Origin of the sequence: Streptomyces sp. NPDC048417 (assembly GCF_040651615.1) — a bacterium.
GTDB lineage: Bacteria > Actinomycetota > Actinomycetes > Streptomycetales > Streptomycetaceae > Streptomyces.
Genome location: NZ_JBEZKI010000033.1, coordinates 1 through 56,716 on the forward strand (window position 1 = coordinate 1; position 56,716 = coordinate 56,716).

49 protein-coding genes and 6 pseudogenes (1 of these 55 cut by a window edge) are annotated in these 56,716 nt (G+C 70.2%); 25 read left to right on the plus strand and 30 right to left on the minus strand.

The features are described 5' to 3' along the window. Window positions 1-231: 231 nt before the first annotated feature. The 3 genes from AB0D59_RS39950 to map all read right to left on the minus strand — a co-directional run bounded on the left by AB0D59_RS39950 (window position 232) and on the right by map (window position 3,034). On the minus strand, window positions 232-1,053 hold the full coding sequence (locus tag AB0D59_RS39950; protein WP_362576059.1) for an alpha/beta hydrolase: 822 nt from the start codon (window positions 1,051-1,053) through the stop codon (window positions 232-234). A 525-nt stretch (window positions 1,054-1,578) separates the two neighbouring features. After that, on the minus strand, window positions 1,579-2,118 hold the full coding sequence (locus AB0D59_RS39955; protein WP_362576061.1) for a TetR-like C-terminal domain-containing protein: 540 nt from the start codon (window positions 2,116-2,118) through the stop codon (window positions 1,579-1,581). A 148-nt stretch (window positions 2,119-2,266) separates the two neighbouring features. Further along, window positions 2,267-3,034 (minus strand): type I methionyl aminopeptidase, encoded by a 768-nt coding sequence (map, locus tag AB0D59_RS39960; protein ID WP_362576063.1) that lies wholly within the window; start codon window positions 3,032-3,034, stop codon window positions 2,267-2,269. 65 nt (window positions 3,035-3,099) lie between these two features. Between map and AB0D59_RS39965 the strand changes: the two genes are divergently transcribed. After that, complete coding sequence (locus AB0D59_RS39965; RefSeq protein ID WP_362576065.1) at window positions 3,100-3,405, plus strand: helix-turn-helix transcriptional regulator; 306 nt, start codon at window positions 3,100-3,102, stop codon at window positions 3,403-3,405. A 418-nt stretch (window positions 3,406-3,823) separates the two neighbouring features. On the opposite strand, the gene AB0D59_RS39970 is transcribed toward AB0D59_RS39965, so the two are convergent. Next, complete coding sequence (locus AB0D59_RS39970; protein WP_362576067.1) at window positions 3,824-4,390, minus strand: TetR/AcrR family transcriptional regulator; 567 nt, start codon at window positions 4,388-4,390, stop codon at window positions 3,824-3,826. Window positions 4,391-4,540: 150 nt separating this feature from the next. On the opposite strand from AB0D59_RS39970, the gene AB0D59_RS39975 reads away from it, so the two are divergent. Beyond that, a complete protein-coding gene (locus AB0D59_RS39975; RefSeq protein ID WP_362576069.1) occupies window positions 4,541-6,010 on the plus strand; it encodes an MFS transporter in 1,470 nt (489 codons plus the stop codon). Window positions 6,011-6,163: 153 nt separating this feature from the next. On the opposite strand, the gene AB0D59_RS39980 is transcribed toward AB0D59_RS39975, so the two are convergent. Beyond that, window positions 6,164-6,352 (minus strand): hypothetical protein, encoded by a 189-nt coding sequence (locus AB0D59_RS39980; RefSeq protein WP_362576070.1) that lies wholly within the window; start codon window positions 6,350-6,352, stop codon window positions 6,164-6,166. 297 nt (window positions 6,353-6,649) lie between these two features. On the opposite strand from AB0D59_RS39980, the gene ctaD reads away from it, so the two are divergent. Next, window positions 6,650-8,323 carry a cytochrome c oxidase subunit I gene (gene ctaD / locus AB0D59_RS39985; RefSeq protein WP_362576072.1) on the plus strand — a complete coding sequence of 558 codons (1,674 nt, stop codon included), beginning with the start codon at window positions 6,650-6,652 and terminating at the stop codon, window positions 8,321-8,323. Then, complete coding sequence (locus AB0D59_RS39990; RefSeq protein ID WP_362576074.1) at window positions 8,320-8,724, plus strand: cytochrome c oxidase subunit 4; 405 nt, start codon at window positions 8,320-8,322, stop codon at window positions 8,722-8,724. Before ctaD ends, AB0D59_RS39990 begins: the two co-directional genes overlap by 4 nt. Here the strand turns inward: AB0D59_RS39990 and AB0D59_RS39995 are convergent. Next, window positions 8,642-10,072, minus strand: a complete 1,431-nt coding sequence (locus AB0D59_RS39995; protein ID WP_362576259.1) for a ubiquinol-cytochrome c reductase cytochrome b subunit — start codon at window positions 10,070-10,072, stop codon at window positions 8,642-8,644. The two genes, AB0D59_RS39990 and AB0D59_RS39995, sit on opposite strands and share 83 nt — an antisense overlap. Window positions 10,073-10,348: 276 nt before the next feature. Beyond that, window positions 10,349-10,498, minus strand: a pseudogene (locus tag AB0D59_RS40000) (CBS domain-containing protein); the annotation flags it as partial. A gap of 277 nt (window positions 10,499-10,775) precedes the next feature. Here AB0D59_RS40000 and AB0D59_RS40005 point away from each other — a divergent pair. After that, window positions 10,776-11,039, plus strand: a complete 264-nt coding sequence (locus tag AB0D59_RS40005) for a hypothetical protein (protein WP_362576076.1) — start codon at window positions 10,776-10,778, stop codon at window positions 11,037-11,039. 14 nt (window positions 11,040-11,053) lie between these two features. On the opposite strand, the gene AB0D59_RS40010 is transcribed toward AB0D59_RS40005, so the two are convergent. Beyond that, the gene (locus tag AB0D59_RS40010) at window positions 11,054-11,797 is read right to left on the minus strand and encodes a DinB family protein (protein ID WP_362576261.1); all 744 of its coding nucleotides are present in this window, start codon (window positions 11,795-11,797) and stop codon (window positions 11,054-11,056) included. Window positions 11,798-11,828: 31 nt separating this feature from the next. Then, window positions 11,829-12,122, minus strand: a pseudogene (locus AB0D59_RS40015) (lamin tail domain-containing protein); the annotation flags it as partial. Between the two features lie 873 nt (window positions 12,123-12,995). On the opposite strand from AB0D59_RS40015, the gene AB0D59_RS40020 reads away from it, so the two are divergent. The 11 genes from AB0D59_RS40020 (at window position 12,996) to AB0D59_RS40070 (ending at window position 24,428) form a co-directional block, all read left to right on the plus strand. Beyond that, complete coding sequence (locus AB0D59_RS40020) at window positions 12,996-13,895, plus strand: LysR family transcriptional regulator (RefSeq protein ID WP_351911480.1); 900 nt, start codon at window positions 12,996-12,998, stop codon at window positions 13,893-13,895. Window positions 13,896-14,085: 190 nt separating this feature from the next. After that, entirely contained in the window at window positions 14,086-14,550 is a 465-nt protein-coding gene (locus AB0D59_RS40025; protein WP_360491652.1) for a cobalamin-dependent protein, read from the plus strand. Further along, the gene (locus tag AB0D59_RS40030) at window positions 14,547-15,893 is read left to right on the plus strand and encodes a methylaspartate mutase (RefSeq protein ID WP_362576078.1); all 1,347 of its coding nucleotides are present in this window, start codon (window positions 14,547-14,549) and stop codon (window positions 15,891-15,893) included. Before AB0D59_RS40025 ends, AB0D59_RS40030 begins: the two co-directional genes overlap by 4 nt. 127 nt (window positions 15,894-16,020) lie before the next feature. Further along, entirely contained in the window at window positions 16,021-16,959 is a 939-nt protein-coding gene (locus AB0D59_RS40035; RefSeq protein ID WP_362576080.1) for a transporter substrate-binding domain-containing protein, read from the plus strand. 36 nt (window positions 16,960-16,995) lie between these two features. After that, window positions 16,996-17,988, plus strand: a complete 993-nt coding sequence (locus AB0D59_RS40040) for a DMT family transporter (protein WP_362576082.1) — start codon at window positions 16,996-16,998, stop codon at window positions 17,986-17,988. Beyond that, window positions 17,985-19,028, plus strand: a complete 1,044-nt coding sequence (locus AB0D59_RS40045) for an aspartate-semialdehyde dehydrogenase (RefSeq protein ID WP_362576084.1) — start codon at window positions 17,985-17,987, stop codon at window positions 19,026-19,028. Before AB0D59_RS40040 ends, AB0D59_RS40045 begins: the two co-directional genes overlap by 4 nt. Further along, window positions 19,025-20,164, plus strand: coding sequence for an aspartate kinase (locus tag AB0D59_RS40050; protein ID WP_362576086.1), 1,140 nt, complete (start codon window positions 19,025-19,027; stop codon window positions 20,162-20,164). The genes AB0D59_RS40045 and AB0D59_RS40050 overlap by 4 nt, the downstream gene beginning before the upstream one ends. A gap of 5 nt (window positions 20,165-20,169) precedes the next feature. Continuing rightward, window positions 20,170-21,210, plus strand: coding sequence for a TauD/TfdA family dioxygenase (locus AB0D59_RS40055; protein ID WP_362576088.1), 1,041 nt, complete (start codon window positions 20,170-20,172; stop codon window positions 21,208-21,210). 300 nt (window positions 21,211-21,510) lie between these two features. Next, window positions 21,511-22,911: a 3-isopropylmalate dehydratase large subunit gene (gene leuC / locus AB0D59_RS40060; RefSeq protein ID WP_362576090.1), complete on the plus strand. Its 1,401-nt coding sequence runs from the start codon at window positions 21,511-21,513 to the stop codon at window positions 22,909-22,911. A 15-nt stretch (window positions 22,912-22,926) separates the two neighbouring features. Further along, entirely contained in the window at window positions 22,927-23,535 is a 609-nt protein-coding gene (gene leuD, locus AB0D59_RS40065; protein ID WP_362576092.1) for a 3-isopropylmalate dehydratase small subunit, read from the plus strand. Then, window positions 23,532-24,428, plus strand: coding sequence for a LysR substrate-binding domain-containing protein (locus AB0D59_RS40070; RefSeq protein ID WP_362576094.1), 897 nt, complete (start codon window positions 23,532-23,534; stop codon window positions 24,426-24,428). Before leuD ends, AB0D59_RS40070 begins: the two co-directional genes overlap by 4 nt. A gap of 46 nt (window positions 24,429-24,474) precedes the next feature. Here the strand turns inward: AB0D59_RS40070 and AB0D59_RS40075 are convergent, their stop codons facing one another. Next, window positions 24,475-24,885, minus strand: a complete 411-nt coding sequence (locus AB0D59_RS40075) for a cupin domain-containing protein (protein WP_362576096.1) — start codon at window positions 24,883-24,885, stop codon at window positions 24,475-24,477. 57 nt (window positions 24,886-24,942) lie between these two features. After that, window positions 24,943-26,811, minus strand: coding sequence for an FAD/NAD(P)-binding protein (locus AB0D59_RS40080; RefSeq protein WP_362576097.1), 1,869 nt, complete (start codon window positions 26,809-26,811; stop codon window positions 24,943-24,945). Window positions 26,812-26,952: 141 nt separating this feature from the next. Between AB0D59_RS40080 and AB0D59_RS40085 the strand changes: the two genes are divergently transcribed. Continuing rightward, window positions 26,953-27,609 (plus strand): isochorismatase family cysteine hydrolase, encoded by a 657-nt coding sequence (locus AB0D59_RS40085; protein WP_362576099.1) that lies wholly within the window; start codon window positions 26,953-26,955, stop codon window positions 27,607-27,609. After that, window positions 27,606-28,787, plus strand: a complete 1,182-nt coding sequence (locus AB0D59_RS40090; RefSeq protein WP_362576101.1) for a pyridoxal phosphate-dependent aminotransferase — start codon at window positions 27,606-27,608, stop codon at window positions 28,785-28,787. Before AB0D59_RS40085 ends, AB0D59_RS40090 begins: the two co-directional genes overlap by 4 nt. A gap of 22 nt (window positions 28,788-28,809) precedes the next feature. Here the strand turns inward: AB0D59_RS40090 and AB0D59_RS40095 are convergent, their stop codons facing one another. Then, entirely contained in the window at window positions 28,810-30,285 is a 1,476-nt protein-coding gene (locus tag AB0D59_RS40095; protein WP_362576103.1) for an MFS transporter, read from the minus strand. A gap of 64 nt (window positions 30,286-30,349) precedes the next feature. Here AB0D59_RS40095 and AB0D59_RS40100 point away from each other — a divergent pair, with 64 nt between their 5' ends. Both AB0D59_RS40100 and AB0D59_RS40105 read left to right on the plus strand, forming a co-directional pair. Then, window positions 30,350-31,189: a winged helix-turn-helix domain-containing protein gene (locus AB0D59_RS40100; RefSeq protein WP_362576105.1), complete on the plus strand. Its 840-nt coding sequence runs from the start codon at window positions 30,350-30,352 to the stop codon at window positions 31,187-31,189. 113 nt (window positions 31,190-31,302) lie between these two features. Continuing rightward, window positions 31,303-32,310 (plus strand): TauD/TfdA family dioxygenase, encoded by a 1,008-nt coding sequence (locus AB0D59_RS40105; RefSeq protein ID WP_362576107.1) that lies wholly within the window; start codon window positions 31,303-31,305, stop codon window positions 32,308-32,310. Between the two features lie 31 nt (window positions 32,311-32,341). Here the strand turns inward: AB0D59_RS40105 and AB0D59_RS40110 are convergent, their stop codons facing one another. The 7 genes from AB0D59_RS40110 to AB0D59_RS40140 form a co-directional block, all read right to left on the minus strand. Beyond that, on the minus strand, window positions 32,342-33,067 hold the full coding sequence (locus tag AB0D59_RS40110; protein WP_362576263.1) for a response regulator transcription factor: 726 nt from the start codon (window positions 33,065-33,067) through the stop codon (window positions 32,342-32,344). Between the two features lie 92 nt (window positions 33,068-33,159). After that, the gene (locus AB0D59_RS40115) at window positions 33,160-34,314 is read right to left on the minus strand and encodes a pyruvate carboxyltransferase (protein WP_362576109.1); all 1,155 of its coding nucleotides are present in this window, start codon (window positions 34,312-34,314) and stop codon (window positions 33,160-33,162) included. Between the two features lie 405 nt (window positions 34,315-34,719). Further along, the gene (locus AB0D59_RS40120) at window positions 34,720-35,703 is read right to left on the minus strand and encodes an enolase C-terminal domain-like protein (RefSeq protein ID WP_362576111.1); all 984 of its coding nucleotides are present in this window, start codon (window positions 35,701-35,703) and stop codon (window positions 34,720-34,722) included. A 480-nt stretch (window positions 35,704-36,183) separates the two neighbouring features. Then, the gene (locus AB0D59_RS40125) at window positions 36,184-37,170 is read right to left on the minus strand and encodes a LuxR C-terminal-related transcriptional regulator (protein ID WP_362576113.1); all 987 of its coding nucleotides are present in this window, start codon (window positions 37,168-37,170) and stop codon (window positions 36,184-36,186) included. Window positions 37,171-37,328: 158 nt separating this feature from the next. After that, window positions 37,329-38,012: an HAD-IB family hydrolase gene (locus AB0D59_RS40130; protein WP_362576115.1), complete on the minus strand. Its 684-nt coding sequence runs from the start codon at window positions 38,010-38,012 to the stop codon at window positions 37,329-37,331. Next, window positions 38,009-39,124 carry an oxidoreductase gene (locus AB0D59_RS40135; protein WP_362576117.1) on the minus strand — a complete coding sequence of 372 codons (1,116 nt, stop codon included), beginning with the start codon at window positions 39,122-39,124 and terminating at the stop codon, window positions 38,009-38,011. Before AB0D59_RS40135 ends, AB0D59_RS40130 begins: the two co-directional genes overlap by 4 nt. Next, window positions 39,118-40,101, minus strand: a complete 984-nt coding sequence (locus tag AB0D59_RS40140; RefSeq protein WP_362576119.1) for a ScbA/BarX family gamma-butyrolactone biosynthesis protein — start codon at window positions 40,099-40,101, stop codon at window positions 39,118-39,120. Before AB0D59_RS40140 ends, AB0D59_RS40135 begins: the two co-directional genes overlap by 7 nt. Window positions 40,102-40,228: 127 nt before the next feature. Between AB0D59_RS40140 and AB0D59_RS40145 the strand changes: the two genes are divergently transcribed. After that, window positions 40,229-40,909 (plus strand): ScbR family autoregulator-binding transcription factor, encoded by a 681-nt coding sequence (locus AB0D59_RS40145; protein ID WP_362576121.1) that lies wholly within the window; start codon window positions 40,229-40,231, stop codon window positions 40,907-40,909. Here the strand turns inward: AB0D59_RS40145 and AB0D59_RS40150 are convergent. The 7 genes and pseudogenes from AB0D59_RS40150 to AB0D59_RS40180 all read right to left on the minus strand — a co-directional run bounded on the left by AB0D59_RS40150 (window position 40,870) and on the right by AB0D59_RS40180 (window position 48,461). Continuing rightward, window positions 40,870-41,157 (minus strand): hypothetical protein, encoded by a 288-nt coding sequence (locus AB0D59_RS40150; RefSeq protein ID WP_362576122.1) that lies wholly within the window; start codon window positions 41,155-41,157, stop codon window positions 40,870-40,872. The genes AB0D59_RS40145 and AB0D59_RS40150 overlap by 40 nt on opposite strands. Window positions 41,158-41,288: 131 nt before the next feature. Continuing rightward, the gene (locus AB0D59_RS40155; RefSeq protein WP_362576124.1) at window positions 41,289-41,435 is read right to left on the minus strand and encodes a hypothetical protein; all 147 of its coding nucleotides are present in this window, start codon (window positions 41,433-41,435) and stop codon (window positions 41,289-41,291) included. 878 nt (window positions 41,436-42,313) lie between these two features. Next, entirely contained in the window at window positions 42,314-44,149 is a 1,836-nt protein-coding gene (locus tag AB0D59_RS40160; protein ID WP_362576126.1) for an FAD-dependent oxidoreductase, read from the minus strand. 177 nt (window positions 44,150-44,326) lie between these two features. Continuing rightward, window positions 44,327-44,611, minus strand: coding sequence for a hypothetical protein (locus AB0D59_RS40165; RefSeq protein ID WP_362576128.1), 285 nt, complete (start codon window positions 44,609-44,611; stop codon window positions 44,327-44,329). A 101-nt stretch (window positions 44,612-44,712) separates the two neighbouring features. Then, a pseudogene (locus AB0D59_RS40170) lies at window positions 44,713-45,101 on the minus strand (transposase); the annotation flags it as partial. Window positions 45,102-45,368: 267 nt separating this feature from the next. Beyond that, entirely contained in the window at window positions 45,369-47,114 is a 1,746-nt protein-coding gene (locus AB0D59_RS40175; RefSeq protein ID WP_362576130.1) for an esterase, read from the minus strand. Window positions 47,115-47,564: 450 nt separating this feature from the next. Continuing rightward, complete coding sequence (locus tag AB0D59_RS40180; protein ID WP_362576132.1) at window positions 47,565-48,461, minus strand: amidohydrolase family protein; 897 nt, start codon at window positions 48,459-48,461, stop codon at window positions 47,565-47,567. A 143-nt stretch (window positions 48,462-48,604) separates the two neighbouring features. Between AB0D59_RS40180 and AB0D59_RS40185 the strand changes: the two genes are divergently transcribed. Beyond that, window positions 48,605-48,940 (plus strand): hypothetical protein, encoded by a 336-nt coding sequence (locus tag AB0D59_RS40185; RefSeq protein ID WP_362576134.1) that lies wholly within the window; start codon window positions 48,605-48,607, stop codon window positions 48,938-48,940. Window positions 48,941-49,013: 73 nt separating this feature from the next. Here AB0D59_RS40185 and AB0D59_RS40190 read toward each other — a convergent pair whose 3' ends face one another. Continuing rightward, on the minus strand, window positions 49,014-49,172 hold the full coding sequence (locus AB0D59_RS40190; RefSeq protein WP_362576136.1) for a hypothetical protein: 159 nt from the start codon (window positions 49,170-49,172) through the stop codon (window positions 49,014-49,016). A gap of 805 nt (window positions 49,173-49,977) precedes the next feature. Between AB0D59_RS40190 and AB0D59_RS40195 the strand changes: the two genes are divergently transcribed. After that, window positions 49,978-50,514 carry a phosphate-starvation-inducible PsiE family protein gene (locus AB0D59_RS40195; RefSeq protein ID WP_362576137.1) on the plus strand — a complete coding sequence of 179 codons (537 nt, stop codon included), beginning with the start codon at window positions 49,978-49,980 and terminating at the stop codon, window positions 50,512-50,514. Here AB0D59_RS40195 and AB0D59_RS40200 read toward each other — a convergent pair. The 3 genes and pseudogenes from AB0D59_RS40200 to AB0D59_RS40210 all read right to left on the minus strand — a co-directional run bounded on the left by AB0D59_RS40200 (window position 50,488) and on the right by AB0D59_RS40210 (window position 55,481). Beyond that, window positions 50,488-52,662 (minus strand): FUSC family protein, encoded by a 2,175-nt coding sequence (locus tag AB0D59_RS40200; RefSeq protein WP_362576139.1) that lies wholly within the window; start codon window positions 52,660-52,662, stop codon window positions 50,488-50,490. The genes AB0D59_RS40195 and AB0D59_RS40200 overlap by 27 nt on opposite strands. A 315-nt stretch (window positions 52,663-52,977) precedes the next feature. Continuing rightward, window positions 52,978-54,152, minus strand: a pseudogene (locus tag AB0D59_RS40205) (glutathione-independent formaldehyde dehydrogenase). Between the two features lie 309 nt (window positions 54,153-54,461). Continuing rightward, a pseudogene (locus AB0D59_RS40210) lies at window positions 54,462-55,481 on the minus strand (hypothetical protein). Between the two features lie 134 nt (window positions 55,482-55,615). On the opposite strand from AB0D59_RS40210, the pseudogene AB0D59_RS40215 reads away from it, so the two are divergent. Next, window positions 55,616-55,753, plus strand: a pseudogene (locus AB0D59_RS40215) (transcriptional regulator); the annotation flags it as partial. 367 nt (window positions 55,754-56,120) lie between these two features. Further along, window positions 56,121-56,716 carry the beginning of an excinuclease ABC subunit UvrA gene (locus AB0D59_RS40220; RefSeq protein WP_362576141.1) on the plus strand. It continues 1,807 nt past the right edge of the window, so only the first 596 of its 2,403 coding nucleotides appear in the window; the start codon lies at window positions 56,121-56,123; its stop codon lies beyond the right edge, outside the window.

Sequence of the window (56,716 nt, forward strand, 5' to 3'; positions counted from 1 at the left end):
ACCAGGCCCACGTGGCCAGGCACTTCGTCGGCGACCGGCTCCCACCCGTGACAGCCCCCGCACCCGAGGACCTCACCCCCGGAGACGGAGCCGTCTGGGTCCGCCGGGCAGTGAGTCCCGCAGCCCGCCCCCGCACGAGGGAAAACAGTGCAGAGGGAAAACACTGCACTGGACTCGCGTGTGCCTTCGGGCCGGAGCGCTCAGCCGAGGACCGCCGCGCGCACGCGCGGCTCAGGCCGCGGGAAAACCGGCTGTCAGGCAGGCCAACAGCTGGCCCGGCGCGTCTTCCTGGAGAAGGTGGCCGGCGCCCTCGATCCAGTGCAGCTCCGCGTGCGGAACGCGTTCGTGCAACCACTCGGCGTACTGCGGAGGAAGAATGCGGTCCTCGCGACCCCAGACGAGCCGCACCGGAAGCGACATACCGCCCAGCAAGTGCTCGTACGCGACCGTGTCCGCCTGCCTGATCTGGCTGTACTGACGGTAGAACGCCGCTTGCCCCGAGTCCCCTCGCCACGGTGCGAGGAACGCATCGAGAACTCCCGGCCGGAAGCCGACGTGCGTGGCGTGCCGCAGGTGGCTGGCGACCAGCGCTTCGTGCGCGTAACCCGGAAGCTTCTGGAAGACCTCCTCGTGCTCCAGGAAGAGCTGGAAGAGCCCTCGCTCCCACTCGCCACCGCTCACCGCATCGAAGAGGGTCAGATCCTGGTAGCCCCTCTCCTCCAGCAGCAATGTCCGAAGCGCCACTGCCCCACCGATGTCGTGGGCGGCCACGCTGGGGCCGGATAGCTCCCAGTGGTCGAGGAGCCGGGCGAAGTTCCTCGCGTGAGCCGCCAGGCTGAGGTCCTGGCCCTCGCGTTGGTCCGACTGGCCGAAGCCGAGATGGTCGAAAAAGAAGACCTTGCGGGTGCGGGCGAGGGCCGGAGCGATGTCCCGCCAAAGGAAGGAAGAATACGGCGTGCCGTGCACCAGTACGATCGGGTCTCCGCGCCCCAGGGTCCCCCAGCGCACCACCCCTTCAGGCGTCTCAAATTCCTCGCCAAGCGTCCAGTCCATCACTGGCCTCCTCTCTTGCCTCATGAACAACACCTTTCACTGAGAGCACGCCTCGATGCCTCAGCAAGAAGCTCCCACATCTGAGGTCCCAGGCTCAGCGGCATCACCCTTGCCCCGAAGAGGGCGAGCCTTCTGCGAGTAAGGGTGAAAGCTCCGAGGAACGTGCGGGAGGCGAGGGCCAATGTCGGGATGGCTGTCATGACCATCCGGCCAGCTGGTGCGGGGCCTGCCCGGGTAAGGACTCCGCGGCGCTGTCGGGGCAGGCGAATACACGGGGAGGGCCGATCCCGGGTTCCGATGGCGACCCGGCAAACAACGCCGGGGCCTCGGGGGCTGGCTGGATCCGCCGAAGCCGAAGGGCCTACGGCCCAGGAAACCTGCCGATCTTGACACCCTTGCGCATCTTCGGATAGCCGGGGGTACCAACACGCCCAAGGCCCCTTGCAGCCGGCCCCTGCAACTGGACGCCCTCCGTGCGGCCGGCGTAGCCGGCTGCGCCCACCCGCTGCGGTGCACGCGGCTGGTTCAGCCTGCCAGCTGCTGCAGCCATTCGCGCAGCAGAGCCGTCTCGGTGTCTCGCAGAGGTACCCCGGCGCCCGCGACCGGGGGCCCGGTGGTGAGCGCGGTTTGAAGTGCGGCATCGAGGGCGAGTGCGCGCGAGGCCAGGTCCGACCCGGGTGAGGCGGGCGAGTCCGTGGTGATCGAGGCGATGACGGTGTCCCGCAGCCGTGCCGAAGTGGTCAGGTCCCGCTCCGAGGGCTCTTCGCCGATCAGCGCCAGCGTGGCACCGGTTGTCGCCGCGTGGATGACGCGGGTCGCCTGCTCCACCGGAACCCGAAGGCGCCCGGCGTCGGCCGCCCGGCCCAGCAGTCTCACCAGCAGGGCGTGCGCCTCGTCCGCGGCCGGGGGCCGCCGCCCGGGCTGCGCAGTGCCGTACATGAGCATGTAGAACGCGGGGTGCTGCACTCCGAAGTCGACGTGCAGGTCCCAGCCGCGGTAGAGGTCTGCCACCGGGTCGTCGGGGGTCAGCGCCAGTGCGGCGACTTCAAGCACCTGGAATCGCACGTCTGCCCGATGTCCACCTGCGCCGCCCCGGCGGGCTCGCCCTGTCGGACCAGCAAGGGCAAGGTGGCCATCCAGTACCACATCGCCCGCTTCCGGCCATCAAGATCAACAACTGGCGGCTTGGGGGGATACCTCGGCACTACCCCCCTTACGGTCGGGTGAGAATTTCGGCTCCGCCGTCGGTGATGGCGATGGTGTGCTCGCTGTGCGCGGTCCGGCAGCCTGTCGCGCTGCGCAGCGTCCAACCGTCGGCGTCGGTGACGAGTGTGGCAGTGTCGGCCATGACCCAGGGCTCCAGGGCGAGCAGCAGTCCGGGGCGCAGCGTGTATCCGCGGCCGGGCCGTCCGGTGTTCGCGACGTGTGGGTCCTGGTGCATGGTCGAGCCGATGCCGTGGCCTCCGAACTCGGTGTTGATCGGGTAGCCCGCCTCGCTGAGGACCGTGCCGATGGCGTGGGAGAGGTCGCCGATGCGCGCCCCGGGCTTGGCGGCGGCGATACCGGCGGCGAGTGCACGCTCGGTCGTCTCGATCATCGCGACGCTCTCCGCCGGCCTGGCCTTGCCCACCAGAAAGCTGATCGCGGCGTCCGCGGCCACCCCGCCCCTGGCTACGGCGAGGTCGAGAGTCAGCAGATCCCCGTCTGCCAGCGTGTAGTTGTGAGGCCGCCCATGGAGCACTCCGTCGTTGACGGCCGTGCAGATGTAGTGCCCGAACGGGCCGCGCCCGAAGGAAGGCGCGTAGTCGACGTAGCAGGACTGCGCTCCCGCCTCGGCGATCATCTCCTTGGCCCACTGGTCGATGTCCAGCAGGTTCGTCCCGACCGTGCTGCGCTTCTTCAGCGTGTGCAGGATGTTTCCGACCAGGGCGCCGGTGTCCCTCGCCCGCTCAAGCCGCGCGGAGTTCAGGATCTCAATCATGGGGGACCTCTCATGTATGTCCAATAACTATCCCGGTCTAACTGTACCGGTATTAGAATGGGGTCATGGTCAGGTTGCCGCTCACCCCCGCCGAGGTAGAACGCGGACAGCGCCTTGGCGCCCTGCTCCGCCGAGCCCGGGGCTGCCGCTCGATGCTGGACGTGGCGCTCGCTTCGCACATCTCGCCGGAGACTCTGCGGAAGATCGAATCCGGCCGCGTGGCTACCCCCGCCTTCCCGACCATCGCAGCGATCGCCGACACCCTCGGCCTGTCTCTCGACGCCGTCTGGGCCGAGATCAGCCAGGGGGAGCGAACCGTCGAGGATCAGTCGGTCCTGCCTGTCACACGGCATCCATCGCTGGTTTCATAACGCCGCACCCAGAGAGTCAGCGGTTCACTGACCGCGCTGTGCCGGTGCACCTGCGCACACGCTGATCACCTCGTCGACCAGCCCGAGCACACGCCTGGCGGGCCTCGGCGGCTACACCGACCTGGCCGCCTGTCGGGTGTGGTGTGTCGCTTCCTGCCCGAAGGGCGCGAGCGCCCGCACCCTCGCGGTGTGCCCGCACACGGGAAAGGTGTGGGAGACCCGGTAACCGACGCACGCGCGGCAGGCGGCGACATCGCCGTTCTTCCACTTCGGCATCGCGGTGCGGTTGGAGATCCGCTCCTCCCGCGCGTGAGCCGGCCAAGGGCCGGATGCCTGAGCCGGACGGGCGCGGGCCGGCGAGCACCTCGCGAAGCCCTGGCACCGCGTCCGAGGGCTGATCACTGGAACCGGGTTGAGGTCACAGCAATCGGTCGACCAGCCCGTCGATGTAGTCCGGGGTGAGCGGGACCATGCCGAACAAGACGCGGATGTACATCGGGGCCAGGATGTGGTCCAGCACGTCGAACGCGTCGAGTGCGTGCTCGCCTCGGTCGCGGGCGCGATCGAGCATGGACTGCAGTTGCCGGGTGCGTTCGGCGCGGAGGTCGGCACCAGCCTGCAGGCCCTGCTGACCGCTGCTCGACAGGGCGACGGCCAGGTGCAGCACCGCCGGACCGTCGGGTCCGGTGATCTCGCGGGCCACTTGGGCCGCGTAAGTGCGCAGGTCGCCGGCGAGGCTCCCGGTGTCGGGCATCGGCGACTGCGCATTGAGCCGGGTGAGCGCCACGTCGGTGAGCAGGGTTTCCAGGCCACCCCACCGGCGGTAGATGCTGCTGTCGGCTACACCTGCGCGGGCTGCGACCTCGCCGACGGTGAAGTTGCCGTAACCGCGCTCACTGATCAGGTCGGTGACGGCCTGGTGCACCTGAGCGCCGACGCGGGCGCTGCGCCCGCCAGGCCGCTGGGCTCGCTGTCGCTCGTTCACGCCCCTACCTTAACGCAGTCACTACTTGCGTTTGCGAGACGATCCTCCCTATAGTCACCTAACGCAGTCACTGACTGCTTTAGGGCGCTCAGGTGCATCGCCACCCGCGTCGACCGCGACCGGGCGCAACTAACGATTGAGGGGGATCCCATGGCTGCGTCGCATGCGGCCGTAGGCAGTCGATCAAACCGGGCCGTGCTGCTCACGGTGACCTGCCTAGGCCAATTCATGGTCCTGCTCGACAACACGATCGTTGGAGCGGCACTGCCCGACATGCAGCACCGGCTGCACACTCAGTTGACCGGACTGCAATGGATCGTCGACGCGTACGTACTGCTGGTCGCCATGCTGCTGCTGTCCGGCGGTGTCTTCGCCGACCGATTCGGCCGCAAGCGCGTGTACCTGACCGGCGTAGCGGTGTTCACCGCCGCGTCGCTGGTGTGCAGCCTCGCGCCCTCGATCGGCTGGCTGGTCGCCGGTCGGCTGCTGCAGGGCGTCGGGGCCGCGGCGCTGAGCCCTGCCTCGCTCGCCCTGCTCGCCGCCGCCTGCCCCGTGCCGCAAGAACGAATCAAGGCGATCGGGCTGTGGGCCGGACTCAGCGGAATCGGTCTGGCCGCAGGCCCCGTGGCCGGCGGCGTACTGACACAAGCCTTCGGCTGGCCCGCCATCTTCCTGGTCAATCTGCCCATCGGCGTGGTCCTGCTGCTGGTCGGCCTGCGCCACCTCGGCGAGTCCCGCAACCCGAGCGCCCCCGCGATCGACATCCCGGGCACGGTGCTGTCCGTTCTGGCAGTGGGGGTACTGACCTACGGGCTGATCGAGGGGGGTGCCCGCGGCTGGACCTCACCGGTCATCCTGGGCAGCTTCGCCGCCGCGGTGATCCTCCTCGTCGCCTTCGTCGTCGTCGAAGCCCGTCGTTCCGCTCCGATGCTGCCGCTGCGGCTGTTCGGGCAGCGCCTGTTCACCGTGTCCAACACCGCCATGGTCGTGGTGGGGTTCGCGCTCATGGGCTCGTCGTTCTTCTTCTCCCAGTTCTTCGTGTACGTCCAGGGCAGCTCAATCCTGCGCGCCGGCCTGCAGACCCTGCCGATATCCCTCGCCATGGTGATCGTCAGCCCGTACGCGGGCCGACTCGCCGCCCGGTACGGCTTCCGAATCCTGGTCACCACCGGCCTGGCCCTGGCCGGCCTCGGACTGCTGGCGCTCGGCATGGTGCACGCCGACACCGGCTACGGGAACGTGTGGTGGCGGCTTGGACTCGTCGGCATCGGCTTCGCACTGGCCATGTCCCCACTGACAGGCGCCGCCATCCAAGCAGTCAGCCCGCAGGAAAGTGGCCTCGCCTCAGGCATCAGCAGCACCACCCGGCAGATCGGTGCGGTGCTCGGCGTGGCGGTGCTCGGAGCCATCGTCCGCACCCGGCAATCCGGCGGCGCCTCCTTCGAGACCGGCCTCGACAGCGCCTTCCTCGCTGCCGGCGCCATCACTTTGGCCACCGCCGTGTTCACCGGCCTGTGGCTGGCGAGCTCCAAGCCCGCGGAAGGCTCCGCGGCGCCGCAACGTTCCACCGGTCCTGGTGCGGCCACCGCCTCGAACGAGGCATCCGTGAACAGCCGTTGACGATAACAGCCGCCTTGGCCGGGAGCAGCGGCTGCGCGTCTAGGGCTTCGACATCACCATTCCGCAGCCGGGCCGACCAGGGCCGTGTGCGACATCCCGCAACCACGCAAGGGCCCCGGCCTTGTCCCCTAACGCTCGCGCATGTTCTGCTCCTCACGCACCGGCCCGGTGCACGGCCGCGTCGGCTGTTCCTCCCGCCGGGGTACTGCGGGCTCCCGACCGGCGCACCCCGATGCCGAGGCGTACGGCGCCCACCAGCGCGGCCGTGACGAGCAGGCCGCACACGACGATCACCACCATCCTGCCACCGAGGCGGCGGCATTGCTCATGTGCCGTATGCATCGGCGTCGAGTCCCCTCCGCCCGGCGTCGAATGCCCGGCGGGCGAGGCGGGCCGGACGTGGCGTGGCGGACGCGGCGTGGCGGACGTGGCGTGGCGGGCGTGGCGTGGCGGACGCGGCATTCGCCGGGGCGCCGGTAGCGTCGCCTCGGACCGATCAAACCCCCGCCTATCCGTCATGTCGGTTTTATATCGTCGCGGTGAGCGCCGTCCATGTGCGGGAGCCGCCGGTTTCCCCGGCCGACGAGCAGGTCACCCGCGAGGGCGTTTGTCGCGCTCGGCACACGGCTGAGGAGGAACATGAGCGAACTGTCGGAACGTGTCGACGAAGAGCCCGCGCCTCCCGCCGCTCCGGCGCCGCTGGGTCGCAGACTGCTCGCCTGGACCGGAACCACCGACCACAAGGTGATCGGGCGGCTCTACATGGTGACCGCGTTCTGCTTCTTCCTGTTCGCCGGGCTGCTGGCGCTCGCCATGCGCGCCGAACTGGCCCGCCCCGGGCTGCAGTTCCTCAACAACCACAGCTACAACCAGTTCGTCACCATCCACGGCACGATCATGATGCTGCTGTTCGCGACCCCGATGTTCGCCGGGTTCGCCAACGCGATCATGCCGTTGCAGATCGGCGCCCCGGACCTGGCCTTCCCCCGGCTCAACGCGCTGTCGTACTGGATGTACCTGTTCGGCGGGCTGATCGTGGTCTCCGGGTTTCTGGTGCCCGGCGGGGCGGCGGCGTTCGGCTGGTTCGCCTACGCGCCGCTGAACAGCGCCTACTTCTCCCCCGGCGCGGGCGGTGACCTGTGGGTTATGGGGCTGGTGGTGTCGGGTGTGTCGACGACGCTGACCGCGGTGAACTTCATGGCCACGATCATGTGCCTGCGCGCACCGGGCATGACCATGTTCCGGATGCCGATGTTCACCTGGAACGTGCTGTTCACGTCCATTCTGGTACTGCCCGCGTTCCCGGTGCTCACGGCCGCGCTGCTGGCCCTGGAGTGCGACCGGAAGTTCGGCTCGCACGTCTTCGACGCGCACAACGGCGGTGCGCTGCTGTGGCAGCACCTGTTCTGGTTCTTCGGTCATCCCGAGGTGTACATCGTCGCGCTGCCGTTCTTCGGGATCGTCTCCGAGATCATCCCGGTGTTCTCGCGCAAGCCGCTGTTCGGGTACCTGCCGATGATCGGGGCCACCACCTCCATCACCATGCTGTCCGCGGTCGTCTGGGCGCACCACATGTTCGCGACCGGCGCGGTGCTGCTGCCATTCTTCTCGCTGATGTCGTTCCTGATCGCGGTCCCGACCGGGATCAAGTTCTTCGCGTGGATCGGGACGATGCACCGGGGCTCGCTCTCGTTCGAGACGCCGATGCTGTGGTCGCTGGGCTTCCTGGTGACGTTCCTGCTGGGCGGGCTCACCGGCGTGCTCATCGCGTCGCCGCCGATGGACTTCCACGTCACCGACTCGTACTTCATCGTGGCGCATCTGCACTACGTGCTGTTCGGGACGGTGGTGTTCGCGATGTTCGCCGGGTTCTACTTCTGGTGGCCCAAGTTCACCGGGAAGATGCTCGACGAGCGCCTCGGCAAGGTGCACTTCTGGCTGCTGTTCCCGGGGTTCCAGCTGACGTTTCTTGTGCAGCACTGGCTCGGTGCGGAGGGCATGCCCCGCCGGTACGCCGACTATCTGCGGGCCGACGGATTCACGCTCCTGAACACCGTCTCGTCGGTGGGCGCGTTCCTGCTCGGCGTCTCCACGCTGCCGTTCCTGTACAACGTCTGGCGTACCGCCCACCGAGGGAAGCGGGTCGAGGAGGACGACCCGTGGGGGTTCGGGCGCGGCCTGGAGTGGGCCACCTCCTGCCCGCCGCCCCGGCACAACTTCGTGGCGCTGCCCCGGGTGCGGTCGGAGTCGCCGGCGTTCGACCTGCACCATCCGGACATCGTGCGGCAGGCGGAGCGGGAGGGGCTGCGGTGAAGGTCGAGGCACTGCTCTTCGGTGGCGTGGCCGTCTTCTTCGGCGCCGCCGCCGCGCTCTACGCGGTGTGGTCGCACGCCGATCCGGCGGGTACGGCGGCGCTGATCGTGGCGTTCGGGATGGCCTCGGTGGTGTCGTTCTTCTGCACCACGAACTACGTGCGGCACGGCCCCCGTCCGCAGGACCGCAGGGAGGCGGAGGTGGCGGACTCCGCCGGGCCGGTGGAGTTCTTCCCGCCGCACAGCCCGTGGCCGGTCGTGACCGCCCTCGGGTTCGCCGTCACGGCGGTGGGGGTGGTGTTCGGGCTGTGGCTGTTCCTCATCGGGTTCGGCGTTCTGGCTCGGGGTGTGGCCGGGCTGGTGTTCCAGTATGTGAACCTCGGGGTTGATCAGGAGGACTGAGCGGCCGGCGTGGGGCGCCCGGCCGGAACGAGGTCAGCGGGCGGTGGTCGCTCTCGTAGCCGCCGGCCAGGGTCTGCTGTACCTGCCCGGTCTCCTCGCCCTCGGTCAGCCGCTCCTGCTCCGCGTGCAGCAGGGCGCGGCACAGCGCGCGGGTGAGGAAGAGGGCGACGACCGGGGCCACGATCAGAGCGACCCGGAAGATCCAGGTCAGGGCGTTCACCGAGATCCGGAAGGACTGGGCGATGACGTCGTTGCCGCCGGCCAGCACCAGCACCCCGTAGAAGGTCACGCCCGCCACGCCGAGACCGGTCCGCACGGGCCGTTCCCGGGGCCGGTCGCAGAAGTGCTGTTCCTGCCGCCACTCCCCCGTCAGCCGCTGCTCGACGAAAGGGTAGGCGTACAGGACGGCGAAGAGCAGCGCGGGCAGGACGACGGCCGGCAGCAGGACGTTCCACATCAGGGTGTGCCCGGCGAAGTTCGTCTCCCAGGCCGGGACGAGGCGCAGCGAGCCCTCCAGGAAGCCGACGTACCAGTCCGGCTGCGAGCCGGTGGAGACCTGGTCGGGCCGGTAGGGGCCGTACACCCAGACCGGGTTGATCTGGGCGACCCCGGCCAGCAGCGTCAGCACACCCGCGACGGCGCAGGACAGGCCGAGGGAGGAGGCGGTGAACTGGGGGTAGAGGGGCTTGCCGACGGCATTGGTGTTCTTGTGGCCCGGGCCGCGCCAATGAGTGTGCTTCAGGTAGAAGACCAGGATCAGGTGGACGGTGACCAGGGCGATCAGCGCGCCCGGCAGCAGCAGGATGTGCAGGCTGTAGAGCCTGGGGACGATGTCGTGGCCGGGGAACTCGGAGCCGAACGCGAACATGCCCACGTACGTGCCGACCACGGGGATCGAGAGCATGATGCCCTGGGCGATCCGCAGCCCGGTGCCGGAGAGCAGGTCGTCCGGGAGCGAGTAGCCGGCGAAGCCCTCGGCCAGGGCGAGTGCGAAGAGCGTGACACCGATGACCCAGTTCATCTCCCGGGGCCTGCGGAAGGCGCCGGTGAAGAAGATCCGCAGCAGGTGCACGCCGATCGCGGCGACGAAGACGAGAGCGGCCCAGTGGTGGGCCTGCCGCATGAGCAGTCCGCCGCGCACGTCGAAGCTGATGCGGAGGGTGGAGTCGAAGGCTCCCGAGACGAGCTGCCCGCGCAGGGGGAGATACGGCCCCTGGTACACGACCTCCTGCATCTCGGGTTTGAAGAAGAACGTCAGCCACACGCCCGTCAGCACCAGGACGATCAGGCTGTAGAGGGCGATCTCCCCCAGCAGGAACGACCAGTGGTCGGGGAAGGCCTTGCGCATCAGCTGACCGGCCCCGTCGTGGACGGGCAGCCGGGCGTCGACCGCGTCCGCGAGCCTCTCCCCCGCCGCACCTGGCTCAGGCTTCACCCGACGCCCTCCTCCCGACGGCCTGCCGCCGCGCTCTCGCCATCCCTTGCCCGACAGGCGCGAGGCGAGTACCCGGCCGACGCGAAACACTCGCGCGGCCGGGCGGCTGCACCCGATCGGCTGAGGGCGCCGTGGCCTCACGCGTGCCGACGGCGCCGTGGCCTCACGCGTGCCGAGGACGCCGTGGCCTCACGTGTAGGGCCGGGCCGCGCCGATGTCGCCGAGGGCGGATTTCTCGTCGCGCTCGATCGCGAGGTCGCCCAGGGAGAGGATGCCGACCGGCCGGTCGCCCTCGACGGCCGGGAGCCGCCGTACGGCGTGCTCGCGCATCAGCAGAATCTGCTGGGGCAGGCGATGACCGCATCGGCGGCCTCGGCAGGCACCGCCGGCACGGGTTCCCCTGCCTGGTGAGCCGGCGGACGATGACGATCCTCACCAGCCGCCTCGGTCCAACGCCCCTGCACGGCGCGTCCGCACTCGGTCACACCGAGGCCCAGCACCTCGGCTCGCTCCGCCCCGAGCACCCGTCCCAGAGCACGCCCGTGCGGCTCGCTCTCACGGCCCAAACTGCTCTGCGCTACCCCCTGGCTGACGGAACCCGCCTTGCCGCAGCTCGTTGAGCGGTGCTGTGGACTGCGAACTGCGTGTGGTGAAGGAACGCGACGGCGGCGTCGTCCGTCGCGTCCGGTTGATCGACGCTTCCGGTTCCGAGGTCGGCCGGGTCTGCCGGTTTCTGGGGCATCTCAGTGATCGGAGGCTGTCACCGAACACTTGGTGCGCTTACGCCTACGACCTGAAGTACCCGTTCACGTTCCTGGCTCGGGAGGGTCTGGAATGGCGGGAGTTCCGGGCGCCGTATGCGGTGCGGCTGCTGGGCTGAGTCCGTAGCCGGCCCTACTCAGCGTCCTGTGCCTCGATCAGGTCGAGGTCGCGGACGCAGAAGCCGTGGTGCTCGAAGGTCTCATTGAGCACCGTGCCGAGGCACTGCCGCACCAAGCGGCCCCGGGCGTACGGCGGCCAGACATCGTCGTCGGGCACCGGCGCTCGCGCTGCGAGCTGCCCAGCGGTGACCTCGTCGAGCCAGGCCTCGAGCTCGGCGGCCTGTGCGACACGCACGCTCACGATCTCGTCGAGGGCCGGATCGAGCGAGAGGTCAAGCCCGTGCGCTCCACGGTAGGGCTCGACAGTCGTCCCGATGCCCATCGGCGTGAACAGCTCCGTCGACCCCAGGCAGCAGCGGCGGAACCACGAGTCGTGGACGAAGACCAGGTGGCGCATCGTCTGCACCGCCGACCACTCGTCGTTCACGCTGCGGCGCTCGATGCCGGGCGTACGGCGGATTCGCTCGATCGTGGCGGCCCAGCCGGCATGGAGCTGACGCGATGCCTCGCGCAGATCGGCAGGGTCCTCGGAGCGGATCAGCACCCGCACCGGATGACGCCGGTCGAGCTCTGCCTCGACGTACTCGGTGACCTCGACACCGTTCACCACGAGGTTGGTGATGAGCCCGTCGATCACGGCATCCTGCATGACGACGCCGATCAGGCGCGCCCCGGTCAGATCGCACTCGCGGAACTCCGCACCGTGCAGATCCGCGTCAACATACCGCGTCATGCTCCGCATATTAGGTCCGAGCACCGACAAGCCGGCATCCCCGGCTTGATTTTCTTACCCGGACCGTAGACCTGCCGTCCGGACGGACGCGGCGGAAGGTGTAGGTGTGACCGACCTCGTCCGAGAGCGTCCGGCCGTCCAGGTTCACCGCCCGGCGGGTGGTGCTGGTGACGTCCACCCACTCACTGTTCAGGGACCGGTTGGAGCGGTCGTCACGTCCCGGAGAGTCGTACTGCACGTTGCTGATGACCACGTCGTGGTGCGGGCGGGCCGGGTGCTGGCCGGCAGCCGCAGCGGGCAGCGCCAGCGCACCCACGGCAGCGGCGGCGGTCAGACGACGGGCGGTCACAGAAACGTACACGAGGTCCCCCTTCTCGGGGAAGTGCCCGTCCAGGGAGGTAGCAAGCGCCCGCTGCCTGGCACGCGGACAGTGCTCCTGGCTGACCAGCCGGTCCGCCAGGACCACCAGCCCCGCCACCAGCACCGCCGCCGGCGCTTCCACGCGCTCCGCAGGCTCCGGGGAACCCGGCGGTCGGCGAGGCTCGCCAGCCGGCGCGCGGCGTGGCCGTGCGCCTGCCGGAGCGCCATCTCGCGCGCGTCCATACCTTCGGACTATGGGACAGTCCGCTGCGCAAGCCGCGCCCGCGTGCGACGGCGTCAGCGGTCGTCGCCCGGGAGGCCGCCACCCCGGATCGCGCCCGGTCGTGTCCTGGTGAGCCGGGCGGGCCTCCATCGCGGGCCCGATAACCGCAATCGAATCACATCGGTCGCCACAGCCGTCCTCGCCCCTGAGCGGCAACGCCGAGAAAGCCCAGAGCACCATGGAAAGGGAGTGCCACCACTGAACAGCCACCGGTGGCTGGCGGCACCCAATATGACCAACGAGGTATCACCTGATTCGGATACCTGCGACATGAGTGACGGGTTTGTCAATTGATGGCCTGAGCGAACTCGCCTCGCCGATAGCGCGGGTATTCATCTTGAATGGGCGAAACGCGGTCGACAGGGGCGCGGCAGCGGTATTGCCCGCTGGACCTGCCTCCACCGAGGCCACCGCCGCCCAGGAGCCATCCCCACAACCCGGTCGTGGGGGTCCGACACATTGGTGTCGTGGGCACTGTGTGCCAGGCGAAGGTTCTTCCACGGGAGGGGGGTGGTCGGCAGGCTCGAGGTGTCGACCACTGCGGGTCGCCTCCGTCGAGCCCCTCCGGGAGAGACCAAAATGGACATCCGGCAACTCCGAACATTTCACCGCGTGGCCGCGCTGGGGAGCTTCACCCGGGCCGCGGCCGAACTGAACTACGCGCAGTCCTCGGTGACTGCGCAGATCCAGAGTCTTGAAGTGTCCCTGGGGGGCGAGCTGTTCGAGCGGTTCGGGGGCAAGGTGAAGCTGACCCCCGCGGGGACGCGACTGCTGCCCTACGCCGGGCAGATGCTGGCCCTGGCGGACGAGGCGCGAGGCGCTGCGTCTCCGGACGCGCAGCCCGAGGGTGTGCTGACCATCGGCACGATGGAGAGCATCACCTCCTACCGGATGCCGCCGGTGCTGGAGTTCTTCCACCACCGCTACCCCCGGCTGCAGATCGCGCTGCGACCGAGTCTGTGCGCGGAGACGCTGCACTCGCTGCGTCAGGGGCTGTTCGACGCCGGCTTCCTGATGGAGGCCGAGACGCAGCACTCCGGGGTGCACAGCGAGGTTCTCGGCGTGGAGCGGCTCGTCGTGGTGGCATCGCCGGGGCATCGGCTCGCCGGGGCGTCGAAGGTGGAGACCGACGATCTGCGGCAGGAGTCGGTGCTGGCCCCGGAGGCGGGGTGCGCCTACCGGGAGCTGCTGGAGGCGGAGCTCAACGACGGCACGGGCGAGCCGGTGCCTTTTCTGGAGTTCGGCAACATCGAGGCCATCAAGCGTGGTGTCGGCGCCGGCCTCGGGATCAGTCTGCTGCCGCGGATGGCGGTCGGCCAGGAGCTGTCGGCCGGGACGCTGGTGCCGCTGGCGTGGGAGCCGCCCTTCGAGCTGTTCACGCAGCTGGCCTGGCGCAAGGGGGCGCAGCTGTCACGGGAGCGGCGCGTGTTCGTGGAGCAGGTCATCGACTTCCTGAGCCGGGAGTACCAGGAGTCCTGAACGGCATCCGCAAAACGGGGAACTGTCGGGATTCCATGAGCGGCCTGCATGCTGCACATGAATGTATTGGCTTTATCGATCGATGGAGTCGATAAAGGCCATCTGTAAAGCCGAATGGGATTTGTGGACTTCCAGGTCGGACGGCATGAAGAATGTTTTGCAGTCCCAGTAATCGGCAAGGAGAGGTTTTATGTCACAGGTCATGCTCCCGGCTAAGCGGTTTGTCGTGTCGAGCGTGTCGTCCGACGCCCACATGTGGAATCTGGTTTTCCTGCAGCTGATGCTGGAGGAGCAGGGCGCCCAGGTCACCAATCTCGGCGCTTGTGTGCCCGACGACCTCATCATCGAAGAATGCCGAAGGTCGCGGCCGGACGCGCTCATCATCAGCACGGTCAACGGACATGGCCACCTCGACGGCCTCCGGCTCATCCGCCGTATCCGCAGTGAGCCGGACCTGATGGACCTGCATGTGGTGATCGGCGGGAAGCTCGGGGTGCGGGGAGCGGAGAACATCGTGTTCGCCGAGGAGCTGGCGCTCAGCGGGTTCGACGCGGTGTTCGAGGCGGACGGCGGGATCGAGGCCTTCCAGGAGTTCCTGGGCTCGCTCGACAGTGCCGAGCGCCCCGCGCTGGAGTCGGCGAGGGCAGCCGCATGAGCAGTCCCGCTAGGACTTCCGAGCGGTACGCGCCCCAGATCGCTCCCAGCGGACGATTCTCGCGTCACGTCCGAGGGGCGCATGCCCGGGGCCGGCTGGTGGTGCAGCCTCGGATGGGGTTCGCGGATCTGGCCACCATGCGTGAAGGGCTGCTGGGCGTGAGAGGCGCCGAAGCCACGGCGATCGGCACGATCACCCTGGACAGCTACACGCGTGTCAACGACCATGACTCCGCCCGTCAGGCCCTGCGTACGGGAGCCGAGCTGAACGGGTTCCCGTTGGTAGCCCATGGTCCTGATGCCACCCGGCAGCTGCTGGGTTCGGTGTCGGGGCCGGACTTCCCGGTGCAGGTGCGCCATGGTTCGGCATTGCCGTACCCGCTGTTCCGGGCGATGGTCGAGGCCGGCGTGGATGCCACCGAGGGCGGGCCGGTGTCGTACTGCCTGCCTTACAGCCGGGCGCCGATCAGTGAGGCGGTCAAGGCCTGGGCACAGTGCTGCGAGCTGATCGCGGAGCAGCCCGATCCGATGCATCTGGAGAGCTTCGGCGGTTGCATGCTGGGGCAGTTGTGTCCGCCCAGTCTGCTGGTGGCTCTCAGTGTGCTGGAGGCGTTGTTCTTCCGGGAGCACGGACTGAGCGACATCTCGTTGAGTTATGCGCAGCAGACCCATCCGGGGCAGGACATGGAGGCGATCGCCGCGCTGCGGCGGCTGGCCGGCGAACGGCTGGCGCAGGCCGACTGGCATGTCGTGCTCTACACCTTCATGGGGGTCTTCCCCCGTACGTCGGTGGGTTCGTACCGGATTCTCGAGGAGAGTGTGCGGCTTGCCGCGCGCACCGGCAGCGAGCGGCTGATCGTGAAGACGCCGGCGGAGGCGCACCGCATCCCGACGATCACCGAGAACGTCGACGCGCTGGAGTTCGCGGCGTCCATCGCTCGGGACGAGGCGGAGCGTCCGCCGGAGGTCGTGGCGACCGACTCGGGGATCTACGAGGAGGCGCGGCTGCTGGTGGACAGCACGCTGGAGATGGCGCCGACGGTCGGCGAGGCGTTGGTGCGGGCCTTTGGCCGAGGTCATCTGGATGTGCCGTACTGCCTGCATCAGGACAACGCCAACAAGTCCCGGGCCTACGTCGATCCGGCGGGGATGCTGCAGTGGGCGGAGCCGGGGCGGATGCCGCTACGTGTGGAACGTGGCGCCTCGGCGCGGCCGGTCAGCGCGAGGGGCCTGCTGACGATGCTCGGCTTCAACGAGCGGCGTTTCGACCGTGAGCAGTTGACCCAGGGTCATCTGCGGGGGTTGCAGTACGCGGCGACCGAGAGGCGAAGGAGTCTGTCGTGATGCCGCCCACCGGTGACGCTTCCCGGACCGGTCTGCCTTCCCTGGCACTGCGCCAAGTCCGCCGCCTGCGGATCCGTGCCCTCGACAGTCTCGCCCGGAGTGTCCGTTCTCAACCGAGGAGCATCCTGTGACCATCACTCCCACTCTTGATGCGGTACGGGAGCGCGGTGCGCTGCGTGCCGTGGTGAGCCGCGGCATTCGTGGGTTGTCGCTGTGCGGTGACGACGGCCGCTGGCGCGGGCTCGACACCGACGTCGCCCGGGCCGTGGCGGCCGCCACCGTGGGTGACGGTGAGGCGGTCGAATGGGTTTCCTCCGATCCCGTGGACCGGTTGACGCGGCTCGTCGCGGGCGATGCGGAACTGACCGTGTCCAATGTGAGCTGGACCCTGGGCCGCGAGGCGTCCCTGCCGGTGCTGTTCACCGGGGTCACCTGCTACGACGGTGAAGGATTCCTCGTCCGCGCCGACAGCGGCGTGACCCGGCCCGAGCAGCTGGCGGGGCGGCGGGTGGCCGTGCAGGCGGGTACGACCAGCGCGGCCAACCTGGCGGCCTGGTTCGGCGGTCGGGGCCTGGCCGTCGAGCCGGTCGCCCATGCGACGCCGGCCGAGACGCTCGCGGCGTACGCGGCCGGTGAGTGTGCCGCGTATGTCCTGGACCGGGTCGCCCTGGCCGGAGAGCGGGCCGCGCTCGACGACCCGGCGGCGCACCGGATCCTCGACGAGGCGATCTCCCGCGAGCCGATGGCGGCTGCCGTGCGCGACGGTGATCCGGCGTGGTTCCGTCTGTGCCGGTGGGTGCTTCAGCTGCTGGTCTCCGCCGAGCAGCAGGTCCTCGAGGTGGGCGAGCGGGACAAGGCGCTCGCGCAGGCCGCTGAGATGGCGGGCGTCCATGGGCCGGCGGTCGGCCTCGACCAGGACTGGGCGGCCCGCGTCCTGGCCACCGTCGGCACCTACGCAGACGTCTACGACCGCAACCTCGGGCCGGCCACGGGTCTGGCCGTGCCGCGAGGGCTCAACGAACTGTTCACGCGAGGCGGTCTGCAGTATGCCGTCCCCCTCCACTGACCCATCCCCCCCTTCCCCTTGGAAAGGCATCTCACCATGAGTACTGACACCCGGTCGGCGGGCACGGAGACGAAGGGAGCGATCGAGCTGACCCTCGCCATGGTGCTCTCCGGCACCATCGGCGTCTTCGTCATCGAGTCCGGCGCGTCCCCCTTCAACGTGGTCTTCTTCCGCTGCCTGTTCGGCACGGCCACGCTCGGCCTCTATTGCCTGGTGCGCGGCTTCTTCAAGAACCACGGCTTCACCCCGAAGAAGCTCGGGCTGGCCGCACTGGGCGGTGTTTTCATCGTCTTCAACTGGGCGTTCCTCTTCAAGTCCTACAAGGACACGTCGATCTCGGTGGCGACCGTCGTCTACCACACGCAGCCGTTCTACGTGATGCTGCTGGGCGCTGTGCTCTTCCGCGACAAGCTCACGGCTGCCAAGTTCGGCTGGCTGGGGGTCGCGTTCATCGGCCTGATCCTGGTGGCGGGGGTGTCCGCGGCCGACCTGACGGGCGGCGGGGACAGCGCCTATGTGACGGGGCTGGGGTACGCGCTGCTGGCGGCGGTGTTCTACGGGATCTCGACGGTCATCACCAAGCGGGTCACCGGGGTACGGCCGCACCTGGTCGCGCTGGTGCAGCTGGTGCTGGGCATCTTCCTGCTGCTGCCGTTCACCCAGCTGAGCGAGATGAAGGGGCTCGGCGGCGACTGGGGCTGGCTGGTGGGCCTCGGCGTCATCCACACCTGCGTGATGTACGTCCTCATGTACTCCGCGTACCAGAAGCTGCCGACCCCGAAGATCGCCGTCCTGGCGTTCGTGTACCCGGCGGTCGCGATGCTCATGGACTGGGCGGTGTACGGGCACAGCGTGAGTCTGCTGCAGGCTCTGGGCATTCCGCTGATCGTGGCGGCGAGCCTGGGCATCAACCTCGGCTGGTCCTTCGCCGGGCGCCGGGCGCCTGTCGCGCCCACCGAGGAGCCCGCACCGGCCGCCGGTGCGGTGGCCGCGTCCAAGACCGAGATCAAGACCGGAGGCACTCGATGACCCTCGTGACCGACCCCGCTGCCCCGCGGATCGCGATCGTCGGCGCCACCGGCGCCGTGGGCAACACCCTGATCGAGCTGATCGAGCAGCGGGGTCTGCGCTACCGCGACATCCGGTTGGTGGCGTCGGCGCGCTCGGCCGGCACGGAGTTGAGCGTGGACGGCGTGGCCCATCCGGTGCACGCGGTGGAGGAGTTCGACTTCGCCGGTGTCGACCTGGCGTTCTTCTCCGCCGGCACCGAGGCCAGTGAGCAGTGGGTGCCCAAGGCCACCGCGGCCGGCGCCATCGTCATCGACAACACGATCGCCTTCCGCATGGACCCGGACACCCCGCTGGTGGTACCGCAGGTCAACGCCCATGAGCTGGACACCCGTCCGAAGTCGGGCGTGATCGCCAATCCGAACTGCTCGACGATTCCGCTGGTGCGGCTGCTGCGGGGCGTCGAACGGCGTTACGGCGTACGCCAGGCCGTGGTCAGCACCTATCAGGCGGCTTCGGGGCTGGGGCATCCCGGTGTCGAGGAACTGATGAACGCCAGCCGCGCGACGCTGGAGCATCCCGGGGAGGTGTATCCCAGCAAGGAGTTCTCGCCGTCGCTCGCCTTCAACGTCATTCCGAAGATCGACCGTTTCCTGGACTCCGGCTTTACGCTGGAGGAGCAGAAGATGCTCCAGGAGTCCCGCAAGATCCTCGGCATCCCTCATCTGGACGTGACCACCACGTGTGTGCGGGTACCGGTCGTCAACGGCCATTCGGAGGCCGTGTGGATCGAGACGCAGGGTGTCGTGGACCGGGCCGAGCTGGTCGAGTTGCTCGCCGCGCTGCCCGAGGTGACGGTGCACGACCGTCAGTCGCAGCATGAGTTCCCCACTCCCGCCACGATCGACGATCCGTACCGGGTGCACGTCGGGCGGGTCCGGGTGAACCCGAACAACCCGCGCGCCTTCTGGCTGTGGCTGGTCGCCGACAACCTCACCATCGGTGCGGCGCTGAACGCGATCCAGATCGCCGAGGAGCTCATAGCCCGGGGGACCCTGTGACGCGACCGCCGCTGGACTCCTCGCAGCGGCCGCCGGCGGTGGTGAAGTTCGGGGGTTCCAGTTTCCGGACCCTGGCCGCGTACGGGCAACTTGCCGAGGCGCTGTCCCGGCGGGTCGAGGAGGAGAACACCCGCCTGGTGGTCGTGGTGAGCGGCCAGCCCGGTGAGACGGAGCAGTTCCGGGACCGGCTGAGCAAGGTGAATCCGCATCCCGAGGACGAGACCGTCGCGGGTCTGCTGACCCTGGCCGACACGGTGGGCGCGCAGTTGCTGGCGACTGCCCTGCACCGGGAGGGCCGTACCTCCACGGTGCTGGCGGGGCACCAGCTGGGGCTCACCACCGACTCGTCGTTCATGTGGGCGCGCTTGGAGCACACCGATCCGGAGCCGCTGCGCTCGGCCGTGCGTGAGCACGACGTGGTGGTGGTGCCGGGTGGCCAGGCCGCCGACAAGGAGGGCCGGCCGACCTGGCTGGGCAAGAACAGTTCGGATCTGTCGGCGGTGGCCGTCGCGGCGGCTGTCGGTTCGCCGCGCTGCGAGATCCATTCGGACGTCGACGGCATCTACAGCTCCGACCCGCACCTGATCACCGGCGCGCGGCTGCTGAGCGAGGTCTCGTACAACACGGCGGCGCTGATGTCCTTGTACGGCGCGAAGGTGCTGCACCGTCGGGCCGTGCGGTTGGCGCAGCGCAACCGGATCGAGATCGTCTGTCGTTACAACAGGCCGCCGTTTCCCGCGGGTTCGGTCATCGGCAGTGCCGGTTCCTCGGTGGCCGCGGTGGTGCTCAACCAGCGTTCGGCGGCTCTGCGGTACGAGACGGAGGAGCTCGCCGACCGCGCGTACACGGCCTTCCACGGCGCCAACATCGATGTCGTACGTCTGACCGCGGGGCCGCTGGTCGCGGTCACCGGAGGGTTCGTGGACCTTCCCGAGTTCCAGCGGCGCAACGGTCTGGCGCCCGGCGAGTACGCGGGGGTGCCGGTGACCGCGGTGCGCGGCAGCCAGGTGGTGACCCAGCTGGCGGCCGACGAGGAGGACGCGCTGCATCTGACGCAGCGTCTGCACGATCACGTGAACCGTCCCGGCGCGGGCACCGATCCGAACGCGCCACTGCTCGAGCTGCAAGGAGTGTGAACCACATGACCGCCACCACCGACCACGGAGTGCCCGCCACGGCCGGCGTCGCCATGCCGACCTTCAGTGAGATCGCCCTGCCCGACGCGGTACGGGACGCGCTCGGCGAACAGCTGCGCGGCCTGCCGGATCCGAACATCGACATCGACCGCTCGTCCGCCCGGCTGCTGCAGATCTTCGCGACGCTGCCGACCGACCTGCTGCAACAGGTCATGGACTTCGGCCGGCACATCGACACGCCAGGTGTCAGCCTCGTCAGCAACCTCCCGGTGGATCCGGTGATGCCGGACACACCGTCCGACGGCGGGCCCAGCACCGAGAAGCGGTCGTTCGTCGCCGAGGGGGTGCTGCTCGGGCTGAGCGGTCTGCTCGGGGAGCCGATGGGGGTGCTGACGGAGAAGGCGGGGCAGCTGATCCACGACGTCATCCCCGTCGCGGGGGGTTCACGGACCCAGACGAACCAGGGTTCGGAGGTCTTCCTCAATTTCCACAGCGACATCATGTACGACGTGATCGGCCGCTACGACGTCGCCAACCCCGACTTCCTGGTGCTGTCCTGCCTGCGTGCCGACCACGAGGGCATCGCCGGCACCTACTACGCCGATGCCCGCGACGTGTCGGCGGCGCTCGCCCCCGAGGTCCTGGAGACGCTGCGCAGTCCGCTGTTCCGGCTCAACGCCCCGGGCAGCTACGTCCGTGACGTCGCCGGCGGCCTGGATGTGCTGTCGGAACCGGTGCCGCTGATCAGCGGTCACACCGACTATCCCGAGATCGCGATCTCCGCCAACGGGGTGCACCCGCTGACCAGCGGCGCCCGCGCGGCGATGGACACCCTGCAGACGGTGTGCGGCGAGGTCGCGCACAGTGTCCGGTTGCGTCCCGGGCAGGCGCTGCTGATCAACAACCGCAAGGGGGTGCACGCGCGGTCCACGTTCACCGCCCGCTACGACGGCGCGGACCGCTGGCTGCAGCGGACCTACGTGCGCCGCAGCCTGTGGAACGTGCGCTACCGGGTCACCGAGGACAACCGCCGGGTGCACTACTGACCGGCCGCCCCACGCCATCGCACCGATCCGGTGGCGCGCCGGGCTCCCCTGAGAACCCCGTGTCACGCCGAGCGACCCTCGGCGCGGCACGGGGTTTTCGCGTGCCCGGGTCCGCCATCGGCCGGCGGGGCTCGTGCGCCCCCGTGGTCGGCGGCCGGGGCGGGCCACGGTCCTCGCGAGGGCACCGAATGGCCTGGACCGGTCAGGCCCCTCGTGGCCAGCCGCAGGCCGGTGCCTGCGGGGTCCACGCGCCCGATGATCGACGTGTCGGCAGCAACCCGCAACGACGTGAGGGAGACCATGGGCAGGACCTTGGCGCAGAAGACGTGGGACGCCCATGTCGTGCGGCGCTCCAGTGGCGGCGACGATCTGATGTACATCGATCTGCAGCTGCTGCACGAGGTGAACACGCCCCAGGCGTTCGACCGGCTGCGTGCGGCGGGCCGTACCGTGCGCCGGCCGGACCTGACGGTGGGCACCGAGGACCACAACACGCCGACGCTGGCTCTGGACCGGGTCATCAAGGACCGTGAGGGCCGCCGGCAGGCGGAGCTGATGCGCTCCAACTGTGCCGAGTTCGGGATTCCGCTGCACCGCTTCGGGGACCGGGACCAGGGCATCGTGCATGTCATCGCGCCCGAGCTGGGTCTGGTGCGGCCGGGGATGACGATCGTGTGCTGCGACTCGCACACCACCACTCTCGGCGCCTTCGGTGCTCTGGCGTTCGGCATCGGGTCCAGTCAGGTCGAGCACGTGCTGGCCACCCAGACGCTGCCGATGCGGCCGCCGAAGCAGATGTCCGTGACCGTGGACAGCGTCCTTCCGGCGGGGGTGAGCGCCAAGGACCTGGTGCTCGCGCTGATCGCCCAGGTGGGCACGGCCGGCGGGCAGGGGCACGTCATCGAATACCGCGGTGAGGGTGTGCGGGCGCTGTCGATGGAAGCGCGGATGACGCTGTGCAACATGTCGGTGGAGGCCGGGTCGCGTGCCGGGATGGTCGCCCCGGACGAGACGACCTTCGCCTACCTTGCCCGCTGCCCGGGGATGCCGCGCGGCGCCGACTGGGAGCGCGAGGTCGCCCACTGGCGCAGCCTGGCCGGTGACGACGACGCCGTCTTCGACAAGGCCGTCACCCTGGACGCGCGCACCCTGAGTCCGCATGTGTCGTGGGGCACCAATCCCGCGCAGAGCGTTCCGCTGGACGGACGGGTGCCCGCGCCCGCCGACTTCGCCCCGGGCGCGCAGCGCGACGCGGCGGAACGCGCGCTGGCCTACATGGATCTGACGCCGGGGACGGCGCTGCGGGACGTCGCGGTGGACACCGTCTTCCTCGGGTCGTGCACCAACAGCCGCATCGAGGATCTGCGGGCCGCCGCGGACGTGCTGCGAGGCCGCAAGGTCGCGGACGGCCTGCACATGATGATCGTGCCCGGGTCGGCGCGGGTGCGGCGACAGGCCGTCGAAGAAGGCCTGGACCGGGTGTTCGCGGAGGCGGGCGCCGACTTCCGGGCGGGCGCGGGCTGTTCGATGTGCGCGGCTCTCAACGAGGACCGGCTGCTGCCGGGGCAGCGCGCCGCCTCGACCAACAACCGCAACTTCGAGGGCCGGCAGGGCCGCGGATCGCGCACCCACATCGTGTCGCCGGCGGTGGCCGCGGCCACCGCGGTCACCGGATGCCTGTCCTCGCCCGCCGATCTGTGAGACGAAAGGCCCGTCATGGAGAAGTTCACCGTGCACACCGGTACGGCCGTCCCGTTGCGCCGCACCGACGTCGACACCGACCAGATCATTCCCGTGCGGTTCTGTGCGAGCACCCGCCGCACCGGGCACGCGGACGCGCTGTTCGCCGACTGGCGGGCCGAGCCCGGCTTCGTCCTGGACCGGCCCGAGCGGGCGGGCGCCAGTGTCCTGGTGGCCGGTCAGGACTTCGGCACGGGTTCGTCGCGCGAGTACGCGGTATGGGCTTTGCAGGACTTCGGATTCCGGGCCGTCCTCGCCCCTCGCTTCGGTGACATCTTCCGCGGCAACGCGCTGATGAACGGCCTGCTCGCGGTCGTCGTCCCGGCCGAGGTGGTGGAGCGGCTGTGGGAGCTGACGGAGGGTGATCCGCAGGTCGCGGTCACGGTCGACCTGGAGCGCCGGGAAGTGCGGTGCGCCGGTCTCGTCCAGGCCTTCGACATCGACCCGGACGTCCGGTCCAGGCTGCTGGGCGGCCTCGACGGCATCGCCGACACCCTGCGGTACGAGGCGGAGATCGCCCGCTACGAGGCCGGGCGCCGCCCCGCGCTGCCGGCGACGCGCGCTCCTGTGACGGTGGCGTCGTGAAGCTCAACCAGTGCGCCGCGTTCGTCGCGATCGCCGACACCGGCACCTTCACCAACGCCGCCCGTGCGCTGGGCGTCAGTCAGTCCGCCGTCAGTCACGCCATCGCCGGTCTGGAGACCGAGCTGGGGGTGACCCTGATGGTGCGGGACCGCTCCGGTGTGGAGCTCACCGATGCCGGGCGCCGTGCCCTGGAGCCCGCGCGGGGGGTGGTGGCGCAGGTGGACCGGGTGCGGCGGGCGGTGCGCGGAACGGACGCCGAACCCGAGGGCACCTTGCGGATAGGCACCAGTCAGAGCTTCGCGGCACGGCTGCTTCCGGCGTTGCTGTCCGAGCTGCATATGCGCTATCCGCGGCTGCGGATCGAGCTGCGGGAGGGCGGCGACGCGCAGATCGCCCAGTGGCTGCGCGGACGTGGCGTCGATCTGGGCATCGTGTCGCTGCCCAAGCGGGGTCTGGTCACGGCGCCGCTGTTGCAGGACGAGATGTTCGCGGTGCTTCCGGAGCACCATCCACTGGCCGCCCAGCGGGAGTTGCGCATCGGTGAGCTGGCCGGAGAGCCGTTTCTGATGCCGGTCGGCGGGGTCGAGACGATGGTGCGTGCCGCGTTCCGTACGGCTGGCCTCGAGCCCGAGGTCAGCCATCAGGTGCGGGACATCAACGCGCTGCTCGCGATGGTCGCCGCCGGGCTCGGCATGACGGTCATTCCCTGGCTGGCCCTGCCGCCGGCACTGCCGGAGGTGCGGCTGGTGCCGCTGTCCCCGGCGGTCGTGCGGCATCTGGGCATCGGTACGCGTCCGGGCGTCGAGGGGTCCCCGGTGGTGGGGGCCTTCGTGCACGCGGCCCGGTCCCTGGCGCTGCGCAGTGACTGGAGGAGGCTTCCCGTTGCTGTGTAGCCGGGGTGCCCGTAGGAGGCGGTCTTCTGGGCCGACGGGCCGGGGGTCAGGTCACGAGGCGGGTCGGCGCGTGCCGGACGCCGAGCACGGTGCAGCCGGTCTCCGTGCTGACCTGGTGGACGCTGCCGGGCTGCTCGATGACGAGGTCGCCGGGGCGGTAGCGGTCGCCGTTGTCGTTGAGGAGCTCCCCCTCCAGGACGAGAATGAGCTCGTAGCCGAGGTGTTCGTGCAGGTCGCCGTGGGCGCCGGGGGCCATGCGGGTGATCATCGCGGCGCCCGGGTCGGCGCCGTCGGTCAGGTAGAGGCGGTGCAGGTCGACGCCGACGCGACCGGGTTCCTCCCAGCGCTCCCAGGGCAGGGCGTCCAGCCCGACGGGGTCGAAGATGTCGCGCAGGACGGTCACTTGGCGTTTCTGGGGCGAGGCGGTGGGGGCGGCGGGGCGGGTGACGACGGACATCGGTGTGCTCGCTTTCCGGGGGCGGGGCGTGGGACAGGGGCTGGTTCGTCGTGCGGGTCAGCCGGTTCGGGCCGGGAGCGGGGGCGTGGGAGCCATGGCCGGCGCGGTGACGTCCGCGGCGATGGCGTCCGCGTTCTGGACGAAGTCCGTCCAGAAGCCGGGTCTGCTGCTGCCGCCCTGCATGAACCAGCGGGTGTGCTCGCTGGGGATGCCGAGGACGTACAGGCCGCGGTCGGGCCGGCCGGTGTGGTCCACGGGGTGGAAGGGGGCGCCGGTCACGGCGACGCCGCCGGTGTCGAAGCGGTCTCCGTCCGTGCCGTGGTTGACGTACGACGTCCAGATGCCCTTGTCGCGCAGGCTGCGCGTGAGGGGGTGGGGGTCGAGACGTATGTCGGGCGTGGGGACGCGGGCGTCGACGACGGTGTCCACAAGGACCTCGGAGCCGCCCACGTAGGGCGAGTGGACCGCGAAGCGTCCCGAGGGGTGCGGGCGGATGCGGGTGTCGGGGCCGGCCACGCGCAGGACGCCGCAGCGCAGCAGGGCGTCGACCTGCCGCAGCCGCCTGCGCGGTGGCCCCGCGGCGAGGAAGGAGCTGCGCGGGACGTACCAGCCGAGGAACTCCTCTCGGTGCGAGACGGGAGTCAGGCCCGCGAAGTCGACGAGCGAGCGGATCACGGCACGGGAGTCGCGGATGACGTCGAGGGCGGCCTTGAGCGGGTCGTCGACGTTGCCGGCGTCGGCGTGCACCAGGTCCTGGGCCACCGCGTCGGTCAGGGCCCGGGTGAACTCCTCGGGTCCGGCGAAGTGCCGGCCGGCGAAGGGGCGGGCCTGGGCGTCCAGGTCGATACGGGGGACGTCGGCGAGGCCGTATCCGGCGGCGACGGCAGGGACGTCGGGTACGCCGCTCTCGGCGGCGGCGACGACCTCCGCCTCGAACGCGGCGGCCTTCCCCGGCTCCCCGCGGGCGGTCAGGGTCGTGGCGTAGTAGACGAGTTCGGCCTCGGCGAGCAGCCACGGCAGGGCGTGTTCGGCGAAGGAGAGCGCACCGTGGCGGCCGCGGGCCAGGATGCGTTCGGTGGTGAACAGCACGTGGTGGTGACGGTGGTCGTGGTGTTTCTGGTTGCGTCCGCGGGCGGGCAGTGGCATCCCGCTGCGGGAGCCGGCCACGATGACGGGTTCGCTGCCGCTGGGCCGGTAGACGAGCCGGCCGGCGTCCTCGTCGTAGTGTCCGCCGCGGCCCTCGGTGAGCGCGGCCATCACGTCGTAGAAGGACAGGCCGAGTCCGAGGACGCCGACGGCCGACCCGGCGGGTATCTCGTCCAGGGGCATGTCGGCGGCGCTGTCCCCCGCGATGTGGCGCAGGCCGGGATGGCGGGCGGCGTGGGCGGCGAGGCGGCGCTGGTTGCCGGTGAGTTCGGGGCGGGTGTGTCCGGTGGTCAGCACGACGCGGTCGGCGGTGAGGTGGGTGCCGCCCCGCAGGGTGAGCCGGTATCCGTCGCCGGTGCGCTGGAGCGCGTCCACCGTCGCGTGCACGGGAATCAGCCGCACGCTTTCGGGGAGATTCTTTCCGATCGCGTCGAGAAGAAACTGCATATAGCGTCCGTGGAGGGCGCGCGGTGCATAACTGTTGGGCCCTGGGTATTCCGGGTCGACGGAACTCCACCACTGGGCGAGCGAAGGGCCGGCACCGGGTCTGGCGGGGCCGCCGTCGGGAGGACCGGAGAACGCGGAGACCTCGTCGGCGACGGTGTTCATCAGGAACCATCGTGGCTGGTCGGTGCGCCAGATGCGGCCGGTGCCGACCCGGTGGGAGTCGATGAGATAGATCTCCACGGCCTCGTGGACCGGACCGTCGGCGAGGCGCGCCGCCATGCGTTCGAGGACGGAGACTCCACGCGGACCACTGCCGACGATTGCCACCTTCATGTGTACCCCTTCCGGGAATCGGATTTCCGTCCTCTTGCATTTCGAAGGTAGGAGTTTCGACACCCGGGTTCAACACTGATTCATTGATTCATTGCATGAGTGTTTCTCATGCAATTCACGAGCGGAAGGAAAGAGAAGAAAATGGACTGGGCTGGGACACCGCAGCGGGGCCCGGGCGAGCGCCCCGCGCTGCTCGTACTGGACCTCATCAACGAGATCGTCCATCCGAACGGCAAGTACGCGGCAGACGGTTACGGCGCGCAAGCGCGTGAGCGGGGTGTCCTGGCCAGGGCCGCCGACGCGATCCGGCGGGCCCGCGCCGCGGACATACCGGTGATCTACGTCGTCGTCGGCTTCTCCCCCGGGTACCCGGAGTGGCCGGCCGGGTCCCCGGTCTTCGAGAAGGCGAAGGACGACGGCCGTCTGGTCCTGGGTTCCTGGGCGACGCGGGTGCACGACACACTCGCGCCGCGGCCCGGGGAACCGGTGGTCGTCAAACACCGCATCAGCCCGTTCCACGGCACGAACCTGGAGGTGCTGTTGCGCACGGCGGGCATCGACACACTGCTGCTCACCGGCGTCTCCACGGAGCTGGTGGTGCTCACCACCGCGCAGGCCGCCCATGACCGGGACTACCGCGTGCGGGTCCTCGAGGACGCGACTTTGGCGGGCGACGCCGATATCCACGAAGCCGCGCTGAAGATCCTGTCCCGGATCTCGACGGTCACCACGGTCGCCGAGGCGCTGCCCGCCGCCCGGCCGGTCTCCGCCGCCGAGCGACAGGGCGCCCGGTCATGAGGGCCCGAGCCGCGGCCCGTTTCCACGCCGTCGAGGAGTCGGCGACGTACGCGGTCTTCGACATGGTGGCGCGGATGCGCGCGCAGGGCTTGGAGGTGGTGGACCTGGGCGGCGGTGAGCCGGACTTCGACACCGCCGGCCATGTCGTGGACGAGGCGGTCGACGCGCTGCGCGACGGTTTCACGCACTACACGCCGAGCCGCGGGCTGCCCGCGCTGCTTCGAGCAGTCTCGGCGAAGCTGGCCGGGGACAACGGGATCGCGGCGGACGCGGCCACCGACATCGTCGTCACGCCGTCGGCGAAGCACGCCCTGTTCGCCGCGCTGGTGACGGTGCTCGATCCCGGCGACGAGCTGCTCGTGCCGACGCCGAGCTGGGTCAGCTACACGGAGATGGCGCGGCTGATCGGCGCGCGGCCCGTGCAGGTCGCCCTCGACGGCGCGGACAGCTTCCGCATCACGGCGGAACTGCTGGAGCGGCACGTCTCCCCGCGGACGAAGGCGCTGCTGGTCAACTCGCCTAACAATCCCACCGGCCGGTCGCTGACCGCCGAGGAGGCGGCCGTGATCGCCCGGTTCGCGCAGGAGCACGACGTCCTGCTGATCTCGGACGAGATCTACGAGAAGATCCTCTACGACGGCCGCGCCCATCTCAGCCTGGCCGCGCAGCCGGGTTGCGCCGAACGCACCATCACGGTGAACGGCTTCTCCAAGGGCTACGCGATGACCGGCTGGCGCCTGGGCTACGCGGCCGGGCCCACCGATCTGATGGCGCAACTGCTGAAGGTGCAGCAGCACACGGTGGGCTGCACGGCGTCGTTCGTGCAGCGGGGCGGAATCGCCGCGCTGACCGGCTCGCAGGAGCCGGTCGAGTGGATGACCGCGCAGTACGCGGCCCGCCGGGATCTCATCGTGCAGGGGCTGAACTCGCTGCCGGGGGTGTCCTGTTCGCCGCCCGATGGCGCGTTCTACGCCTTCGCCGACATACGCGGCACGGGGTTCGCGGACTCGGCGTCGTTCGCGCGGTGGCTGCTGCGGGAGGCGGGAGTGGCGGTGATGCCGGGCTCGGCGTTCGGGCCGGGCGGTGAGGGCTTCGTCCGGTTGTCGTTCGCGACGTCGCCGAAGGTGCTGCAGGCGGCGCTGGACGGCATGGCGCGGGCGCTGGCCGGCCGGGGCTGACGGCCTGCGCGCAGGCCGCGGGTCACGTGGTGCGTCCGGAAGCACGACGCCGGACGCCCACGGCCAGCACGGCGCCGACGGCGAACGCCGCCGCCGCGATGCCCGCCGACAGACGCAGCCCCGAGGTGAAGTCCCCCGCCGCGGCGGCGAGCGTGCCGAACAGGGCCACCCCGACGGCGCTGCCGACCTGACGGGCGACGTTGAAGACGGCGGAGGCGACGCCCGCGCCGGAGACGGGAGCGGTCTCGATGATGGCGGCGGTGGCGGCGAGGGCGGTCATGGTCTGACCCAGCCCGGTGGCGATCAGGGCGAACAGCAGGACCGGGTACGGAGTGTCGGGCCGGGCGGTCAGCCAGCCGAGGAAGCCCACGGCGCCCAGGGCGAGCCCGCCGGCCATCGGGACGTAGGGGCCGGTGCGGGCGGCCAGGCGGCTGAAGAGCGGGGCCGCGACGAGCCCCATGCACACCGACGGCAGCAGGGCCAGGCCGGTGGCCAGGACCGTGAAGCCGCGCTCCTGCTGGAAGTAGAGCGTGGTCAGGAAGAGCATGCCGTAGTAGCCGAGGCTGATCAGCAGGCCGATCGCGGCGGTCGCGGTGAAGGCTCCCGAGCGGAACAGAGACGGCGGCAGCAGTGGCGCACGGCGGCCGCGTCCGGCCCGTTCGCGTGCTTCCAGGGTGCGTTCGACCAGCGCGAAGGCGGTCAGGCAGGCCGTGCCCGTCCCGAACGCCGCCAGGACCAGCGGGGAGGTCCAGCCGTGTGAGCCGGCCTCGTTGAGGCCTCCGGCCAGGGCGACGAGGCCGACGATGCCGAGCACCTGGCCGGCCGGGTCCATGCGGCGGACGGGCGTCTTGCGGGCGGTGGCCGGGACGTGGCGGAGGGTCAGGGCGACGGCGAGCGCGGCGACCGGCAGGTTCAGCCAGAACACGGAGCGCCAGTCGAGCCCGGAGACGAGAAGGCCGCCCACCGCGGGCCCGGCGCCGAACGCGATCGACGCGACGGCTCCCCACACGGCGATGGCCCGGGCCCGCACCGCGCGATCGGGGTAGGTGGCCTGCAGCAGCGCGAGCGAGGCGGGCACGAGCAGGGCGGCGCCGGCGCCCTGGGCGAGGCGTCCGGCGATCAGGGTGCCGGAGGCGCCGGCCAGGCCGCAGACCAGGGAGGCCGCGGTGAAGACGCCGAGCCCGGTGAGGAACATGCGGCGGTGGCCGAGCCGGTCGGCGAGCCCGCCGCCCAGGAGCAGCAGCCCGGCGAAGACGGTGCTGTAGCCGTCGACGATCCACTGGAGGGCCGAGGGCGCGGTGTCGAGGGCGGTGCGGATGTCGGGGACGGCGACGTTGACGACGGTGACGTCCAGCATCACCAGGAAGTAGCCGAGGCTGAGGGCGATCAGCGGGGGCAGGAAGAGGGCGGGCCGGCCGGCCGGGGCGGGCGAGGAGACGGCAGCGGCGCGCGGTGCGACGGCCCGCCCGTCTTCGGGAGTGAGGTCGGTGGTGGTCATGGCACCAGCTTCGACGCCGGATACTTCGCCACACGACGAAGTGTCGTTGTCGTACGGTGGTGTCATGCCGAACACCAGCCGTACCACGGGGACGTCCGCCCGCGGCGCGGGCGCGTCACGGCGCCCGGGCCCCGCATCCGATGAACACCCCGGTGCGCCGCTCAAGCACCAGACCGACATCGCCCGCGCCGCGGCCCTCATCGCCGATCCCTCGCGCGCCCGCATCCTGAAGTGCCTGGCCGACGGCCGCGCCCTGCCGGCGAGCGCGTTGGCCGGTGAGGCGGGGATCACCGCCGCCACGGCCAGCGCGCACCTCGCCAAGCTGGTCGAGGGAGAGTTCGTCACCGTCGAGGCGCGGGGCCGGCACCGCTACTACCGACTGTTCGGGCCGGACGTGAGCGCCGCGCTGGAGGCCCTTGCCCTGATCGCCCCGCCGCTGGCCATCACGTCCCTCAAGCAGAGCAGTCGCACCAACGCCCTGCACCGCTCCCGCACCTGCTACGACCATCTGGCCGGACGGCTCGGCGTCGCCCTGATGCAGTCACTGCTCGACCTCGGGGTGCTCACCGGCCACGACGGCATCCACCGGCCCGCCGAGGCCGTACGGGACCGGCCGTCGTCGTACGGCCGCGACATCGTCTACGAACTCTCCGACGAGGGCCCGTCGATCCTCGCCGAACTGGGTGTGGACACAAGCCGTTTGCCACCGCGCCGGCCTGCGGTCCGCTACTGCGTCGACTGGAGCGAGCACCAGCACCACCTCGCGGGCGGGCTCGGCGCGGCCCTCACGGCGCGTCTGTTCGACCTCGGCTGGGTGCGCTGGGGCGCAGCGCCGCGCGTGGTGCACCTGACGGACGAGGGCGCCGTCGGCCTGGAGCGGACTCTGGGGCTCGTGGTCGGGTGAGCGGGCCCGGCCTCCACTTCGGTGGAGGCGCGGTACGACATCGGCGGACGCGGTGGACGGAGCCTCCTCCGAAGGCCGATGTGCGGCTGCGGCGCGGCGGCGAGGCTCGGGGTATGGAACCCATCTACGAGCTGTCCGGGCCCGAGCGCGAGCAACTGACCGCGGTGCTGCGCTCCGTGGCCAAGAACCCGTACGAGGACTACGAGGGCTTCTCGCGTGCCGTCGGCGACCTGATCGCACGGGGCGAGGTGCCCGCCTTCTTCGCCGACGTCTGTGCCCGCATCCACCACGACCGGACGACGGGCGCCTCCGACGCGCACGTGCTGCGCAACTGCCCGCTGGACGAGGACATCCCGCTGCTGGACCTGGACGACCCGGTCGCGGACAAGCACGCGCGGAAGAAGACGTTCATCGGCGAGGCGTTCCTGGAGCTCTTCGCCCAGCTGGTGAAGACGCCGCTGCTGTCCTACGCCACCCGTTTCAACGGGGACTTCTTCACCGACGTCGTCGCCATCAACCGCTACAGCGGGATGCAGACGGGATTCAGCGACAGCGAACTCGTCTACCACAACGACCGCACGGCCCATCCCGTGCGGGCGGACTTCATCTCGCTGCTCGGCATGTACTGCCCCGAAGGCGAGTTCATCTACACCGGGTTCGTCGACGGTCGTGACCTGCTCGCGCATCTGACGGACGAGGAACAGCGACAGCTCAGGACGGCCCAGTTCGTCACGCCGTTCGACGTGTTCTCGCGGGACAACAACAAGGAACTGACCGTTTCCGAGGTCCACCCGATCCTGGAGAACCACCACAGCTTCCGCTACCTGGACACGTGCACGACGGCCGCGCCGGGCGCTCCCGAGTCCGCGAAGGACGCGCTGCTGGCGCTCAAGGACGCGCTGGTGCGCGCGGACAAGACCCGTCACCGCATCCGGACCGGTGACCTGTTCGTCTTCGCCAACCAGGACGGGCTGCACAGCCGCGACAAGATGGAGATCAACGATGCGGCGCGGGCGCGGCAGCGCTGGCTGTTGAAGACGTACGCCTTCCGCGACGAGGCCGCCGCCGAGCGGCACGCGGACCGCTGGCTGGACGGGGCGCGCGGACGCGTGGGCGACTGACGTCCCGGGCGCGCCGGTCCACGTCGCGCCTTCACGACCAGGGTGGGCGGTCCTCGTCGAGCGCTTGGCGCATCAGCAGGACCGCCTCCAGGCGGTTGCGCACGGACAGTTTCGTCAGCGCGTGAGACACATGGCTCTTGACGGTCGCCGGCGTGACCTTCAGCCGCCGGGCCGCCTCGCGTGTGGACATGCCCTCCGCGAGCACCGTGAGCACCTGGCGCTCACGTTCGGTCAGGGAGCGCAGACGCAGGCCGACCGAGCGGTCGCCGCGCGGGCGCGCGGGAGCGGTCGTGGTCGCGCGACCCGCCGGCGGGCACAGGCCCACCAACTCCGGCGACACCACGACGTATCCGACGGCCACCGCCCGCACGGCGGCCGCGAGCCGTCCGATCGCGGCGTCCTTGACCAGTACCCCCGCGCAGCCCGCGGCCAGCGCGTCCCCGACGGTGCGCGCCGTCCACCGCGTGTCGAGGAGCACGACGCGCACCCCCTTGTGCACCAGGTCCGGCACGAGGGAGGCCGGCCGGGGCCGGAAGGCGTCGGCGAGCACGACGACGTCCACTCCGTCCAGGGGCCAGCGATGCAGCGGCCGGCCGCTGTCGGCGGTGCCCAGCACCCTGATCCGGTCGGCTCCGTCCAATGCCCCCGCCAGAACGTGCCGGGACACCGGATCGGCGTCGGCGAGCAGGACGCTGACGTCGGAGGCCTCCGGCTCGTACAGCAGGACGCGGCCGTTCTCGGTGCCGCGCACGGTCATCTCCACGCGCTGTCTCCTTTCTCACTGGACAGCCTGCGCCACGGACAGGCGGACCGGGGCCGGCGTGCGGCGGGCCCCGGTCCGTGCGTCGCTCAGGCGACGGCCGGCTGCCGTGTCGTCAGTTCGCGGGCCAGTCGGGCCTTGACGACGGAGATGTCCTCGCAGTCGCCGCCGGTGCGCTCGGCGATGTGCGTCCGGTAGAGCCCGGCCAGGTCCTCCTCGCTCACGGCGAGCCCGAGTTCGTCGAGGATGTGCCGCAGCACGGCCCGGCCCGAGTGCCGTCCGATCAGCAGGGACCGCTCACGGCCGAAGCGGGCGGGCTCCACGTACTCGTACGTCGCCGGGTTGCGCAGCATGCCCTGCTGGTGGATGCCGGCCGCCGTACCGAAGGCGTAGGTGCCGAATATCGCCTTGTTGCGGGGCTCCTCCAGTCCGATCGCCGCCCGCAGCGCCGTGTACGCCTCGTACATGGCGGCCACGTCGATGTCGGTGTGCAGACCGAGCAGAGCTCCCTTGTAGGTCAGCAGCGCGGCCACTTCCTCGAGCGGGGTGTTGCCCGCGCGTTCGCCGACGCCACCGAGCGTGACCTGCACCTCGTCGGCGCCGGCCGTCAGGCCCGCGACGGCGTTGGCGAGGGAGAGCCCGAAGTCGTCGTGGCAGTGGGTGGCGACGCGGACGCCGTCGGGGAGCCAGGAGCGGAACTCGGTGATCAGCGCCCCGTACTCCTGGGGGAGGTGGCATCCGGAGGTGTCGGCGACGGCGAAGCACACGGCCCCCGCCTCGACGGCGCCCAGGGCGATGGCGCGCAGCAGGTCCAGTTCGCCACGGCTGGCGTCCTCGATGCCGACGGACACCTCCTCGACACCGAGGGCGTAGGCGTGGGCGACGGTGTCGGCGACCTCGTGGACGGCCTGGTCGCGGCTGATGCCCCGTTTGTGGGCGAGGTGCAGGTCGCTGCCCGTGGCCATGACCTGCACCTGGTGGCGCTCGGTGCCGCCCGCCTTTACGGCCGTGTCCACGTCGGACCGTACGGCCCGGCAGAACGTGGTGAAACGCGCGGAGGTCAGGTTCCGGGAAATGAGCCGGGTGGCCTGGAACTCGCTGGGCGAGGAGGCGGGGAACCCGGATTCGATGTAATCGGCACCGAGTGCTTCTATGCGCAGTGCTATATCGAGTTTCTGACGTGGGGTCATCGCGTTTCCGGGTGCCTGCTCACCGTCGCGGAGGGTGGTGTCGAAAATAGACACCCGGCGTGATTCCCTTTTCGCTGACATCGTGTCCTCTTCCTCGCCCGATGCTGCTCGCGCAGCGCAACACCGGTGAGGCTAGGCGGATTCGTTGCCGTCGAGGGCCGGTTGCGCTGGCCTCTGGGGGCCATGACCCGTATGAGTCGTGCAGGCCGCCGGGAATCACCGGAACGGTGGCCCGTGGCCGGTTCGGGCCACGTCACTTCTGGGTCAGCTCCACCGCTTGCCGGGGGGTGGAGGTGGAATGCGAAAGTTTTGGCGAAGGCGCTGCAACGCGTCCGGACTTCTCGAACGAAGGGGCATCCCTGATGCGTAATTCCATGACCGAACCGACTGCCTTTGCCATCCGTTGCCTCAGCGACGACGATCTGATCTGGGATTGAGGAGCGGCCCGCGGGTGAGGGTCTATCCCCACAGCGCAGGGGAGGGCGGGACCAGCATCCCACCCTCCCCTTGCAGTGTCGGAGCACCCGCTCCGGAGGCGTCCAGCCACCGCGGCAGGGTGACGTGGTCGGCGCCCGGCGCCGCGTGCAGCGCGGGCGCGCAGGACAGGGCGGTCGCCGGGGGCGAGTCGAGCAGCACCGCAAGGCCCCGCTGTCCGGCCTGTTCCATGATGCCCAGGGCCGCCGTCAGGCCGCCCACGGCGTCGAGTGAGAGGTTGATGCCGTCGTAGCGGTCCCCGAGGCGCCCCAGGTCGGTGCTCTGCTCGTAGGTCAGGTCCGCGATGATCGGGAAGGGGCGCGGCAGTGTGGCGAGAGCCGCGGACCGGTCCTGCGGCAGTGGCTGTTCGAGCATGCGTACGCCGTGGGCGTGGAGGATCGGCAGCATCACGTGGAGCCGGTCGGCGTCCCAGGCCCCGTCGGCGTCGACCATCAGCCAGGCGTCGGGCCGCAGCCGGCGTACAGCCGTCAGCCGGGCGAGGTCGTCGTCGAGGTCGCCCGCGCCGAGCTTGAGCTTGAGGGAGGCGAAGTCCTCACCGTCCTTCAGCTCCTGCTCCAGCAGCTCGGTCGCCACCGGGGAAACCGTGCGGACGGCGGGCACCGGTCGTGGCGGAGGCATGCCCAGCAGCTCCCAGGCGCGCTGTCCGCTGCGCTTGGCGAGCAAGTCCCAAAGGGCGGAGTCGAGGGCGCTGCGCAGGGGGCCCGGCAACAACAGCCCGGGCAGTTGGACGGGACTGATCATCCGCTCCAGGCCGTCCCTGGCGGAGGCGAACTGGTCGCGCAGGACGTCCGGTCCGTGTGTGTCCAGCGCGGGCTGGAGGGCCGCCTCGCCTTGTCCGGTGCTGCCCGCGTTGCGCACCGTCACACGCAGTACGGCCCACCCGCCCGCGCCCGGTTCGGCACCCGCGGGGGACAGTCTGGCGGGCAGGACGGCACCCCGGACCTGCATCGGGGTACCCGTAAGGGATCGGAGGAGTGCGGGGTCGAACACGAGGGCTCCTGACTCGCGGGCGTTCAGCCGGAACCCCATCGTGTGAGCGGCAGCGGTGGGCCGCCAGACAGCAGGCGCGGCACCCTGCGGCGTGGCCGGTAGCGGACAGGGCGACCCGGGCAGGATGCGGAGCCGCGCGGCGGGGCGCGGTGCGGCGCAGGAGTGAGCGGCGCGGGCCGGGTGGAGGTCGCCTGATCGGTGCCGGTGAGCGGGGTGATGGGGGTCCCCCCGCTCGAGCGAAGCCGAGAGTGGGGGAGCGTGCAGCTGCAAGGCGGAGGAGGGCGTCGACGCGATGGGGCTCCCCCGCTCGAGCGAGCCGAGAGTGGGGCAGTCGGCAACCGACGACAACGCCGCTGGGGTCCCTCTCCAGGGATGGGGTGTCCCCTCTGGGGGAGCGTGCCACACCCCGCGTCTGCGCCGTGATCGACCGGACAGGTCCTAGTCGAGAAGTCCCGTCCTCGCGGCCGTGACCCCTGCCTGGAAGCGGCTCGCCACGCCGAGCTGGGCCATCAGGTCGGCCATCACGCGACGCAACGTCCTTACAGAGACGCCGAGTTCACGGGCGATGGATTCATCCTTGCGTCCGGTGGACATCAGCCGCAGCACGCACAGCTGCTGGGAGGTGAGCCCGGATTCCTTGCCGGCGCCGGTGTCCTCCAGAGGCACCGAGGAGGCCCAGCACATCTCGAAGACCTTGACCAGCAGGGCGGTGACGGCCTCGCCGCGCAGCACCATCATGGCGTTGCCGGCGTTGGTGTGGAGCGCGGGTACCAGGGCCTGCACCCGGTCGACCAGGATGAAACGGAACGGCACGATGTTGGCGATCCGGACCTGGGCGCCCGCGGAGCTCAGTTCCTGCAGATGGTTCATCGAGTGGACGATGCGGGTCATCGGCCGCAGGTGGATGCTGCGCATGGTCACACCGCGTTCCAGGACCTGCAGGTCGCGCAGCAGCCCCTCGGCGAGCACCTCCGACGGCCGGACGGGACCGGGGTGCATGCTCAGGATCTCCGAGGTCGCGATGTCGGCGGTGTCGCCGAGCACTCGCGCGATCCGGTCGGCGCCGGTGATCACTTCGTCGCTGAGCGTGCCGCTGCGGGCGACGTGCAGCGGCAGGAACACGTCGCGCATCGCGTGGATCTGCTCGCGGGTGCGGCGGATCTGGTCGGTCAGGCGGGCGGTGGCCTCCTCCTCGGCGGTGAGCAGCCGCAGCAGCGCGGCCTCGGGAGCGGTGGCCTTGGCGGTCGGTTCGCCGTCGGACGATTCGACGAGCAGGCCCAGGCCGATCAGTTGGCGGCGGGCGCGCTCGATCTCGTCGACGGTGGTGTCGAGTTGCTCGCAGGCGCTGCGGACGGTCCAGTCGCTGCGGGCCGAGGCGTACTGGAAGAGTCTCAGGGCCTGCGGCCCGATGCTCGGTGCGCTCATGTCCGTCTGCTGCCTTCCTACAACGGATGTACTGGGGCTGGGGATGCCGATGGCGGGTCGTCGTCTCTGCTCCTGGCCAACAAAAAACCCTCCCGAAGGTATGTTTTGCTCACGTGTCCCGCCCCGGACGGCCCTCGGCCAACCGGGGAGGGAACGACTCAGCTCACTTGCAGCAGCGCACTCCGCTCGAAGCGCGGACCCGTCCGGGTGCCGAGGAAGTGCCAGCCCTGCGCCACGCCCCGGGCAGCGAGGACCGGGTCGTAGCCGACCACCACGGGATGGCCCACCAGGGACAGCAACGGCAGATCGCTTTCATGGTCGCTGTAGGCCCAGCAGTCCCGCGCACGGACGCCGAGCCGGCGGATGAGGGCAGCCGCGGCGTCCTGCTTGGCCGCTCCGATCATCGGCCGGCGGACCTCACCGGTCAGCACCCCGGCGGCGTCGGCGAGTTGCTCGGTGGCCAGCACATGGCGCACGCCGAGGTCCTCGGCGACCGGCCGGGCCAGAGCCACCGCCGAGCCGGTCACGAGGACGACCTCGTCACCCTCGCCCTGGTGGCGGCGCAGGGCATCCAGGGTCTCGGTCAGATAGGCGTGCGGACCGCTCCTGAACTGGGCGTACCACTGGCGGGCCGCCTCGTCGAACGACGAGCGGCGCGCTCCGGCGAAATGCGCGAAGTAGGCACGGTTCAGCGTCTCCCGGTCGGCGCCGGCGGTGCGCAGGACGCCCGGCGTCCGCCCCTCCCCCACGAGCCGAGCGACATGCGCATGCCAGAACTCGGGCAGGGTCTTGCCCGCGAGCAGGGTCTCGTCCACGTCGAAGAAGGCGATGCGCCGGGTCATCGGGCCTCCTCCCCCGCTCGCGCCTCCAGCAGAGCGTTGGCGTAACTGGTCGCCGCCGAAGTGAAGTTGAGGGTGCCGTGGGTGCGTGCCGCGGTGATGTCGCGCCAGCGGCGCTGGAGTGCGTCGTCCTCCTCCAGTGCGCGCAGCCCCGCCGTACGGAAGAGCTCGTCGACGGCCGCGCCGCACAGCTCCACGGCCACGGTGACGTCCCGCTGGTTCTCGGCGACGAGAACGGGCGTCACGGGCGCGTGGTCGGCGCGCTGCGCGACCCGCTCGAGGAGCAGTCGCGCGGCCTGGATGTGAGCCGACGCCCTGGCCAGCACCAGCGGCTGGACGGCGGTGCCGCCGTCGGGGCGCACTCGCTGAGTCTGCGTCTCCCACCAGGTGCGCAGCGCTCCCTCAGCGGCTCCGAGCACCGGCGCCGCGAAGATGAGGGTGGCCACCAGGGAGAACGGCACGGTGTGGCAGCGGGCGGCGTGCGGCTGAACGCGCCCGAGGTCGCTCAGCGTGAAGGTGAGGTGGTCGGGGACCAGGACGTCGCCCTCCACGGTGTTGCTGCCGGTGCCGCGCAGTCCCACAGGGCGCCAGGTGTGCAGCACCTTCATCTCCGAGCGCCGCACGGCGAAGATCCGGTGCTCCCGCGTCTCGCCCGCAGGGTCGCCGTGCTGCGCGGCCCAGGAGGCGAGCAGCATCCACTCTGCCTGGTCGACACCGCTGGCCGTGGCCCACCTGCCGGTCAGCCGCCAGCCGCCGTCCACCCGGACGGCGCAGCCCTGCGGCGGCACGACGGACGCGGCCACCCGCACGTCGGGACCCTCGCCCCAGATCGCGCGCTGTCCGGCCTCGGGGAGATAGCCGGCGAGCCTGCCGTGTGCCGCGTACAGCGCGGCGCACCAGGCGGTGGACGCGCAGGTCTCGGCCAGCTCGGAGACTGCGTCCAGGAGTGCGGTGAAGGTACCGGCGCCGCCGTTCCAGCGCTCGGGCACGAAGTGCCGGGCGAATCCGTTCTCGACCAGGGAGTCCGCCAACCGGTCGGTGAGCCGGCACGTCTCGTCCAGGACGATGCGGTCCTCGCGGGCGGTGTCCAGCGTCTTGCCCAGGTCACTCAGCACGCGGCAGCACCGACCCCGGCAAGGAGGCCGCCGAGCGGGGAGGCGGCGGCGCGGGCGGCCAGCGCGGTGGCCAGGGTGCGCGTGCCCTGGCGGGCCGCGAGCAGGTAGGCGCCGGCGCCCTCGGGCTCCGCGGTGATGGTGACGGGCTGCCCGAGTTCGCCGAACGAGAGGAACGACGCCTGCAGGGAGTCGATGGCCCAGGCGCCCGGGGTGTCCTGGGCGGCGCGCACGAGGGCGGCCTGCCGGAACCCCTCGACGATCACCATCCCCGGGATGTGGTCACTGGCATGGTCGAAGAGTGCGGGGTGTCCCGTGTCCGGTCTGAGCTGCCATCCGGCCGACGCGTCACCCAGGCTCGCGAGCAGCACGGCGTCGTCGCGGTCACGGCCGACGGCGGCCGGCGAAAGGGTCCGCGCCTCGACGGTGAGGTCGGTGACGTCGAACGGGGCCGCCGCGGCGGCGCTGCGGCTGCGCACGAGGGCGTACTGCGCAGGCGGGAGCGCGTCCCAGCGCATACTCGCCCGGCCCACCGTGCGGCCGTCGATCAGGAGGTCTGCCTCGGACGTCAGACGGAAGCGTCGCGGGCTGCCGGGTACGCGGCGCACGGTGACGTGGAAGGAGACGTCGGCCCCGTCGCCGCTGTCGCGCAGCGGCGCGTCGAGGTGGAAGTCGAAGCCGTGCAGGACGAACATGTGGTCCGCCGGGACACCGTGGAAGCGGTGCGAGAGGCAGATCCCCGCCTGACGCATCGTCTCGACGACGACCAGGGAGTCCCGGGTCCCGTCGGCGGCGCGGTGGTGCAGGAGATGGTCGTGCGGCCAGCGCACGAGGACCGCGAAGCGATCCCCGCCCAGCGGGCGAACGGCCGATAACAGGACTTCCCGGTCCGCGGCCTTGTGTACCAGAGCGCGCGGAACTTGTGCATCGGCACAGTGCCCGGCGGTCGTGTCGCCGGGCGCTATGTCGGTGTCATTCATGATTGTCCCCCTCCGGAAGTGGCCATGCCGCAAACGCGGTGACCTTGCGTGGTGGTTGGTCACCGGCTGCTCGGGGAAAAATATACCTGCGAGAAGGTATATTGCAACGGGGGGCTGGAGACGAACCGTGAGCGGAGACATCATGGAACTGAAGAAGAGCCGGGCCACGTTCCCGGTACCCGAGCGCAGCGCGGGGAGCATCGCCCTTCACGGCCGCAGCCCGGAGTTGCAGCAGGAACGGGCCGCGCACACCCGCAAGCAGATCCTGGACGCTGCCGCGCAGCTCTTCGACGAGCGCGGGTACGGCAAGACGTCCGTCAAGGACGTCGCCGACCACGTGGGGATGACCAAGGGGGCGGTCTACTTCCACTACCCCACCAAGGAAGCACTCACGATCGCGGTCGTCGAGGCGCACTACCACCGCTGGCCCGTGCTCCTCGAAGCCGCCCAGGCCAAGGGGCTCGGCCCGTTGGACACCGTGGGGGAACTGCTCGACCAGACCGCGGTGGCCTTCCAGGACGACGTGGTCGTACAGGGCGGGGCGCGGCTGCAGATGGAGCAGCCCCTGCCGGAGGGCCTGTTGCCGCAGCCGTACGTCGGCTGGATCAGCCTGCTGACGGAGCTGCTGGTGGAGGCGGCGGAGGCCGGGGAGCTGCGCGAGGGGGTCTCGCCCTCCGCTGCGGCTCACACGCTGGTCTCCGCGTTCTTCGGCACCCAGCACATCTGCGCGCGGCTGAGCCGTCGCGCTGACCTCGTGCAGCGCTGGTCCTACGCCCGGGACCTGATTTTCTCAGCCTTGCGGCCGTAGGACCGTCCGACCTCTCCCCTCCCCATGTAGCAGACGGCGAGCAGGGAGCCGACGACGCGACCGACGAGGTGGCCGGTGATCGCCGCGGCGGCGATCGCGACGAGATCCCATCCGACGTCCCACAGGCCGATGGTCGGGCGTCCGCGGAGCTTCTCCAGGTCGGCGATGCGCTGCTGCCCGAGGGCCTTGCGGACGGGGCCGGAGGCTCCGGTGCCGTTGCGGGTCCTGCCGGCGGCGGGGCTGCCCATCAGGTCCTCCAGTCGGATGCGGTGCGGGTGGGGATGTGCCCGGCTCCGACGCGCCCGCGGTCGGACAGTGCACTGGCGACCTGCCGTGGGCGGGCGCGCCGGAGCCGGACGAGGGGTGGTTCAGCCGCAGGTCAGGCGACGACGGGGGAGCTGTCGGGGAGCATCCCGGCCTTCAGCACGGGGGCGTCCGGGCGCATCCCGAGCTTCGGCTCGGAGGCGTCCGGGCGCATGCCGGCCTTCAGGCCGGTGTCCGGGGTCGTTCCGGCGGTAGCGGTCATCGAGTTCTCCCTCTTCGGTCGCGGGTGATCCGCGAATCCGTGTGGTCGGGCTGTGGAACTGCCGGGCCGCGGGTCCGATGAGGTGCTGAACCGTCGGCTCGGCACGCCATTGGCGCAGGCGCACGCCGGTGGAGAAGGTCGCGCCGGAAGACGTCTTGTCCATCTGCAGATGAGCCTTACGTGGCGCGGTCGCGCTGGGCGCCTGGCCAGTCACGCTAGGGCTGCGCCGAAGAGGGCCGCAACGGTTCCGGGCGTTGCGCCGGTTGCACGGTACCGTTGCGTGCCCGTTGCGCGCACATACCGCTTGAGCTGCGAAGACGCCGAAGTCTGATCCTGAATGGGCGGCAGATCTGGGCCCGTTGGACTCGGCAGGGCAGAGCCGTCCCGTTGGCGTCCGACGGCTCGGAGAACGGGACGATCACGTTCAGGCGAGGGGTAGTTCACCAAGCTGCCGGCCGTCATCCGCCTTGGCGGCAAGAAGAGCGGCGATGTCGGCGTCGAGGGCTCTGCACGATCGGTCATGGCGGCACGCCATCGGCCCCACCAGGCGATCAGCTGCCTTTGCTCAAGCCGCGGCCGTCCCTTCAGGCTCGACTCACGGCGCTGTGTTCGACGTCCGGCCCTGCAACGGCTCAGCTGCTCGGCAGTGTTGCTGAAACTCACCGACATCTCTGCAACCGATCAGGACCAAGCGTTCACGGAACTCACCGTCAGGCGTTGCCGCTTCCCACCCGACACAATCAACCGTGCCGACGTGCCCGGCACGTTCGGGAGCGATGACCTCCCACCGTCCCTGCGGCGTGACGCCCGCCGCCAGGAGCTCCCATGCCCGCTCGCTCAGCCGGCACAACGCGCCGATCACGACTCGGTATCGCGTGCTACCCCAGGTCGAAGGTGTTGGGCAGCCCCAGCCGATAGCGCACCTCGTCGACCCGCTTCAGGGGCTCCATCTCCGGCGGCCGGAACAACTCCCAGACGTGACACCGCTCGGCGCCCGAATCGTCTGCGTCCAGCAGTGCGTTGACGGCGCGCCGCGCGGACTCGTTGGCGCCCTCCATGGTCGCCAGGTCCACATCCGTTCGGACGTAGTCGCCCGCGAGGAAGAAGTTCGGCACCGCCGTCCTCGCCGACGGGCGGTGGTAGAGGGTGCCGGTGGGGTGGATGAGCAGCTGTTCGCGGTTCTGCGGGGCTGGGCCGCCGAGGCCCGTCACCGCCGGGTCCATGAACCAGCCGAGCCGGTCCTCGTCCCTGAGCGTCGCCTTGCCGGAGTCGTTCAGGCCGTCCTTCAACTGGGCCCACAGTTCGGCGACGATCTCCCCCTTGGTGCACTCACGGGCCGTCTTGCCGTACAGGATGCCGGGCTTGTCCCACTCGGAGATGATCGTGGACAGGCACTCGTGGGCCTGCCCGTCTCCGTAGTCGCGCGCGAAGTCCCGTACGTCCCAGAACTGCGTCTGACCGATGCCGGTGACCGCCCACGGTGAGTCGAGGCAGTTTATGTGTCCGTGCACGACGGGGGTCGGCGTGCGCAGGTAGAACATCACGCCGGTCATCCAGTCCGTCTTCAACGCGTCGCACCGACCGAGCTGCGGGTCGGCGGCCCGCAGGGCCGGGCCCCAGGTCACGCGCGCATGCTCGACCGGGAGCGCAGAGACGTAGTGGTCGGCGGTGACGGTACGCGGCCGGCTGCCGTCGCGCGCCGCCACCCGTACGCCGGTCACCCGGCCGCCGCCGTACGCCACCTCCCGGACCTCGGTGCCGAGCACGAACTCGACGCCCAGGGAGCGCAGATGCCTCTCCCAGGGGCCGATCCACGCCTCGCTGGTCGGGGCGTTGAGCACCCGGTCGACATCCGCGTCACCGTCCATGCCGCGGCCGAGCAGGCCCCACAGGATGAGGGCCTCGATGATGACGCGGCCTACGGTACGGGTGGAAGCGATCTCGGCGCGGGTGGCGACGAGGTTACGGGTCTGGCCGATACCGAGGAGCACCTGGTACTCGCGGCTCATCTCGCCGGCCCGGATGAAGTCCCACCAGGGGACCTTCTCCCACTGGCCCTCGCGGCGGGCGTCGCAACTGGTGAGGTGTACCAGGAGGCGATCGGCGAAGTAGGCGGCCTCGTGGGCGGGCAGGTGAGTGCCGAGATCCAGCACCGACAGGATCTGGTCGCGGATCCAGGACGGGGTGAGGTCGCCGGGGGCGGGCGGGGTGGTGACCCGGCGGAGGGGGAAGTGCAGGTCCGGGCGGCCCGAGCCGCGCGCGAACAACTCCTCCGTACCGCTGCGGAGGTTGCCGTGGACACCGTTCGCGTTGCCGGGGAAGGGGATGCGGCGCATGGTGTCCGGCAGATTCCGGTAGAAGCCGGGGAAGAAGCGGAAGCCGTGCTCGCCCGGAAGCGGCTTACGACCGCCCGTTCCGCTCCCGGGGACGTCCATGGAGCGGGCCTTGCCACCGAGGGCGTCGTAGTACTCGTAGACCGTGACCTCGTAGCCGCGTTCCGCGAGTTCCTGGGCGGCGCTGAGGCCGGAGACTCCGCCGCCGAGGACCGCGACGCGCTTGCCGGAGGAGGCCGCCGCCGCGCTGCCGGCAGCCACTGAGACGCCGACCGCTCCCCCACCGACGACTCCGGCGACCGCTCCCCCAGTCGCCGTCAAGAAGCGCCTGCGGCTGTGTCCGTTGTGCCCCTGGGACTGGTGCGCGTGTTCTGTTGTCATGGGCATTGGAGGGTAGAGAGGGGCTCCGGAGGCCGGAAGCCCTCTTCCTTGTCACCCACAGCATCCTCACAAACACAAGAAGACAGCGACGCCGAATGTCCGCGCAAGGCCGGCGGACCGCGCGGTGGTGACCGTCACTGACCGACTCCCGTGCACGCTCCAGAAGAGAAAGGACGTTCAGGGGGGCGCGGACCGCGAACCGATCGCACCGCCGCCGGCGGCCGGCCGCGGTCGCGGCCCGGGGGTGAAGAGCCGGGTCAGCAGCGACAGCGCGGCGCAGGCGCCGCGCGCCTGTGCCACGGGCAGGTGGGCGACGTGGGCAGGTAGTTCCGTGCCGCCGCGGGATACGGCCAGTACACGCATGTCGGCGGCGGCCGAGCGGATGCCGTTCGGGGAGTCCTCCACGGCCGGACAGTCCCAGGGCGTGAAGCCGATACCGGCCGCCGCCCGCAGATACGCCACGGGCGCCGGCTCGGCCTGCCCATCCCTACGAACCGGGGCACCCGCTACGTCACCCGTCCTGCTCACCCCGCAGCGGCACACCCTTCTTCTCTAGGTCATCCAAGAGCGCGAGCCCCTCCTCGGCCCACGCCACCTCGACCGGTGAGGCCGCCCCGTGAGCGTTCCAGCCCTCGTCGGGACGGTGCTGCCGGGGCGTGCGTCTTGCCCCGGCAGGCGCGGGGGCTTCTTGCGTGCTCCGACGGCGTGCTGGTGGGCCCGGCAGGAGGTGGGCTCCACGCTCACCATCGACCGGTCGATGCGGACTTCCGCGTCGGCGTCGATCAGAACAGCCGCGCAGAGTCTCTCCCACGTGCCATCCGCTGACCCGCGCCGATGCCGCTCATACACGGTCTTCCACTTGCCGAACCGGGCAGGCCGATCTCGCCACGGGACCCCCAGTCCGGTTCCGGTACGCGACCCCGTTGATGATCCTGCGATGGCTTCCCCAACGCCGCCGAGTGGTCGGCCTTCATCCAGGGCGTCAAGGCTGGAGAGTTCGACCAGTAGGCCGCAATCACAATGGCCCGACCAGCATGCAGACTGATCGGGCCATTGCCCTTGGCCGGCTCCTGGTTCATGGGTCGGCCATTGAACTCCTGGCAGAATCGCCTTGGTGACCTTGGACCGGGCAGTGCGGGAGGTTGCGCCGCCGAGAGCGTCGCCGCTCCGGTGGCGGGCGCCTGGTCGAGGCTGGTCGGTCAGGAGCCCGGGCCGGTGGTCACTTCTTGGTGACGGACGCCACCCAGCTGATGAAGTTCGCCGTGGAGTTGCCGGTGCGCTCGGCCTGTGTGTGTGCTTGGGCCCACACAGTGGCGAAGTCGACGTCGCGGATGCCGTAGTTCTGCAGGGCCAGCGCGATGTTGATCTCGGTCGTGTTGGCCGTGTCACCCTGCATGATGCCGGTGCGGATGCGCCAGTGCCGCGCGACCTGCGACCGCCGGTAGCCGCCGAAGGCGGGTGAGAGGAAGTACAGCGGGTTGTACGCGTCGGCCCGCCAGGCCATGTCCTTACCGACGCTGTCCTTCTTGGCGAAGTCGCTGTCGTAGGCCGAGGCGCCGTAGGCGGAGTCCCAGTCGGAGTACGAGGCGTAGGTCGTCTCGTTCGCCTTGATGACGTCACGAGTGAGCGGCGCGAAGTGCGACGGAGCGTCGAGCCCCATCGCGAAGACGATGTTCTCGCCCTGCCCGCGGGAGTATCCGTCGAATGCGCCGACCGGCTTGTTCGCGGTCTTCTGGCTGTTGACGAAGCCTTCGAGGCCGGACACCGTGGCGGTGTTGGTCGCGGCGTCATAGGTGACCCAGGTGCTGTCGGTGTTGAGGTAGGCGATGTAGTCGGCGACCGTCTCGTACGTGGTCGAGGTGCCCGTCGAACCCGATCCGGGCGGGCCGCCCTGGGTGGTGATGGTGTAGGGGAAGGTGTTGTCGGACAGGAAGTGGTTCAGCGAGGTGGTGATCACCTCGATCAGGTGGTCGTAGTAGCTGCCGGCCAGGTGAATGCCGCTGCTGGACTCGGTCAGCTTCAGGCGCCTGCCCTGCTCGTCGCGCAGACCCAGGCGGTTGATGTACTTGGGCCACGCCTTCGCGAGGTCCGTCGAGTAGGCGCTGGTCCATGTGCCGGACGCGCGCGTGCCGGCCGAGGCGAACTGGCCCATGTTCCACTCGTAGGACAGGTTGGCCTCGTGCAGGCTGGTGATCGGGCACCAAGCCATGACCCCGGCGACCGCGTCGCTGAGGGGCCGGCCCTTGGCGTCCTCCATCGCCGCGCCGATCGTGCGCAGGTACGGGTAGTACAGGGGGCTGTCACCGGACGTGCCCGCCACGGTGTCCTGGGCGCCGCCGCCGCTCATGCCGAACAGGACGATGTCGTCCGTGCTGCCGGGCAGGACGCTCCGGTTGTACCGGAGGAACCGGATCGCGGCCTTGAGGTCGGTCACGCCCCAAGGCGCCGCGTCGGAGCGGGTGCTGGTCGAGCCGTCCCTGCCGCGCAGGCCCGGCCACACGTAGATGTGCCCGGCCGCGAGGTACTGCGACACGCTGCTGTAGCTGTAGGACGTGGCCGGCTTCTGCCCAGCGTAGCCGGGGGTGTTGACCGGGATCACGATCGGCGCCGTGCGTCCCGAGTAGTCGCCGACGGTGCCCTTCGGGTTGACCGTCGCGGTGTACGTGGTCCCATCGCTGTTCGCGGTGGCCGTCAGATAGGCGCCCGGCACATAGATCGACAGGTTCTCGTAGTCCGTCGTGGCCGGGTTGGCGACGTACACCTTCCCGATCTGGTAGTACACGTCGTTGGTCGAGTCGTACGACCAGGCGGTGGAGTCGAACTCCAGCGAGTACGCCGAGGTCGTGCTCGACGAACTGCGCGACGATGAGGTGCCGGCGAAAGCCGCGCCTGCCGTGCCCTCAGCGATTCCGAACGCGGCTACGGCTGCGGCGCCCCGGATAACGGTTCTGCGGTTGATGTCCACCCGTAGATCTCCTTGTACATCGGATTACGTGGCCACGGCCGTGCCTGCGCACCGCCCCGGCGACACCGCGGGCAGGTCGGGCTGTGCGGCTCATTCGAGTCCCAGACTGTAGGCAAGGAGCCTCAGGATTGTTAACAATTTCGATGATTATTTTGTTAGAAGACCTGTGGAGTGCGGGGTGGCGATTCCATTGGGAGTTCTTGGGACTCCTGACGAACTGGGAGGTATCTCAGTCGCCGCCGGCAGATGAGCGCACATCCAAGGCCGAGGAAGACACCTCACGACCCCAAGCCGTCAAGCTGCTGCGGCCAAGGCGGTTGGGAAAGTGGTGTTCCCATCGAACAGTTCCAGACAGTGCCTCGCCTCGCACCACTGCCCTCCGCGCCCAGCTGGGCCGCTTGGCGTCGCCGGCAACTCGAAGTCGTGCTTCCTCGGACTCCGGACGTGGAGTCATGGTCCTGGGGACCTGTGTTGATCGGTGCTGGGTCGGACGAGCTTGAAGACGAGGCGGGCGGCGGCCCGTTGGGCGGTTTGACGCAGGCGCACCGGGGCCGGGCGGACGGCAGTCTGTGCGGGAGTGCCTGCCAGGCGGGGGAAGAGGATTTCGGCGTTGGTGCGGTTGACGGCCTGGAGGACACCGGAGTCGACACCGCTGTCGAGGCCGTTGGCGAAGTACTGGCTCGCGATGGCGGGGGCGAACGGCCAGTCGCTGCCGAAGAGGACGTGTCCGGGGCGGGCAAAGGCTAGCAGCGTGGGCAGGGCGGCGGAACTGGAGGACAGCGCGGTGTCGTAGTAGAGGCTGCGGAAGTCGTCCAGTACGTCCAGGGGGCTGCGTCCGGTGTCGCCGGCGATGGCGACGGCCATGCGGTGGGAGGCGTAGGGCACGAAGCCGCCGGCGTGGCTGAGGATGAACCGGATGTTCGGGTACATGCGTACGACGCTGTTGCGGACCAGGAGGTATGCCGCCCGGGTGGTGTCGAGGAGGAAGTCGGCGGCGAACGGCGGGATCCCGTCGACAGCGGGTGCCGGGAGGTCAGCGGGGTGGACGAACACGACGGCGCCCCGGTCGTTCAGGGTCTGCCACAGTTCGTCCTGGCCGCCCGCGCCGAGGTAGACGCCCTGGTTGTTGGCGAGCAGGATGACCCCGTCGGCCCCCAGCTCGTCCAGGGCCCGCTTGGCTTCGATCGCGGAGGCGGCGGCATCGGGCATGGGCAGGGTGGCGAAGTACCCGAAACGGTCCGTGTGTTCGGCGACGAGGGACGCGGCGAAGTCGTTGAGCTGCCGGGTCAGGCCGGCGGCCTCGCCCGGGTCGGTGAGGAAGCCGGTGCCGGGGGTGGACACGGACACGATCGCCGTGACGGTGCCGGCAGAACGTCTTCGACCGGGTTCTCGGAAACCTGACCGGCCCACGAAGAGGCCGCTGGTGGACCGACGGCCACGACGCCGACGTCGGCCACCGCACCGTCCTTCTGCTGCGCCAACGTCGCGGAGTGAGCCGCCGCGCGTTCCGCGGGTACGTCCACGACCGCATCGGCCCCGCGCTCCATGAGGCCGGCGCGCGTGACCTCCGCACATACACCTTCCTGCCCTGGACCTCGCTTCCGCACCCGACGCCCGGCATCTCGCACGACAATCCGACCAACCGCCGCTACCACGGATGTGTCGTCCTCGGAGCCGACAGCCGCGCCGCCGTGGCCGAGATCCTGGCGTCCAAGCATGTCGCCGACCTGGTCGCCGATCAGCACACGGTCGTGACAGCCGTCCACGCATTCACCGTCGAGCACACCGAGCCGGTCATCAGGACGGGCCCCCTGGTCCGGCCCTGACACGGGACACCGGTGGGAGAGGAACCGGAGTCGGCACCCGTTCCTCCTCCCCCGACAGCCAGTTCGGCGACCCTCAGGTCACCGTCCCTCCACCGTCCACAACGGCCACCTGCTCCTCGGGAAGCAGGGAGAAGAGCCCGAGTACGCCGACCGTCGGCGCCGTGCCGGCGAGCGGACCGGCGTTCGAGAAGCTGGGCGCCAGTCCACGACGGTGCGTCGGCGTCGGAGCCACGACAGAGACTCTTCCTGGGAGCAGCTGCCACTCTCCACTGAATTCGTACGCTCTCAGCCCATCGGCGCCAAGAGACCGTGCCTTTCACCGTTCTCTCTGGGGAGAATTCGGGGAGTCTCGACGCCCTGGGGAGCGCGTGGGGAGAACCGACCGCGTAACGCGGCACGATCCTGAAAGACTCGGCAAGACTCATCTACGCAGGCCAGAGGCGCCCAACCTCGCATCGTCGCAGGCCAGGGCCACCGTGTGGACAACTTCAAGAACGTACTCCTGTGTTACGCCGCTTTGAGGCGTGGGTGGCTTGGCTTCTGGAGCGTGGTCCAGGCGTGGGTGCCGTTGCCGATGGAGTCGCGGAAGGCCGGGGCAGTCACGGCGCCGAACTGGATAGGCGTTTCCTGCTGGAGAGAGCAGTAGGCAACGGGCCCGGGCTGCGACAGCCGGTCCACACGAGTGGACGTATATCGGCCCGGACAGCTTCGAGGCGGAGCAATACAGCGCGGTGTCGCCGGTTAGCCAAGTGATCCGAAGGCGCTCACTCAACCATGCCGGGGGAGGGCCCCGGGAGTTACAGCCCTTCGATGTCCCTGCCGCGGTAGTTCTCCGGCTCAAGTGAGTCGCCCTTCGCCTGTCGATACAGGAAGTAGTCCAGTCGACTGGTGATCAACTTCTCCAGTTCCACTCGCCGCTCCTGGAATTTCACGGTGATGTCGCGTCTCGCCGCTTCCCCGGCTGTCACCACGGGGAGGGATCCCCTCGTCCACCCGTTCGGCAGCAGGACGCGACTGTGGGCCGGGGCACCCCTAGCATGCTGACTGTGCGACCCAATCTCCCGAAGATCGAGGGCGGCCGGGTACAGGGCTTCCTGCAGCTCATCGAGGACGGCATCCACCTCGTCGTCGCTGCGCTCCTCGTACTGCTCGCGGGGCTCCTGACCGTCGGGGTCGTCCACGACGTCATCAGGTCGATCCAGGGTCCGTACCGAGAGGAGACGGTAGTTCTTTCCGCCCTGGACAACGGCCTCGTGCTGTTCATCGTGGCCGAGCTGCTCCACACCGTCCGCCTCACCATCAGGAACCAGACCCTCGACGCGGAGCCGTTCCTCGTCGTCGGCCTGATTGCCGGCATCCGCAGGGTGCTCATCGTGACGGCCGAGGCGGAGAAGTCCTTCCGGTGGAACGTCGAGGGGGTCGAACTGCTCATCCTGGCGGGGCTGATCCTCGTGATGGCGACAGCGGCGTACGTGTGGCGGCGCTCGACACGGCCGGGAGACTACTTCCCGCTCCAGGAGGCACGGCGCTCCCCGCCGCCAGCGCCGTCACCCACACCGGGGCGCGGGTCCTGATCCGTCACCTTCCGCCGCCACGGCCGCCCGCACCCGCTGCTCCTCGCGAGCGGAGCCGACGTCCCGTTCCAGGGGTGTGCGGCTCACGGCCGTCGCGAGGTCCTCCAAGGCCCGCTTCTGCAGTTCCGCCTCGCGCCGCACCACCGGGTCCCGGTCCGCGGCGGCGCCCTCCCACGCGTGGAGCGCCTCCTCCACGCGCCCCCAGTCTGGATTTCTGTGCTCGCGCACGTCGACTGCCGCCTGCTCGGTGTCCGCCTCCAGGGCCTCGGCGAACCGCTCCGCCTCGGGGACGAAACGGCTGTCAGCCCGCGGGACGTGGCTCTCCATGAGCATCGCCGCCCGGCCGAACCCCTTGAGCGCCTCCTGCGCCTCCTCCGCCTCGCGCGACGTCAGACCCCTGGGACGGACCGGTTCCTGCCTTGCCCGGTCGTATGCCTCCTGCCAGGCGGCACGTGCCTCCCTGCTCCCCAGCAGTGCCCTGCGCATGTCGGCGCGATGCTCCCGGGTCGGTTCGGCGTAGCTGCGGAGCACCGCGGCCGCGTAGCGGCCGTTGGCGGCGAGCCACTCCGCGAGCCGGCCCGGCAGTCGGGGTGTCTCCCACGCGGGGAACACCACGTACGCCAGCATGGCCAGGGCCCCGCCGAGCAGGGTGAGCACCACCCGCTCCAGGACCGTCTGTTCCCATGCCTGGCCGCCCATGCCGAGCAGGAAGACGACGTACGCGGCGGTGAAGCACTGGGAGTAGGCGTAGCCGGTACGGATCAGCGTGTACGACAGGCACGCCGAGACCACCGCCAGCGCGCCGAACACATGGGCGTCCGGGCCCAGGGCCCGCACCATCACGGTGGCGAGTGCGACCCCCGCCAGGGTCCCGGCGAGACGGGCCACCGCACGCGCGTACGTCCGGTGGAAGTCCGGCCGCATCACCATCACCGAGGCGATGGGCGCCCAGTAGCCGTGGCCCAGGGGTAGCCGGGCGGCGATCAGATAGCCGAGCGTGGCCACCGCCGCCAGGCGTACGGCATGCCGGAACACGGGCGAGTCCCGGCGGAACTCACGGCGGACCGCCCGGACGACGACCGGGACCAGCCGGAGCATTGTCGGGCGCACCAGGAACTGGGCGCCGGCGGGGCCGGGCGGCATGGGCGTCCTTCCGCGCGCGCCGCCGCTCCTGGCGATCTCCAACGCCTCGCCGAGCAGTTCCACGAGCCGCTCGGCGGCTTGCCGCGCGGGGCCCTCCAGTACCTCGTGCTCCTCGTCGACGCGCAGGACGTCCGTGCTCCCGGGCGGCACATCGGCGGGAGTGCCGCGGCGGATCGAACGGGCGGCCGCGTCCAGGACGTCGGCGGCCGCGTCGAGCAGCTCCCGAGCGCGGTCCCGCCCGGGTCCCTCCGCCGGGGCGCCGACGTCCGGGTCGGCGAGCGCGGCGACGACCGGCCGGATGCGCTCGGCGAGTCCCCGGGGGCCGTGGAGGACGGAGGGACGGGTGCGGGCCTGTGACGGTGTCACGGCGGCCGCGTCCCGGGCCGTCATCAGCGGTTCCGGGTCGAACGGGGCGGTCGGGTCGTGCCGCAGCCGGCGGGCGTAGTCCGCCACGGCGGCCAGGGCGTCGGCAAGCGCGTCACGATGCGCCCCCCAACGGCGGATCGGGAACAGCAGGATCAGCATGGCTTGTGCCACGCCTCCGAGCGCGATGACCCCGGCGTGCTCCAGGGCTCGCCCGACGCTCGTGGGCAGGGTGATGGTCACCAGCATGCTGCCGACCGTCGTGGCTGCGACGATCCCAGCGGTGGATCCGACGGCCCACGCCATCCCCGCGACAAAGGCCCATACGGCAAGCAGTGGGAGGAACGTCACGAGTCGCCCCGCCGCCAGGTAGCCCACGAAGGTGCTGAGCGCCAGACCCGCGCCCGCGCCGAGCGCGATCACCTTGCGTGGACGCCAGGTGCGCTGGAAGGTGGCCCCACCCGCGGAGTAGGCACCGAGGGCGGCGGACGCGGCATACGCAGGGGAGACCAACCACAGCGCCGGCCCGACGACGATCGCCACCCCAGCGGCCGTGCGCAGCGCGAGCAGGGGCTCCAGCCGCGTCTCCTCGATCGTGAGCCCGGATCGCACGACCTCCCCGAAGGTCCGCAGCCACGTCACGGGTGTGAGCCTAGCCGGAACGCCCTGCCGGGTCGCGTCGGCCGGGCTGAGGTGCGGCAGCCGGCGGGCAAGGAAGCCTCTCACACGGCCCGGGAACATGCTGGCGGCCGCAGCCGCTGGGACGGGGTGCTGCCACTGCGGACGCTGCTGAGCGTCCCAGTCCGTCTTCCGGGCCGGAGCGCGGGCAACCGCCGTTGGTTCGGGTCCGACCGAAGCGCAGGCGATTGCCCCCAGCCCCGGCCGGAGGACGGGCAGATCGCCACCCGTCCCCCGGACCGGTCCGGGGGACCAGGCGGGACGACGGCCCGGGGTCGCCTACCGCTTGTGGCCGTTCCCGTGTCCGTTCGGATGCAGGACCACCTTGGTCCAGCCCTCGTCACGGGCGTCGAAGTGTTCGTAGGCGGTGGGGGCCTCGTCCAGGCTGAGTTCGTGGGAGACGACGAAGCTCGGCTTCGCCTTCTCTCCGGCGATCAGATCCCGCAGCGCCCGGTTGTACCTCTTCACCGGCGCCTGCCCGGTGCCCATGTGCTGGCCCTTGAACCACATCATGCCGAAGTCGATCGGGACCTTGCCCTGAGCTTCCAGCTCCCCCTGGGCCTCCGCGCCGCCGGGGTCTTCGGGCAGGAACACGCCCACCACGCCGATGTCGCCGGTGAACCTGACCGAGTCGATCAGGCCGTTGAGCGTGAGGCTGGCGTCCTCGTGTCCCTCGGGGTCGTGCGCCTGGTATCCGACGCACTCACAGCCGTTGTCGGCGCCCAGACCGAGGGTGGCCTCCTTGACGACCTCCGCCGGCTTCTGCTCGGCGGGGTTGATCGGGATGGCCCCGATCTCCTCCGCCTTGCGCAGCCGGTCGGGCTGGTGGTCAGCCACCCAGACACGCCCGGCGCCCTTGAGGAGGGCGGAGTAGGCCGCCATCAGCCCGACGGGGCCGGCCCCGAAGACGATCGTCTGGTCACCCGGTTTGACGTGCGCCTCTCGGTGGCGTGATAGCCGGTGGGGAAGATGTCGGCGAGCATCACATAGTCGGTCTGCCGCTCGGCGGCGTCCCCACCCAGACGCAGCGCGTTGAAGTCGCCGTAGGGCACGCGCAGAAGTTCCGCCTGGCCGCCCTGGTAGGGGCCCATGTCGGCGAATCCGTAGGCGGCTCCGGCAAGGGCCGGTTCCGGCTGCATGGTCAGGCAGTAGTTGGTCAGACCCCGCTCGCACTGCTTGCAGAAGCCGCAGGCGATGTTGAAGGGCAGAACCACATACTCGCCGACCTGGACCTTGCGGACGGCCGAGCCGACCTCCACGACCTGGCCCATGTTCTCGTGTCCCAGGGTGCGGCCGGACTCGAACGAGGTGCGGCCCTCGTACATGTGCAGGTCCGAACCGCAGATGTTGGTGGTGGTGATCTTGACGATGATGTCGCAGGGGTGTTCGATCTTCGCGTCCGGTACGTCCTTCCCTGTGACCGTTCGCGGTCCTTCATATACCGCTGCTTTCATGATCGCTTCCTTCAGTGCCGCGGCAGGACCGCAGCACAGGTGCGATGGAGACGGTAAACAGAGCCTGACTCCCGGGAGTTGGTGCGACGGGAACCATGACTTCGGTATGCCTCTGTGGGCCGTCCACCCGGTTTCAGATGGACCGGTGATGCCGCCGTGGGCCTGCCCGTCGGAGCCTCGGCGCTCGACGGCGTGCCTTCCGGGTCCCCGTCGGCCCGCAAGGCGAAACGACCACGCACGGACCGATCAGCGGATCTCCGGACCCGGACGACCACCAACCGACGGCACATCTCCGACCGAGGTCACCAGCTAGTCACCGTGGTCGCCCTGCAGCACGCTGCGACGCTCCTGTTCGCGCTTGGAGTAGGCGGCTGCCCGGATCGCCTCGTCGCTCTCCAAGCGCGATCCCAGCGCGCCGCCCACCGTGGCGACCGAAGCGACGAACCAGGACAACGTCCAGTACTCCGTACCGTGCAGCGGGGTCCGTGTCATGGAAGCGAACACTCGGTCGTCGAGGATGAACAGCGCCCACACCAAGCTGATGACCATCAAACCCACGTAGCAGACGAGCACCCCGATACCCACGGTCACGACCGTCCGAGGCGTTGTGGAGAGCCGCCCTCTTCCTCGCCTCCGGCGAAGCAGGCGCGAGACGACCGGTGAAGGGCCCCGCAGCGGCTGACTTCCCGGAGGCCCCTCAGCCCACCATGGCGATCACTAGGCGCGGCGTGCTCAGGGACACGGCCAGGCTCCAGATGGTGAAGTTCACCGTGGCGACTGCTCCCGTGGCGAGTGCGGCCGCCAGGGCTTTCGACAAGCCCGGCACCAGGCGCCACGGCCGGTTGGCGCGAACCATACCGAGGAGCACCCTCAGGTGACCGCGCGGCCCGCTGACGACGTACCGCAGGTCGGCGATCTCCTCCTCACCGACCTGGCCCGGATGGTTCTTCCACGGCCTGCCGGGTCCTTGTCTGCAGCCGGAAGCCCCCCAGCGGAGGAAGAGACAGCAGCGCCAAGCCGTGTTCGTGACTCAGGTCCACCACGAGCTTGCGCCCGTGTGAGTGCAGCGGCAGGTCGGTGAGGGCCACCACGATGTCCCAGTTCTCCGCACTTCCGCGGTCCATGGTTCGGCGCATCAGGGTAGACGGGTCCTCGGTCCCTGCGGTGAAGGGCTCACTGACCACCTCCACGTCGAACCGTCGCCCCTTGGCCTGACTTGTCGGCGAGCCGAGCAGGAAGTATCCGGGCCATGCGCTGCGCGATCTCCGTGGGCGCGTCCGGATCGGCCAGGAGAGCCACGACCGTAACGCCCTGAGACGACACCCGCATGATTCCTTCTCGTCTGCTGCCCCCGCGATCGCCCGTGCCCACAGGATGCCCCCGGGGTATCGCCGACACCGCGTGACACGCTGGCCCCTGCCAGCAGTGCAGTCGGTAGGTCAGAACTCCTCGTCCACCCCGTGCCGACCGTCTCCCACCGTCTGAAGAAGCTCGAGGAGGCCGGGCTGCTCACCTCCGAGCGGCGTGGCACGTGGGTCTCCTACCGGGTCGAGCCCTCGGTCACGGCCGCCATGGGGCGCATGCTCGCGACCTGGGGCTGAGCCGCCGGGGCGAGTGCGCCACCGGGAGGCGAACCACCGCGTTCGCCGAAGGACGCCGGTGGGGGGCAGGCGAAGGCCCCGACTGGTTCGGGGGATCCCCAGCCGGGGCCGATCGAGAGTGGGCGCGAAGGGCGGTCGCCTCGCGGCGGGGGCTCCATAAGGCTTCAGCCGAACGATCGTCCTCATGGGCAAAGGGTGAGGCCCGGGGACACAGTTCCCTTCACGTCCACATACGCATCAACGGTGAAGCACCCTCGAATGTTCCCAGGAAGCGGCTCATACCGGGATTCTCCGGATGCTCGTGTGAGCGGGGCCCGGTGACGGCGCCTGTCGCGCGGTTCCCGGCGCGATCAGGTAATCAGGAACGGTGAACAAGGACGCGCCCGATCCCTTCGTCCATGTCCGGGGCGCCAGTGAGAACAACCTGCGGAACATCGATGTCGACGTTCCGCGGGACGCGATGGTCGCCTTCACCGGCGTCTCCGGTTCGGGCAAGTCCTCGCTCGCGTTCGGCACGCTCTACGCTGAGGCCCAGCGGCGCTACTTCGAGTCCGTAGCACCGTACGCCCGAAGGCTGTTGCAACAGGTCGGCGCACCGCACGTGCAGGAAATCACCGGACTGCCACCGGCCGTGGCCCTGCAGCAGCGACGCGGATCGCCCAGCTCCCGCTCGACGGTCGGCACCATCACCACGCTGTCCAATCTGCTGCGCATGCTGTACTCCCGCGCCGGCACCTATCCGCCCCGGGCCGCACCGCTGGAAGCCGAGTCGTTCTCACCCAACACCGCGGCCGGCGCCTGCCCGGAGTGCCACGGACTGGGCGTCGTGCACGACGTCGCCGAGGATCTGCTCGTCCCGGACCCCTCGCTGAGCATCCGCGAGGGGGCGATCGCCGCCTGGCCGGGCGCCTGGCAGGGCGCCAACCTGCGCAGTGTCGTGAGCGGCCTGGGGATCGACATCGA

What these genes read in the sequence shown, in the direction of transcription:
- AB0D59_RS40045 (WP_362576084.1), top strand. Translation starts at nt 17,985, where the DNA reads ATGACCCTCGTGACCGACCCCGCTGCCCCGCGGATCGCGATCGTCGGC.
- AB0D59_RS40095 (WP_362576103.1), bottom strand. Translation starts at nt 30,285, where the DNA reads ATGACCACCACCGACCTCACTCCCGAAGACGGGCGGGCCGTCGCACCG.
- AB0D59_RS40160 (WP_362576126.1), bottom strand. Translation starts at nt 44,149, where the DNA reads ATGACAACAGAACACGCGCACCAGTCCCAGGGGCACAACGGACACAGC.
- AB0D59_RS39995 (WP_362576259.1), bottom strand. Translation starts at nt 10,072, where the DNA reads ATGCGCAAGGCCTTCCCCGACCACTGGTCGTTCCTGCTGGGGGAGATC.
- AB0D59_RS40040 (WP_362576082.1), top strand. Translation starts at nt 16,996, where the DNA reads ATGAGTACTGACACCCGGTCGGCGGGCACGGAGACGAAGGGAGCGATC.
- AB0D59_RS40025 (WP_360491652.1), top strand. Translation starts at nt 14,086, where the DNA reads ATGTCACAGGTCATGCTCCCGGCTAAGCGGTTTGTCGTGTCGAGCGTG.
- leuD (WP_362576092.1), top strand. Translation starts at nt 22,927, where the DNA reads ATGGAGAAGTTCACCGTGCACACCGGTACGGCCGTCCCGTTGCGCCGC.
- AB0D59_RS40030 (WP_362576078.1), top strand. Translation starts at nt 14,547, where the DNA reads ATGAGCAGTCCCGCTAGGACTTCCGAGCGGTACGCGCCCCAGATCGCT.
- AB0D59_RS40130 (WP_362576115.1), bottom strand. Translation starts at nt 38,012, where the DNA reads ATGACCCGGCGCATCGCCTTCTTCGACGTGGACGAGACCCTGCTCGCG.
- AB0D59_RS40080 (WP_362576097.1), bottom strand. Translation starts at nt 26,811, where the DNA reads ATGAAGGTGGCAATCGTCGGCAGTGGTCCGCGTGGAGTCTCCGTCCTC.
- AB0D59_RS40155 (WP_362576124.1), bottom strand. Translation starts at nt 41,435, where the DNA reads ATGACCGCTACCGCCGGAACGACCCCGGACACCGGCCTGAAGGCCGGC.
- AB0D59_RS40100 (WP_362576105.1), top strand. Translation starts at nt 30,350, where the DNA reads ATGCCGAACACCAGCCGTACCACGGGGACGTCCGCCCGCGGCGCGGGC.
- AB0D59_RS40105 (WP_362576107.1), top strand. Translation starts at nt 31,303, where the DNA reads ATGGAACCCATCTACGAGCTGTCCGGGCCCGAGCGCGAGCAACTGACC.
- AB0D59_RS40075 (WP_362576096.1), bottom strand. Translation starts at nt 24,885, where the DNA reads ATGTCCGTCGTCACCCGCCCCGCCGCCCCCACCGCCTCGCCCCAGAAA.
- AB0D59_RS39950 (WP_362576059.1), bottom strand. Translation starts at nt 1,053, where the DNA reads ATGGACTGGACGCTTGGCGAGGAATTTGAGACGCCTGAAGGGGTGGTG.
- AB0D59_RS39975 (WP_362576069.1), top strand. Translation starts at nt 4,541, where the DNA reads ATGGCTGCGTCGCATGCGGCCGTAGGCAGTCGATCAAACCGGGCCGTG.
- AB0D59_RS40120 (WP_362576111.1), bottom strand. Translation starts at nt 35,703, where the DNA reads ATGCAGGTCCGGGGTGCCGTCCTGCCCGCCAGACTGTCCCCCGCGGGT.
- AB0D59_RS40195 (WP_362576137.1), top strand. Translation starts at nt 49,978, where the DNA reads ATGCTGACTGTGCGACCCAATCTCCCGAAGATCGAGGGCGGCCGGGTA.
- leuC (WP_362576090.1), top strand. Translation starts at nt 21,511, where the DNA reads ATGGGCAGGACCTTGGCGCAGAAGACGTGGGACGCCCATGTCGTGCGG.
- AB0D59_RS40055 (WP_362576088.1), top strand. Translation starts at nt 20,170, where the DNA reads ATGACCGCCACCACCGACCACGGAGTGCCCGCCACGGCCGGCGTCGCC.
- AB0D59_RS39965 (WP_362576065.1), top strand. Translation starts at nt 3,100, where the DNA reads ATGGTCAGGTTGCCGCTCACCCCCGCCGAGGTAGAACGCGGACAGCGC.
- AB0D59_RS40090 (WP_362576101.1), top strand. Translation starts at nt 27,606, where the DNA reads ATGAGGGCCCGAGCCGCGGCCCGTTTCCACGCCGTCGAGGAGTCGGCG.
- AB0D59_RS40140 (WP_362576119.1), bottom strand. Translation starts at nt 40,101, where the DNA reads ATGAATGACACCGACATAGCGCCCGGCGACACGACCGCCGGGCACTGT.
- AB0D59_RS40110 (WP_362576263.1), bottom strand. Translation starts at nt 33,067, where the DNA reads ATGACCGTGCGCGGCACCGAGAACGGCCGCGTCCTGCTGTACGAGCCG.
- map (WP_362576063.1), bottom strand. Translation starts at nt 3,034, where the DNA reads ATGATTGAGATCCTGAACTCCGCGCGGCTTGAGCGGGCGAGGGACACC.
- AB0D59_RS40150 (WP_362576122.1), bottom strand. Translation starts at nt 41,157, where the DNA reads ATGGGCAGCCCCGCCGCCGGCAGGACCCGCAACGGCACCGGAGCCTCC.
- AB0D59_RS40125 (WP_362576113.1), bottom strand. Translation starts at nt 37,170, where the DNA reads ATGAGCGCACCGAGCATCGGGCCGCAGGCCCTGAGACTCTTCCAGTAC.
- ctaD (WP_362576072.1), top strand. Translation starts at nt 6,650, where the DNA reads ATGAGCGAACTGTCGGAACGTGTCGACGAAGAGCCCGCGCCTCCCGCC.
- AB0D59_RS40020 (WP_351911480.1), top strand. Translation starts at nt 12,996, where the DNA reads ATGGACATCCGGCAACTCCGAACATTTCACCGCGTGGCCGCGCTGGGG.
- AB0D59_RS40085 (WP_362576099.1), top strand. Translation starts at nt 26,953, where the DNA reads ATGGACTGGGCTGGGACACCGCAGCGGGGCCCGGGCGAGCGCCCCGCG.
- AB0D59_RS39980 (WP_362576070.1), bottom strand. Translation starts at nt 6,352, where the DNA reads ATGCATACGGCACATGAGCAATGCCGCCGCCTCGGTGGCAGGATGGTG.